This window comes from Bacillus sp. GS3m_15504, from assembly GCF_055825275.1.
Genome location: NZ_JBVVNL010000002.1, coordinates 115,344 through 173,014 on the forward strand (window position 1 = coordinate 115,344; position 57,671 = coordinate 173,014).

Genomic DNA, 57,671 nt, shown 5'->3' on the forward strand with positions numbered 1-57,671 from the left:
GAACTTCATATAGCTAGTTTATCAAAAGTTTTTGGCTATACCAAACCGACATTCATCTCCACCTATCGTTGGGCTACGCCCTTCACACGCTTGAGGAAAGAGAATTCTTTCGGGGAATACGTTAAATTAGATTCCTCTGATATGTATACCAATAGCTATTCTTATTTATTCATTCATTTTCTTAATTATGCGCTGTAGTAAAGTTATCTGTAACTTGATATGAGTTTTAATATGTGTCTTTAATTAAATTACAGCTAAAAAATCTGATTATTTTAACTATTCAACCAAATTTTTATCATGTATCTTTTTTTGTGAAAATAAGGAAATTTTTCTCCGAGTAAGTTAAATTTTTTTATAGAATTCCTTTTATTAACTTCTAAATAGGAGGGATTGTATACCTTGTTATGAACGATGAATTTTTTATTTAATTCATCCTCTATATTTTTAACAGTATTGAACTACTCACCACTTAATGTCCTTACGGATTGTTTGAAGTGGGAGATTCCTGCGAACACCGATGTATCCAACAGTTATCTTAGCAGGCTCTGCCCGTAGTCCCTACGGTGAAAACATAAGTATCTTGTACGTTGACTCACCAAGCTTCCTACTTTAGCTTGGTTTTCGCAACTTCAGCAAACGTGGGGCGAAAGAATGTTGAAGATTTTACGGTTGCAACGTTTTTCTGCAACCAACCTCATATCTTCAGTTTTCAAAGAGCAATCTGTACAAGTATATGGTAGCAAACATGTTGGCTTATGCTAACCGAAATTCATCTCCCACCTAAAATTGGTGTTTTACACCTTCACATTTTTGAGGAAGGTGTCTTCTGTGGGACAACGATAAAATAATAAATAATTTTGGTAATGGATAATTACTAAAAAAGGGGAAATCCAATATGTCTATTAAGAATTCTGGTGAAATAAACAAGGACGGTATAAGAACTTACGATGAGATTACAGCAGCAGAGCAAGATATGATATTAAATAAATTCAATTCCACAAAAACCGAATATCCAAGAAATAAGACCATAAACCAGCTATTTGAAGAACAAGTGGAGAGAACACCTGAAAATATTGCAGTTGTGTTTAAAGATAAACAACTCACATACAGGGAACTTAACGAGAAATCCAATCAATTAGCAAGGATGTTAAGGAATAAGGGTGTTAATACAGATGCTATTATAGGATTAATGGTTGATAGATCATTTGAAATGATAATTGGAATAATGGGTATTTTAAAATCTGGAGCAGCTTACCTCCCAATTGATCCTGATACTCCAAAAGCAAGAATTGATTATATGTTACGGGATAGTCATACCATGATTTTATTGACTCAAGAGAAATTCATTAAGAAAATTAAATATGATTTAGAAATAATCAATTTGGACGAGCTAGATTCAAGTGACTTAAGTACAGGTAATCTGAAACATGTAAATCGTTCTGATGATACAGCTTATATAATTTATACATCGGGTTCTACGGGAATACCAAAGGGAGTTATCATTTCGCATTATAGTGCTATCAGAGTCGTTCGAAATACAAATTACATAGAAATAAAAAATAATGATACCATTCTGCAGCTTTCGAATTATTCTTTTGATGGATCAATTTTTGATATATATGGTGCTCTGTTAAATGGGGCGAAATTAGTAGCGATAGAAAAAGATACAGTCACGGATATAAATAAGCTTGGAAATATAATTAAGCAAGAAAACATAAACGTGATGTTTATTACAACTGCTTTATTTAATGCGCTTGTAGATATGAAAATAGATTGTCTAATCAATATAAGAAAAATATTATTTGGTGGAGAAAGAATTTCAGTCTCCCATGCAAGAAAAGCATTAGAAATTCTGGGGAAAGATAAACTCATTCATGTATACGGACCAACGGAAAGTACTGTTTTTGCCACATATTACTTTATAAATGAAATAGATGAGGATGTTGACACTCTACCTATAGGTAAACCGTTAGCAAATACTTCAGTTTACATAGTAGATGAAAAGAAAAATTTACTTCCTATTGGTAAACCTGGAGAACTTTGTATTTCTGGTGATGGATTAACTAAAGGGTACTTAAATAATGAGCAGTTAACATTAGAGAAATTCGTTAAAAATCCATTTGCAGAAGGAGAGCGTTTATACCACACAGGAGATTTGGCTAGGTGGTTACCTGATGGGAATATTGAATTTATAGGAAGAATTGACCATCAAGTAAAGGTTCGGGGATTTAGGATTGAACTTGGAGAGATAGAGAGTCAGTTATTAAAGCATCAAAATGTAAAAGAAACTGTAGTTGTAGCAAGAGAAGAAAAGGACAAGAGCAATTATATTTGTGCATATCTAACATTAGTAGGAGAAGTTACTGTTAAAGAATTAAGAAGATTTTTAGGTGAAAAGTTACCTGATTATATGATTCCTACTTATTTTCTTAAGTTAGATAAAATGCCGTTAACAGCAAATGGAAAAATAGATAAAAAGTCTTTACCTGAACCAGATCGAAGTTTTAATTCCGAGGTTGAATATGAGGAACCAAGAAATGAGATTGAAAAACAGCTCGTTTTAATGTGGCAGGAAACTTTGAATATAAATAAAGTTGGTATTAATGACAGTTTTGCAGCTCTTGGTGGGCATTCGATAAACGCAATGGAGCTTTTATCTAAAATGAATGATAGGTTAAGTGTTGATTTACCATTAAAGGAACTGTTTAAATTATCTACAATAAAGAAAATAAGTGCTTACATCGAAACAAACAAGGGAGAAATTATAGAGAACCGACAATTTACAAAAACTACAGATTTAAAGAATTTACATGAACCTTTCCCACTGACAGGTATACAATTAGCCTATTTAATAGGTAGAGATCCGGCTTTTGAAATTGGTGGCGCAGCTACAAATTTAACGGTTGAATTTGAAATAGATATTAATATAGATAGGTTTAATAGTGCATTACAAAAATTAATTAATAGACATCCAATACTAAGAACAATAGTTTTTGAAAATGGAACACAAAGAATCTTAGAAGGAGAACTTCTTTATTCTGTAGACACAGTAGATGTAAGGAATTTAAATCAAGAAGATATAATGATACGTATATTGGAACAAAGGCAAAAAATGATAGCTAAAATCATAGATCCAAGTACTTGGCCATTATTTGAGATAAAAGCATTTATATTACCCAATAACCAGAAATATTTTTGTTTAAATATAGATCCACTAATTTGTGATGATAGTAGCATGAAAATATTAATCAAGGAATTTAAAATGTTTTACAATCAGCCAAGTCTGCAGCTGCCTGAGCTGGAGTATAATTTTAGAGACTATGTTTTAGCAACCAATGAATTTAGGCAATCTAATCGATATAAAAAAGATGAGAAGTACTGGTTAAATAAATTGGATAACTTCCCAAGTACACCAGCATTGCCTTTAAAATGCAACCCATTAGAAATTGAGAAACCTACATTCAATAAATGTTCGGAATTTTTAGATCATGAAACATGGAATAAATTAAAACAAAAAGCAAGAGAAAAAAATCTTACCCCTACATCGGTTTTATGTGCTGCATATGCTTATGTCTTAGCATATTGGAGTAATCAGAGTCGATTTGCAGTAAATTTAACTGTTTTTAATCGGATACCGTTTCATCAAGACGTAAAAAAAATCATTGGAGATTTCACAACTCTAATGTTATTAGATATTAATGCGAAAGATAGTATTGAGTCATTTTGGAAATTTGCTGCGAAGGTACAGGATACATTGTTAGAAGCCCTTGAACATAGACATTATGATGGTGTGGATTTTATCAGAGCTATTGGGAAAAAACATAGAATGGTTAATCAAGCTATAATGCCTATTGTATTTACAAGTGTATTGAGTGAGGACTCAGATGATTCATTTAATCATTTGATAGATTTTGAAAAAATTAAATTTTTTAGTACAAGAACATCCCAAGTTTATATAGATAACCAAGTTTATGAATTAAATGGAGGTTTATATATTACATGGGATTACGTTGAACAATTATTTGAGATCAATGTTATTAAATCAATGTTTGAACAATATATAAATGTATTAAATCAGGTTATATTTAATGATCAAGTGTCAGGTATTAACCTTAGTGAGAATAGCATAAAAGTTATTGAAACCTATAATGATACAAACAAAAAGTTTGATAAGTGTACTTTACATGAAATGTTTGTGAATCGAGCAAAACTAGTACCAGATAAGGTAGCTGTAATTCATCATGATGATTCGATAACTTATAAAGAACTAAATGAAAAATCGAATCAAATTGCAAGATACTTAAAGGATAAGGGAGTTAGAAAAGGTGATTACATTGGTGTGATAGGTAAGCGATGTATAGATACCATTATAAATTTGTTTGCTGTTTTAAAGGCTGGAGCAGCATATATACCGCTTGATCCTGATTATCCTGAGGAAAGAAAAGAATATATAAAAAAGAAAAGTAATTGTAAGTTCTTTATAACACCTTCTACCTATAAAGATGAAAATATTAGGGAATATTCTGGTGATGAAGTCAATATAAAAGTAGATGAAACAGATATGGCATATGTTATTTTTACTTCTGGTAGTACAGGAAAACCTAAAGGAGTTCAAATAACTCATGGTGCAGCAACAAATACAATTATAGATATTAACGAAAAATTCTGTGTGACAGAAAATGATAAAATTATGGGGATTTCTTCACTGTGCTTTGATTTGTCAGTTTATGATGTTTTTGGTGCATTGAGCTGTGGAGCGGCCCTTGTAATTATAGATGATCAAAGGGATGTATATAACCTAAAAAAAGTTGTAAAGAAAGAAGGAATCACAATTTGGAACTCAGTTCCAGCAATTATGGAACTGACAGTGGACTTATATAATGATAGTGAACAGGATGATAGTCTAAGGCTTGTATTGCTTAGTGGGGACTGGATACCACTGGAACTTCCTCAGAAGCTAAAGAAAACTTTCAAAAATGCGGAAGTTATTAGCTTAGGTGGAGCAACTGAGGGCTCAATATGGTCCATATATTACCCTATTAAGGAAATCAAGAGTGATTGGAAAAGTATACCATACGGAATGCCGTTGGCTAACCAGAAAATTTATGTATTAAATCAAAACAAGCAATTGTGTCCCGTAGATGTAGAGGGAGAATTGTACATTGGTGGAGTGGGAGTAGCAAGTGGGTACATAAATGATATTGAAAAAACTGAGATGTCATTTATTTTGCATGAAGAATTAGGATATATTTATAAAACTGGTGATTATGGCGTTTTAAAAGAGGACGGATATGTCGAATTTTTAGGAAGAAAAGACAGTCAAGTTAAGATAAGGGGATATAGGGTAGAATTAGGGGAAATTGAAAATTGTATAATCAAATATAAAGGTGTAAATAAAACAGTAGTAATTGACTATACAAATGATAATAAAATGAAAAGCCTATATGCTTTTGTAGTTTCAGATGAAGACATAAACCCAAATGAACTAAAACAATATTTGCAAAATCAGCTCCCGAATTATATGATTCCATCAAGATTTTTCAAAATAGATGAAATACCATTGACTGTAAATGGGAAAGTAAATAAGAGTATTTTGGGGGAATTAATAAAAAATCATGAACTAGATGAAGTTGCAGCAACAAAATGTGAAGAAGCAGAAAATGAAACTCAAGCCCAAATATTAGATATATGGAAAGATGTATTCGGAATAGAAAACATAGGAATAGATACTAATTACTATGAAATAGGCGGGGATTCATTAAAAGCGATATCGATTGTTACTGAAATTAAAAAGAGAATGAATATAGAGGTGCCGATAGGAGAAATATTTAAAAATGACACTATAAAGGTATTAGATCAATATTTGAAAAATAGCCAAGAAAATCATAGGGGAAATATGATTGAAAGGGTATCGAAAAAGGATTATTATGCCACATCGCCTTCTCAAAAACGAATGTACATGCTTTCTATGATGGAAAATAATAGAGGAGCATATCATATTCCTATGGCGTTACTTGTCGAAGGTGAAATCGAATGTAATAGACTTGAAAATGCATTTAGAAAATTTATAGATAGACATGAAATCCTGAGAACAGGATTTGAAGTATTAGATAATGAATTAGTTCAAAGGGTTTATGATAAAGTTGATTTTGATTTGGAATACCAATGTTTAGATATAGTCGTAACAGATGATGAAGGTTTAAGAGATTTAACTAGCAAAATGTGTAAGGAATCAACAAAGCCTTTTGATCTAAGTAAACCATCATTAATGAGAGCTAAACTAATTAAAATCGGAGTAGAGAAGCATATATTGGTTGTTAACTTCCATCACATAATAGCAGATGGGGTATCACAAGGAATATTTATGAATGAAATACTCGATTTATATAACAATCTTGATTTACCTAAGATAAATATACAATACAAGGATTATGTAGAATGGAATAATACGTATAATCAATCTAATGCTATAAAAAAACAAGAGCAATATTGGCTGAATTTATACAGTCATTTGCCATCTAAATTAGAATTACCTTATGATTATAGAAAAGAAAATGTTGATACCTTTGCAGGAGAAAATGCATACTTTCATATAGGAAAAGAGTTATCTGAACAGATAAGAAGGGTAGCTAAGGATACAGGATCGACTTTATATATGCTTATGCTTAGCGCTTATCATATATTACTTCACAAATATACTGGAAAAACTGATATTGTTGTCGGAACAGCAGCATCAGGTAGGTTACATCAAGATTTACAAAATATTTTTGGTGTGTTCGTCAACACTATTGCTTTAAGAAACAATATAGATGCTACAAAAAGTTTTAAAGAAATTTTGGAACAGGTAAAAGAAAATACAATTACAGCATTTGAAAACTCAGAGTATCAGTTTGACGAATTAATTCGCAGTATAGACTATGAAAGAGAATCTAATAGAAACCCTTTATTTGATACTATGTTTGTATTGGAAGACGCTAAATTATTTACTAAGAAGCAAGGTGACTTAAATCTTAGTCCAATAATATTTGAATTAGATAATGCAAAATTCGATATCACCTTTAGTATTTTAGATTATGATGATGAGATTGTGCTAAATGTCGAATATAGTACAGGACTATTCAAAAAAGACACAATATTAAGAATGACGGAAAATTATATCAATATTCTGAGGGAAATATCAAGGAATCTTTCGGTAAGTGTAAATAAAATAGATATGATTCCACAAGAAGAAAAGTGCTTTTTACTATATGAACATAACAATACAAATGTAGATTTCTCTAAAAACCAGTTAATACACAAATTATTTGAAGAACAAGTAGAACGGACGCCGGATGGCATTGCAGTTGTTTTTGAAGATAAGAAATTGACATATAGGGAGTTAAATGAAAAATCTAATCAACTGGCAAGAGCGTTAAGAGAAAATGGTGTTGGTTCTGATAAAATAGTAGGAATATTATTAGAACGTTCAGTTGATGTGATTGTTGGAATTATGGGGATTTTAAAAGCTGGAGGAGCTTATTTACCAATTGATCCTTCATATCCTATAGATAGAATTAAATATATACTTCAAGATAGTCAAACTGAAATATTATTAACCCAGGATAAATTAATTAATTTAGTTGATTGTACAGAAGTTGATGATATTAGCATTATTAATATTCATAATGAGCACTTGTTTAAATACGGAACCGAGAACTTATGTATTGATAGTAGCAGTAAAGATTTAGTCTATGTCATTTATACATCTGGTTCTACTGGAAAGCCAAAAGGAGTTATGGTGGAGCATCATTCATTGGTGAACTTATGTAACTGGCATAATTCCTTCAATGAAATAAGTGAAACTGATAAAAGTGCCAGTTATGCAAGTATAAGTTTTGATGCATTTGCTTGGGAAGTATTTCCTTATATTATAGCGGGTTCAGAGATTCATATTATAAATGATGATTTAAAATTAAACCTTACAAAATTAAATAAATATTTTATTGAAAAAGAGATTTCAATAAGCTTTTTACCTACACAGGTATGTGAACAATTTTTAATGCTTGAGAATACATCTTTAAGGAGATTATTAACAGGTGGAGATAAGTTAAATTATTTTGAAAATAAAAGTTACCAGATTGTTAATAACTATGGTCCTACAGAGAATTCAGTAGTAACAACAAGTTTTATTATAGAAAATTCTTATGACAATATACCGATAGGAAAACCAATATGTAATACAAAAGTCTTTATTTTAAACGAATCTAATGGGCTTTGTCCATTGGGAGTGCCAGGCGAGCTTTGTATCAGTGGAGAAGGTTTGGCCCGTGGTTATTTAAATAGACCAGAGCTCACAGCGGAAAAATTCATTTCAAATCCGTTCATTCCAGGAGAGAGAATGTATCGAACAGGAGACCTTGTGAGAATGTTACCTGATGGAAATATTGAATTTTTAGGACGAATTGACCATCAAGTGAAAATTCGTGGTTTCAGGATTGAATTGGGTGAAATAGAGAGTCAACTTCTAAAACATAAGCAAGTAAAAGAAGCTGTTGTTATCGCGAGAGAAGATAATAATAATCATCAATATTTATGTGCGTACTTTACTTCTGAAACACCGAAGGACGAGACTAGAGTACAAGAAATTCGAAAGTTTTTGGCAAAAGAGCTACCAGAGTATATGATTCCTGCTTTTCTTGTTCAGCTAGACAAGTTACCACTTACTACAAATGGGAAAGTAGACCGAAAGGCTTTACCAAGTCCTGACGGAAGTTCAGTTGCAGGAGTAGTAGAGTATGAGGCGCCAAGAAATGTAGTCGAAGAAAAGCTCGTATGCATTTGGCAAGATATTTTAGATATAGAAAACATAGGAATTCATCATAATTTCTTTGAAATTGGAGGCCATTCACTGAAAGCAACTACGATGGTTTCTAGAATCCATAAGGAACTTATGGTGGAGATACCTTTACGACAAATCTTCCAAACACCTACTATAAAAGGAATTGGAGAATTTATTGACTCTACAAAAGAAAGTGTGTATGCATCCATCAAAAAAGTAGAAGAACAAGATTATTATCCACTTTCATCTGCCCAAAGAAGACTCTACATTTTAAACAAAATAGAGGGTAGTGGAGTAACTTATAATATGCCTTTCGCTATGAAAATAGAGGGTGATTTGGATGTTCATCAGCTTGAGAAGGCATTCCATAAATTAATCGAAAGACATGAAGCTTTAAGAACTTCTTTTGTAATGGTAGATGGTGAACCAGTCCAAAAGATTGAAAAAGAGATAGATTTCCAAGTGACGTATAGAGAAATGGGTGCCAATAAGCTAGATGATATGATTAATGGATTTGTTAAACCGTTTGATTTGGAGAAAGCTCCTCTTTTACGGGTTGAAATCATACATGTCACAGAAAATGAGCACGTGATGGTCCTAGATATGCACCATATCATTTCAGATGGTGTATCAATGGGGATTTTCATGCAGGAATTAGCTGAATTATATAATGGTCAAAAATTATCGCCATTAAGCATTCAATATAAGGATTATTCTGCGTGGCAAAGAAGCTTGTTTACTCAAGAAGACATGAAAGAACAAGAAAAGTATTGGATGAATGTGTTCAATGAAGAAGTACCAGTACTAAATATGCCAACAGACTATAAAAGGCCAAAAAGAAGAAGTTTTGCTGGAGATAGAATCAATTTAAAAATTAATAGTGAAACTTATAATCAGTTAAACAAGTTGGCTACAGAAAATGAAGTCACTTTGTATATGCTTATGTTAGCAGGATACACGACTTTGCTTTCTAAATATACAGGACAAGAGGATATAGTAGTAGGATCACCAATTGCAGGAAGAAAACATGTAGATTTAAATAATGTAATGGGAATGTTTGTGAATACCCTTGCGATGAGAAATTATCCAAAGGGCAATACATCTTTTAGTGAGTATTTAAAAGAAGTAAAAGAAAATACATTGAAAGCATATGAAAATCAGGATTATCAATTTGAAGAATTGGTAGAAAAGGTAAATGTGAGAAGAGACATTTCACGCAATCCACTATTTGATACGATGCTTGCATTTCAACACACTGATAATATGCTATTAAATTTGGATGGATTAAAGGTTAGCGTGTTAGAGGATCAGCGGAAAATAGTTAAGTTTGATATTACTATACACGTAAGTGAGTTAGAGGACGGATTAGGATTAGAAATTGAATACTGTACGGCTCTCTATAAAAAGGAGACCATAGAGAGGTTTTTAGAGCATTTTATAAATATCTTAAGAGAAGTAGTAGAAAATCCAGAGCAGAAATTAAGTGAAATAGATATATTAACAGAGAAAGAAAAAAGTAAGTTATTAAACGAATTTAATAATACAAAAGGAAAATATGCTAAAGAAAAAACACTTCCAGAGCTTTTTGAAGAACAGGTAGAGAAGACACCTAATAATGTTGCACTTGTTTTTGAAAATCAAAGAATAACTTATAAAGAGCTAAATGAAAGGGCAAATAGCCTTGCGCATATACTTCGCGAAAAAGGAGTTGGCCCTGACGTAGTAACGGGAATAATGGTGGAACGCTCTATTGAAATGATAGTAGGTATAATGGGGATTTTAAAAGCTGGAGGAGCTTATTTACCAATTGATCCAACTTATCCTAGGACAAGGAAAGAATATATGTTACGTAATAGCCATATAGAGATACTATGCGTAACGAATGATGTTCATAGCGATATATCTTTTCATGGACAAATTATACAATTAGATAAATTAAAATATAAAGAAAATAGAACGAACATCAGTAAAATAAATAATCCCCGAAATTTAGCTTATGTAATATATACATCAGGTTCTACAGGGAATCCTAAAGGGGTAATGATAGAACAAAATAGTGTAAATAACTTAGTCAATGGGTTAAATGATGTGATTTATAAAAAGTTCAATACTAATGTTAATGTCGCGTTGCTAGCACCATTTATATTTGATGCATCGGTGAAACAAATATTTGCAACATTACTTTTAGGACATACTTTATTTGTTGTGCCAAAGGAAGTAAGTTGGAATGCAATGAGTTTAATTGAGTATTATGCAACAAATAAAATACATGTATCCGATGCTACTCCGGCACATTTAACAATGCTTAGCTATGTAAATACAATAGAACAAGAACTAGAAATTAAAGAATTTATTGTAGGAGGAGAGGCATTAACGCCTTATTTAATCAAAGGTTTATTTGAAAAATTCGCCAATCTTAAACCTAATATCACAAATGTTTATGGTCCTACAGAGTGTTGTGTAGATTCCACAAGCTATAGAATTGAGTTTGATCAAATAAGCGGTGATAAGGTAATTCCGATTGGAAAACCAATTTTAAACACTAATATATATATATTAGACAAGGGGAATAACCTTCAGCCAATTGGAATAGCTGGGGAAATATGTGTATCAGGTGAGGGCATAGCAAGAGGATATTTGAATAATTTGGAATTAACAGCTGAGAGGTTTGTTAAAAATCCATTTAATATCGATAAAACTATGTATCGTACTGGAGATCTTGCAAGATGGTTACCTGATGGGAATATAGAGTTTTTAGGGCGGATAGATCATCAGGTGAAAATACGTGGTTATCGAATTGAACTTGGAGAAATAGAAAGTCAACTGTCGACTCATCAAGATATTGAAGAAGTAATTGTTATAGCTAGGAAAGATAAGGAAAATAATCAATATTTATGTGCGTATATCGTTTCAGAAAAAGAATTACATGCAAGGGAAATTCGGGAATATTTAGAACAGAAACTTCCGGATTATATGATTCCTGGATATTTTGTGAAATTAGATAAACTTCCGTTAACAACGAACGGTAAAGTAGACAGAAAAGCACTTCCTGAACCAGATGGAAGCATTGATACTGGAGTAGAGTATGAGAAACCGAGAAATGAAGTGGAAGAAAAGCTCGTTGAAATTTGGAGAAGTATTATTGGGATAGAGGATATAGGAATTAATCATAATTTCTTTGTATCTGGAGGAGATTCCATTAAGGCAATCCAAATTATATCTAGATTATCAAGAATAGGCCTTAAATTAGAAATGAAAGATTTATTTGCACATCCAAAAATTAAAAACCTTGGAAAATATATAAAACGAGAAAAGAAAGAACAAAAAGTTCATGAAATAGTAAAGGGGGAAGTAGAATTAACCCCGATACAAAGTTGGTATTTTGAGAAAAACCAAGAAGAGATAAATCATTTTAATCAATCGTTCATGCTATTTAGAGAAAATGGGTTTGATGAAAAACAGATAGAAGAAGTATTCAATAAAATTATGAAACATCATGATGCTTTACGCATGATATATAAAGAAAAAGAGGGAGAAATAATTCAATATAATAGAGGTTATGAAAAGAACCTATTTGATTTATATATTCATGATGTTAAGGGCGTTGAGAATAAGGAAGAGAAGGTATATGAAATTGCTACAAGTATTCAGAAAGAGATGGATATTAAAGAAGGCAAACTTGTAAAGCTTTGTATATTTAAATCAGATGAAGGAGATCATCTTCTGATTGCGATTCATCACCTTGTAGTGGATGGAGTATCATGGAGAATCCTACTTGAAGATTTGGAGACTTTATATTCACAACTAGAAAAGGGTGAAAAGCTAGAAATAGGATTCAAAACAAATTCTTATAAAGAATTTGCATCAAAGTTAAAAGCTTATAGCATGAGTAGGGAATTAATGAAAGAAAGGGAATATTGGACAAGTATATCAAAAGAGAATGTACAGTTTATCCCTAAAAAGAAAGAAATCACAAAAAACAACTTTGAAAATAGTAGTACAGTAAGTATTACATTAAATAAAGAACTCACTACATCTTTACTTAGAAAAACAAATAGGGCATATAATACAGAAATAAATGATATTTTATTAACAGCTTTAGCAGTTGGAATCAGAGAATTGACGGGGAAATACAAGCTAAAAGTAAATATGGAAGGACATGGAAGAGAAGACGTAATAGAGAATTTCGAAATCAATAGGACTGTTGGCTGGTTCACGACAATGTATCCAGTGCTTTTAGATATAGGGTACGAAAATAAACTTTCGACCAATATAAAGACAGTTAAAGAAACTTTAAGGAAAATACCAAATAAAGGAATAGGTTATGGGGTATTAAAACATTTAGCAAAAGATAAGGGATTTGTGAATGAAGAAAAGGCACCAATTTCATTTAACTATTTAGGTGAATTGGATCAAGATGTTAACAGGAGAGAATTCTCTGCATCGAAATGGCCTATAGGTGAAACAGTCGGCAAGAAAATTACTAGGAATACATCTATAGAAATGAATTCAATGGTTTTAAATGGTGAATTGGTTATTCATACAACATTTAATGAATTAGAATACAGTGAAAAAATGATAAAGGATTTAAATCAGAAATATAAAGAAAGTCTTGAAATGATAATTAATCACTGTGCGAATAAAGTAGAATCAGATCAAACACCTTTTGATTATGGAGATATAAATATAACATTAGAAGAACTTGAAGAAATAAAAGAAAAATACAATGGTTTTACTATTGAGAAAATATATCCGTTAGCAAATATGCAAAAAGGGATGTTATTCCACGCATTAGAAGATAAAAATTCAAGTACGTATTTTGAACAAATTGTAATGGATATAACAGGGACTGTAGATGTAGATATTTTAGAAAAATCATTTAATACAATATTGAGGAGACACGAAATATTAAGAGCAGCATTTGAGTATGAACTAGTGGAGGAACCGAGACACGTCATACTTCAAGATAGAAAAGTAGGTTTCAACTATTATGATATTCAAGACGAAAGCATTGAGCAGAAAATAAAATTTATAAAGAATTATTTACAAAAAGATAAACAAAAAGGCTTTAATTTAAGTAAAGACACATTAATGAGAATTAGTTTAATTCAAATGAATCAGGATTCATATAAATTGGTATGGAGTCATCATCACATATTGTTAGATGGATGGTGTCTTGGGATTATATTAGGTGAGTTATTTGATGTTTATGGAAGAAAAATGAAAGGTGAAGAGAGCCATTTAGCGGAGCCAACACCATATAGTGATTATGTAAGATGGTTGGAGGAACAGGATAAAGAAGAAGGATTAGCACATTGGAAGAGCTATTTGGATGGATATGAAGAACAAGCACAGGTTCCTAAAATCATGAATAAAGTTAATGAGTATAAAAGAAAAGAAAAAACGATAGAATTTTCAAAAGAAATGACTCGTAACATTATTCAACTTGCGAATAGAAATCAGGTTACTTTTAATACTGTGGTGCAGGCAATTTGGGGTATTCTTTTAGCGAGGTACAATAATGTAGAAGATGTTGTATTTGGAACAGTCGTATCAGGAAGAGAGGCACAAGTGGAAGGAATTGAAGGGATGGTAGGACTATTCATTAATACAATTCCGACTCGAGTTAGATTGGAAAAAGATAGTAGTTTTAAAGAAGTTTTAAGAAATGTCCAGGATGAATCAATAGAGAATAATAAATATAACTATATAAATCTAGCTGAAATTCAATCTTTACATGGTCTAAAAAGAAATCTAATTGATCATGTAATGGTATTTCAAAATTATTTATTAGATGATAGTAGTTTTAATCATGCAGAAAATGATACAGGTTTTATGTGTCAAAATATAAGGGGAGAAGAGCAAACAAATTATGGATTCAACATTGTAGCAATTCCTGGAGAACAGTTAGTATTAAAATTAACTTATAACGAAAAGATTTATCCACAGAAAATAATAGACAATATAGAAATGCATCTTAAAAAAGTAACGGAACAAGTTGTTATAAATGAGAATAAGAAATTAAATGAGATAGACATAATCCCAGAGACAGAGCGAGACGCATTATTATATAGATTTAATGATACAAAGACGAATTATCCGAAGGATAAGACTATACATCAGCTGTTTGAGGAACAGGTGGAGAAAACGCCTAATCATATTGCCGTTGAATTTGAAGGCACTAAAATGACGTATAAAGAATTAAATGAAAGGTCAAATCAAGTTGCTAGATGGTTACGAGATAAAGGGATTACTGCGGATACAATTGTGGGAATTATGGTTGAGAGATCACCTGAGATGATAATTGGAATAATGGGCATCTTAAAATCAGGTTCAGCTTATTTGCCGATAGATCCTAAATCTCCTCAGGATAGAATCAAATTTATGATACAAGATAGTGATATTCAAATTCTATTAACGCAGGAGAAGTTCATTAATAATCTTTCATTCGATGTAGATATGGTTAGTTTAGATAAGAGTGAGAATTTTCAATTGAGTAAAGAGAATTTAGTCCCTGTCAATGATTCTGGGAACAGAGCTTATATCATATATACATCGGGCTCTACAGGAGTACCAAAAGGTGTGGTTACATCACACTCTAATGCAGTAAGAGTGGTTCGCGACACAAACTATATTAAGATTGATGCAGATGATAGTATTTTACAGCTTTCAAATTATTCCTTTGATGGATCCATATTTGATATCTATGGTGCATTGCTAAATGGTGCGAAATTAGTGATGGTACCAATAGATACAGTATTGAATTTAAGTAAGCTAACAAAATTAATAAAAGAAGAAAAGATTAGTGTTATGTTTATAACTACAGCCTTATTTAATACGTTGGTTGATTTAGAAATAGAGTGTTTATCTAATATAAGAAAAATCCTTTTTGGTGGTGAAAGAATTTCAGTATCACATACAAAACGAGCATTGGAGTATTTAGGGAAAGATAAGCTAATTCATGTATACGGTCCGACAGAAAGTACTGTTTTTGCTACGTATTATTGTATAAATGAAATCAATGAAGAATTCGACACAATACCAATTGGGAAGCCATTAGCAAATACTTCAGCATTTATAGTAGATGGAAATCAGAGACTACTTCCAATAGGTGTAGCTGGGGAACTTTGTTTAAGTGGAGCAGGATTAGCTCATGGATATTTAAATCGACCAGATTTGACAGCAGAAAAGTTTGTTTCAAATCCATTTATACCAGAAGAAAAAATGTATCGAACAGGGGATCTTGTTAGGATGTTACCTGATGGAAATATTGAGTTTTTAGGTAGAATGGATCATCAAGTGAAAATTCGTGGTTTCAGGATTGAACTTGGTGAGATAGAGAGTCAACTTCTTAAATATAAAGAAGTGAAAGAAGCTATTGTTATCGTAAGAGATGATATTCATGGGGAAAAATATATATGCGCTTACTTTACTTCTGAAACATGGAAAAATGAATCAATGATTCAGGAAATTAGAAAGTATCTAACTAAAGAGCTTCCAGAGTATATGATTCCTGCATTTTTTGTTCAACTTGATAAGCTACCGCTAACTATAAACGGGAAAGTAGACCGAAAGTCATTACCAGAGCCTGATGGGAATGTAACAACTGAGATAGAGTATGTAGCACCAAGTAATTTTGTAGAAGAGACTATTATTTCAATTTGGGAAGAAATCCTAGGCATCAAATCTATTGGAATTTCTCATAACTTCTTTGAAATAGGAGGAAATTCACTGAAATTAATGAGTGCTGTTGCTGCTATTAATAAAGTTTTAAATACAAATATAAGCATTCACAATTTCTTTGAGAATCCAAGTGTAATAGGTTTAGCAAATTATATACTATCAACTGAACATGATCGTCAAAATAGTTTTTATGATTATGTTGAGGATGAGGTGTAACTGTTTAAAATGAAATTCATTTCTTCCGGAAGTAAAAGATATTAATAATGGGTGTAAAAAGGCAGATTTTCTATAATGTTGATTGTTTTGAGACTTAAGATTTAATTATAAGAAAAGTGGATTTACCCTAGGAAAACTGTACAATCTATACTTCTTCTCAACAGAGAAAAAGCAATAGATTGTGCAGTTAAACTAGGCCCAATGATTTAAATTTCAAAGATGTATATGAAATTTGATAGTTGTTTTAGTTATTTACTAATAGTGTGAGAAAGTGAATGGGCACCGCGAAGGGAATGATTCTAGTTATGGATATTAAAGGGTTTATAAATGATTTAAAAAAATCAAACATTTTCTTATATCAGAATCAAGGGAAGATAAAAATTATTGGACCTCGTGAGCTAATAACAGCTGAATTAAAGGAGAAAATAAAGTTATATAAAGAAAAAATTATTATAGCTTTAAAAAATGAAGATATAGAAAAAAAGAATGAAATTCCAAAAGCGAAACAATCAGAAAATAATTGCTATACCTTATCAATGGCACAAAAAAGGATGTTTATTTTAAACAATCTGGAATCTGAAGGTACGACATATAATATTCCTTTAGTTATGAAAATAGTGGGCGATTTTCGCTTGCATGTTTTTGAGAATGCCTTTAAGGCGCTAATTGATAGACATGAAGTATTAAGAACATCTTTTGTAATGATTGATGGGGAACCAGTTCAAAAGATAGAAAAAGAACTAAATTTTAAAATTAAATATGATGAATTAGGGAGAGATAGTGTATCAGAACGAGTAGCACGATTTATAAGACCTTTTGATTTAGAGGTAGCGCCTCTTCTAAGAGTAGAGATTTTACGTGTTAATCAAGATGAGCATATCATGATGCTTGATATACATCATATTATTTCAGATGGAGTATCAATGGGCATTTTGATGAAGGAGTTAGCTGATTTAGTTAGAGAAAAAGACTTAGCACCATTAAAAATCCAATATAAAGACTATTCAGAATGGCAAAAAGAGTACTATAAAGGAGATAACATAAAGCAGCAGGAGGAATACTGGCTCAAGGTATTTGAGGGAGACATTCCAGTTCTAAATATGCCAACTGATTTTCCAAGACCACAAATACAAAGTAGTGAGGGAGATAGGATTGGTTTTGAAATAGATTCTGAACTAACAAATAAGCTTAAACTTCTTGCAATGGAAAATGGAGTTACTATGTATATGCTTCTTTTAGCAGTATATAAAACGCTTCTTTCTAAATATACAGGGCAAGAAGACATAATAGTTGGTTCACCAATTGCTGGAAGATCACATGATGACTTAAAAAATACGATTGGCATGTTTGTTAATACTCTTGCAATGAGAAGTCATCCGAAAGCAGATACTAAATTCATTGATTATTTAAAACAAGTAAAAGAAAACACATTAAATGCTTATGAGAATCAAGAATATCAATTTGATACATTAGTAGAAAAACTAAATTTAAGAAAAGAAACAAGTAGAAGCGCATTGTTTGATACGATGTTTGATATACAAAATCAAAGTAATTTTGAGTTTAATATAAATGGAGTAACTACTGAGGTTTGCGATATTGATTTTAATGTGGCGAAATTTGATTTAAGTCTTACGGCGATAGAATATACAGATCATTTGAAATTTGATTTGCAATATTGCACAAAATTATTTAAAAAAGAAACAATGAAAAGACTTGCAGGTCATTTAGTAAATGTAATAAAGGAAATTACCAATAATCCGAGGCTTAAACTAGGAGAAATAAATTTACTTTCAGAAGAAGAAACAAAAATCATATTACACAAATTTAATGACACTATGACTGAATTTCCTAAAAATAAGACATTAAATCATGTATTTGAAGAGCAGGTTCTAAAAACACCAAATCATATTGCAATTATATTTGAAGAGGAACAATTAACATATACACAACTAAATGAAAAAGCAAATCGACTAGCACGGTTGCTTAGAAAAAATGGTGCAAAGCCGGATACTGTGATAGGAATTATGGCGGATAAATCCCCAGAAATGATAATTGGTATATTGGCGATTTTAAAAGCCGGTGCAGCATATTTACCAATTGACAATGAGTATCCGGAAGAAAGAATTGAATATATGCTAAAAGATAGTGAAGCAAAATTAGTCGTTACTCAAGAACACTTACAATTCAAGGTAAGAACAGCTCCAATTATTCTATTTAATGATGAAGAAATTAGTTCTTTAAGTAAGGATAACCTAGAGAATTTAAATCATTCATCAGATTTAGCTTATTTAATATATACGTCAGGTTCTAGTGGGAAACCTAAAGGGGTTATGACTACACATCGTAACGTTATTAACTATATTTATGCATTTTCAAAACAAATTACTTTAAATGAAGAAGATTCTATATTGCAAATAGTTTCATTTTCATTTGATGCCTTTACGGAAGAGGTATTTCCTATTTTAGCCAATTCAGGAAAATTAATTATTAGTAAAAAAATTGGTGACTTGAACATAGATGAGCTAGTTAAAAATATAGAAAAATATAATGTGACTTTAGTAAGCTGTTCACCATTGTTACTCAATGAAATTGATAAAAATAAGCATTTAATACTTAATAAAAATATGAAATTTATTAGTGGTGGAGATGTTTTAAAGTATGAATATATAAAAAATATTATCGAGATCGCCGATGTTTATAATTCATATGGTCCTACAGAAACAACGGTTTGCGCAACATATTATAAGGTCAGTTCCAATGATTGTATGGGAACAAGTGTACCTATAGGTAAACCACTAAGCAATTATAAATTGTATGTTTTGGATAATAACGCTCAATTACTGCCGATAGGAATACCTGGTGAATTATATATAGGTGGAGAAGGTGTAGCGCGAGGATACAAAAATAATAAAGAATTAACTGAAGAAAAATTCAAGTCAAATGCTTTTAGTTTAGGAGAACGATTATATCGGACTGGAGATTTAGTAAGATGGCTACCTGATGGAAATATTGAATTTTTAGGTAGAATAGATAATCAAGTAAAAATTCACGGTTTTAGAATTGAACTGGAAGAAATTGAATATCACTTATTAAGACAACCGAACATAAAAGAAGCCAAAGTAATTGATAAAGAGGGGATAGATGGAAACAGATATCTTTGCGCATTTATTACAGTTAATGATTTGAATGAAGAACTGAACATAGATAAAGTGAGAGAGTTGCTTGCCAAAAAGCTTCCTGGTTACATGATTCCTTTGCATTTTATAGAGATGGAAAAATTGCCGATTACACTTAATGGAAAAGTGGATGTGAAAGCATTACCGGAACCAGATTTAAGTAAATTTATAGAAGATCATTATGAAGCACCTCGAAATCTAGTAGAAGAGAAGTTGGCATTAGTGTGGAAGGATGTTTTGGGTATAGAGAAAATTGGAATAAATCATAACTTCTTTGAAGCTGGAGGACATTCACTAAAAGCTTTTTCATTGGTATCAAAAATACACAAAGAATTAAATGTTGAAATACCATTAAAACAAATATTTAATTTTCCTACTATTAAAAGCATTGGGGAATATATAAAAGGGAAAGAAACGAGTACCTACTCAAAAATAAGGAAAGCTGAGGAGAAGCAATTTTATAATCTTTCATCGGCTCAAAAAAGGTTATATATTTTAAATCAAATAGAGGATAGTGGAATTACTTACAACCTTCCAGTTGTTATCCAAATGAAAGGTCACTTTCAATTGGATAGTTTTGAAAAAGCCTTTAAAGCATTAATTGGTAGACATGAAGCATTAAGAACATCTTTTGTAATGATTGATGGAGAACCAGTTCAAAAGATAGAAAAAGAACTAAATTTTAAAATTGAATATAGTGAATTAGGAGAAGATAGTGTATCAGAACGAGTGGCACGATTCATAAGACCCTTTAATTTAGAGGTAGCTCCTCTTTTAAGGGTAGAAATTATACAAGTTAGTCAGGATGAGCATATCATGATGCTTGATATGCATCATATTATTTCAGACGGAGTATCAATGAGCATTTTGATGATAGAGTTAACAGATATATTTGGAGAAAGAAAATTAGCGCCATTAGAAATTCAATATAAAGACTATTCAGAATGGCAAGAAGAGTTTTGTAAAGGTGATAATATAAAGAAACAAGAGGAATATTGGCTTAAAGTATTTGAAGGTGAGATACCAGTTCTGAATATGCCAACTGATTTTCCAAGACCACAAATACAAAGTAGTGAGGGAGATCGATTAGGTTTTGAAATAGATTCTGAACTAACAAACAAGCTTAAAATGTTTGCAAGGGAAAATGGAGTTACTATGTATATGCTACTTTTAGCAGCATATACAACACTACTTTCAAAATATACGGGACAAGAAGACATCATAGTTGGCTCGCCAACTGCAGGAAGACAACACGATGATTTAAAAAATACTATTGGTATGTTTGTTAATACTCTTGTGATGAGAAATCATCCTAAAGCAGACAGTAGATTCATTGATTATTTGAAGAAAGTAAAAGAAAATACCTTAAATGCTTATGAAAATCAAGATTACCAATTTGATGAGTTAGTTGAAAAGCTAGCCTTAAAAAGGGATATTAGTAGAAATGCATTGTTTGATACGATGTTTTCTATTCAAAATTTAGATAATCTAGAGTTGAATATAAAAGGCTTAAAAATTGAACCTTATGACATTGATTTTAAAGCGGCAAAGTTTGATTTAAGTCTATCGGCAATTGAAAATACAGATCACATAGAATTTATTTTAGAGTATTGCACAAAATTATTTAAAAAAGAAACAATACAAAGAATTGGAAATCATGTAGTTAATATCTTAAAAGAAATTGTTAATAATCCTGAACAAAAACTAAGTGAAATAAATTTGCTTTCACAAGAAGAAAGGGAAATGGTATTAAACAAGTTTAATGATACTGCAGCCGAATATCCAGTAGGTACTATACATGAACTCTTTGAAGCGCAGGTTAAAAAAACACCAAATCATGTAGCTGTAGTGTTCGAGGAAAAGCATTTGACATATGAAGAATTGAATAAAAAAGCAAATAAACTAGCTAGAATTTTGAGAGGAAAAGGTGTTGCACAAAATAGTATAGTTGGAATAATGGTGGATAGATCAGTAGAAATGATTGTAGGAATATTGGGGATTCTAAAAGCTGGAGGAGCATATTTGCCGATAGATCCAGAGTATCCTACAGAGAGAATAGAATTTATGCTTGAGGATAGTAATGCGGATATTATTATTACTCAAGAACACCTAACGGATAAAAATGGTTCCTACGGTGAAGTAGTAAATGTAAATCATATAGATATATATGATATCGATGAAGATAATTTGAATCATATCAATTCACCGGATGATTTAGTGTATATCATATATACATCAGGAACAACGGGAAACCCTAAAGGTGTGCTAGTAGAGCATAAAAATTTGGTTAATGCTCATTACACTTGGATGGATCACTATGAATTGTCAAAGTATAAAGTTAATTTACTACAAATGGCTAGTATGTCGTTTGATGTATTTGCAGGGGACTTATGTAGAAGTTTATTAAATGGTGGGACAATGTATATAGTACCAAGTCATATTAAGCTAGAACTGGATTTATTATATAAGACAATTAAAAAGTATAAAATTAATATTTTTGAATCGACCCCAAGTCTTATTATACCTTTTATGAATTATGTATATGAAAATAATTTTGAACTCACCACATTACGATTATTAATATTAGGTTCTGATAGCTGTCCTATACATGAGTACAAAAATTTGGTTAAAAGATATGGGGAGAATATGAGAGTGATTAATAGCTATGGAGTCACAGAAGCAACTATTGATTCTAGTTATTATGAAGAAGAGTACGATTATATACCACAAATGGTAAATACTCCTATAGGAAAGCCGTTAAATAACATAAAATATTATGTTTTAAACTCTTTATTAGAACCACAACCTATAGGGGTGTATGGTGAATTGTACATTGGTGGAAAAGGTCTTGCAAAAGGATACTTAAACAAACCAGATCTTACTCATGAAAGGTTTGTTTCAAATGGCTTTATACCTGGTGAAAAAATGTATAAAACAGGGGATTTGGCAAGATGGCTTTCAGATGGAAATATTGAGTTTTTAGGAAGAATAGACAATCAAGTAAAGGTTCGAGGGTTTAGGGTAGAAATAGGAGAAATTGAAGCTAAGCTATTAGGTAATCAAAATATAAATCAGGCGGTAGTAATTGATTATAAAGATAATGCTGGTTTTACCTATTTATGTGCATACATAGTAGCTAAAGAGGAGCTAACTACAAGTGAATTAAGAGACTACTTGTCAAATTATTTACCAGATTATATGATTCCTTCATTTTTTATTCAACTAGATAAAATGCCTCTTACACCGAATGGAAAAATAGATAGAAAAGCATTGCCTCTTGTACAAGAGGGGGACCTTTCTAAGGGAACAGATTATGAAGCTCCTCGAAATGAAGCGGAAGAACATCTTGTATCAGCTTGGCAGGATGTCTTGGGTATTAAAGAAATTGGGATTAACGATAGCTTTTTTGAAGTTGGTGGAGATTCTATAAAAGCGTTACAGATAGTTTCTAAACTATCGAAAGTGAATCTTAAACTCAAAATTAAAGATTTATTTGAAAACCCGAAAATTAAAAATCTTAGTAAGTATGTAAAAAATGAATCGAGAGTAAAGAAAAACTATGAAATAATTCAGGGAAGCGTTCCTTTAATCCCGATACAGCAAAGACATTTTGTATTAAACAAAGCATTAAATAATAAAGAGCTAAATCACTATAATCAATCATTTATGCTGTATAGAAAAAATGGATTTGAAGAACAGATTGTAGAAAAGGTGTTTCATAAAATTTGTGAAAAACACGATGCTTTACGAATGATTTATAAAGAGGAAAATGGTGAAATTCTTCAATATAATCGTGATTTGAATGGGGAATTCTTTGATTTATATGTCTATGATATTGAAAATCAAGATAATCAACAGGAGATAGTGGGTCAACTAGCAACAAATATACAAAAGGAAATTTCGATTACTGACGGTAAAATGTTAAAGCTTTGCATTTTTAAAACAAATGAGGGCGATCATTTGCTTATTACTATCCATCATCTTGTAATAGATGGAGTGTCATGGCGGGTATTGTTCGAAGATTTCGAAATGTTATATAAACAAGCCTATCTCAATGAAAAACTTGATATAGGTTTTAAAACGGATTCATTTAAGGAGTTTTCAGAAAAGTTAATGGATTATGCGGGAAGTAATAAACTTCTAAAAGAAAAAAAATATTGGGCAGACATATCTAATATAAAAGTAGATTTTTTAGCGAAAAATGAAGAATTAGATGTGACCGATTATAAAAATAGCAAGACCTTAACCATTTCGCTAAATAAGGAGAACACTCAAAAGTTATTGGGAGAAACAAATAAAACATATAATACTCAAATAAATGATATCCTTTTAGCCGCTTTGTTAGTAACAGTAAGAGATTTAACAGGAGAAAACAGGTTAAAAATTCTGATGGAAGGTCATGGAAGAGAAGAAGTCATTGGAAACATAGATGTTAGTAGAACTATTGGGTGGTTTACTACAATATATCCTGTATATTTTGATTTAGGTAAAGAAAAAGAAATTTCTATGAGTATAAAATTGGTAAAAGAGACTTTAAGAAAAATTCCTAATAACGGAATAGGATATGGGGTTTTAAAATACCTGAAAAAGGATCAAGATTTGTTAAATGATGAAACGGCACCGATACTATTTAATTACTTGGGAGAAATGAGTAAAAAAGGGACCAATGAAGAATTTTCTGCATCATGGCTATCACCTGGCGAGAGTATAGGTGGCGAAAATGCAAGAGATGCTTCTATAGAAATTAATTCAATAATTGTAGAGGATACATTAATAATGAACACTACCTTCAATGAGAGGGAATATTCGGAATCTTTAATTACTGATTTTAACCAAAAGTATAAAGAGAACCTTGAAATGATAATCAATCATTGTATTAGTCAAACGGAATCAGAAAAAACAGCTTCCGATTATGGTTACAATAAAATGTCACTACAAGAGCTTGATGAGTTACTAGGTGAATATGAATACATCGATAATTAAAGCCTGGAGTAAAACCACCATCATAGCGACTACTTAATTGTACAAATCATAATTATAATTTTTGTGCCTTTTCCGACGGAAACTATTTAGGGGGATAAATTTATGAAAGTCAATAAAGTTGAGAAAATCTATCCATTGTCAAATATGCAAAAGGGGATACTGTTTCATGCTATTGAAGATAAAAATTCAGATGCATATTTTGAACAGATTATATTAGATATAAAAGGTTATGTAGATGAAACTATTTTTGAAGAAAGTTTCAACGAGATTATGAAACGGCACGAAGTGTTAAGAGCATCATTTAATTATAAATTGGACGAGCCATTACATGTAATATTAAGAGATAGAAAAATTAAGTTTAGCTATAATGATGTAAGTAATTTAGATTTAAACACTAAAGATTTATATATGGAAAAATATATAGTAGATGATAAGCTGAAGGGCTTTGACTTAACGAAAGAAACCCTTATGAGAATTTGTTTGATGAAAACAAATGATAACTCATATAAAGTAATTTGGAGCTTTCATCATATATTACTTGATGGTTGGTGTATTGGAATTATATTAGATGAGTTATTTACTATCTATTCACATAAAATGAAAGGTGAAGAGCATCAATTAGAAGATCCTAGACCGTATAGTGATTATATAAATTGGCTAAATAATCAGGATAATGAAGAAGGATTGAAGTATTGGAGTGAGTATTTGGAGGGGTATGAGTTAAATGCTACCCTCCCTAAAATTAATAACTCTAGTACTGGAAAGTATCAGAGAAGAGAAAAAGTGATAGAGTTTTCAAAAGAGTTAACAGATAAGGTTACACAACTGGCAAATAAAAATAATGTCACCTTAAATACAGTGATGCAGAGTATTTGGGGACTTATTCTAGCGAAGTATAACAATAGTGATGATGTTGTTTTTGGAACAGTTGTCTCAGGAAGAGATGCAGCTGTAGAAGGTATAGAGAACATGTTAGGTTTATTTATAAATACAATACCAACTAGAATAAATCTGCAAAGTGAAAAGTCATTTAAAGAAGTTTTAAAAACAACTCAACATGATGCAATAGAGGGTAATAATTATAATTATATTAATTTAGCCGAAGTTCAAGCTCTTAGTAATTTAAAAAGCAATCTTATTGATCATATATTAGTATTTGAAAATTATGCTATTGATAAAAAAGGATTGGAAGAAAAGGAAAGTGGATTAGGGTTCGAAGTTATATCTGTAACCGACGAAGAGAGAAGTAATTATAGCCTAAGTCTTACTGTCGGATTAGGGGAGAAATTGAAACTAACACTTGTATATGATGAAAATGTATATGAAGAAAGACTAATCAATAATCTAGAGTGTCATATTCAAAATGTAACGAAGCAAGTTATCGAAAATGATGATATGAAATTGAGCGATATAGATTTAATTTCAGAAGAGGAAAGAAACATCCTTCTCTATAAATTTAATGAAACAACAGCTGAATATCCTAAAGATAAGTTGATACATCAATTGTTTGAGGAACAGGTTGAGAAGACACCTGACCGAGTGGCAGTTAGCTTTAAAAGTAATAACCTAACTTATAGGGAGTTAAACGAAAAATCAAATCAAATAGCTAGACTACTGCGCGAAAAAGGTGTTCAATCAAACACAATTGTAGGAATCATGGTCGACCGTTCTTTAGAAATGATTATAGGAATTATGGGGATTCTAAAATCCGGAGCGGCATATTTACCAATTGATCCTGAGACTCCTAAAGAGAGAATTGGCTTCATGTTACAAGATAGTAATGTGAAATTTGTATTGACTCAAGATAGATGTATAAGTCAATTTAATTTGAATGTGGATTTAATTAATTTAGATCAAGAGAATTTTTTAAGGCTAAGTACAGATAATTTGAATTTGATAAATCATTCGAGTGATACAGCTTATATCATTTATACTTCAGGATCAACAGGAACACCAAAAGGAGTAGTTATTCCGCATTATAGTGCAATTAGAGTAGTTAAGAATACAAATTATATTGAAATCAATGAGAATGATACGATACTACAGCTTTCGAATTATGCTTTTGATGGGTCTATATTTGATATTTATGGTGCACTTCTAAATGGGGCAAAGCTAATAATGGTTGAGAAGGACACTGTATTAAGTCTTGTTAAACTAGCTAAGTTAATTAAGGAAGAACAGATAAGTATTATGTTTATTACCACAGCTTTATTTAATGCGCTTGTAGATTTAGAAATAGATTGTTTAGATAAAATAAGAAAAATATTATTCGGTGGTGAAAGAGTTTCAGTTCCACATGTGAAAAAAGCCCTTGAGAAATTGGGCAAAGATAAAATTATTCATGTTTATGGTCCAACTGAAAGCACAGTATATGCTACGTATTATTTTGTTAATGAAGTAACTGAGGTTATTCCAATAGGAAAACCGTTAGCAAATACTTCTATTTTTGTAGTAGATAAAAATTCTAACCTGCTTCCACTTGGTGTACCTGGAGAACTATGTATTTCTGGAGATGGATTAAGTAAAGGGTATTTAAATAACGAGAGATTAACAGTTCAGAAATTCGTTCCAAATCCGTTCATTCCAGGAGAGAGAATGTATCGAACAGGAGACCTTGTGAGAATGTTACCTGATGGAAATATCGAGTTTTTAGGACGAATTGACCATCAAGTGAAAATTCGTGGTTTCAGGATTGAACTGGGTGAGATAGAGAGTCAACTTCTAAAACATAAGGAAGTAAAAGAAGCTGTTGTTATCGCGAGAGAAGATAATAATAATCATCAATATTTATGTGCGTACTTTACTTCTGAAACACCGAAGGACGAGACTAGGGTTCAAGAAATTCGAAAATTTTTGGCAAAAGAGCTACCAGAGTATATGATTCCTGCTTTTTTTGTTCAACTAGACAAGCTACCACTTACTACAAATGGGAAAGTAGACCGAAAGGCTTTACCAAGTCCTGATGGAAGTTCAGTTGCAGGAGTAGTAGAGTATGAGGCGCCAAGAAATGCAGTCGAAGAAAAGCTCGTATCCATTTGGCAAGATATTTTAGATATAGAAAACATAGGAATTCATCATAATTTCTTTGAAATTGGAGGCCATTCACTGAAAGCGACTACGATGGTTTCTAGAATCCATAAGGAACTTATGGTAGAGATATCTTTACGACAAATCTTCCAAACACCTACTATAAAAGGAATTGGAGAATTTATTGACTCTACAAAAGAAAGTGGGTATGCATCCATCAAAAAAGTAGAAGAACAAGATTATTATCCACTTTCATCTGCCCAAAGAAGACTCTATATTTTAAACAAAATAGAGGGTAGCGGAGTATCTTATAATATGCCTTTCGCTATGAAAATGAAAGGTGATTTGGATGTTCATCAGCTTGAGAAGGCATTCCATAAATTAATCGAAAGACATGAAGCTTTAAGAACTTCTTTTGTAATGGTAGATGGTGAACCAGTCCAAAAGATTGAAAAAGAGATAGATTTCCAAGTGACGTATAGAGAAATGGGTACTAATAAGCTAGATGATATGATTAATGGATTTGTTAAGCCGTTTGATTTGGAGAAAGCTCCTCTTTTACGGGTTGAAATCATACATGTCACAGAAAATGAGCACGTGATGGTTCTAGATATGCACCATATCATTTCAGATGGAGTTTCAATGAATATTTTAAATAGAGAGCTCTGTAAACTGTATGAAGGGAAAGAGTTATCTCCATTGGACATACAGTATAAAGATTATTCAGTATGGCAAAAAAACTTGTTTACTCAAGAGGAAATGAAGAAGCAAGAAGAATATTGGATGAATGTTTTTAAAGAAGAAGTACCTATATTAAATATGCCAACAGATTATAAAAGACCACCGACACAAAGTGTTGAAGGGTCCCGAAAAAGTTTTGAAATAGATAGTGAGTTGACAAAGAAGCTTAATAGAATTGCAAAAGAAAATGGGGTTACCATGTATATGCTTCTGTTAGCTGGATATACAACTTTACTTTCAAGATATACGGGTCAAGATGATATTGTGGTAGGATCTCCAATTGCGGGAAGAAGCCATCATGATTTAAAAAATATTGTCGGAATGTTTGTAAATACCCTCGCGATGAGAAATTATCCAAAAGAAGATAAAACATTTCGTAATTATTTAAGAGAAGTAAAAGAAAATGCATTAAAGGCTTATGAGAATCAAGATTATCCTTTGGATGAATTGGTTGAAAAGCTGGACTTACAAAGAGATATGAGTAGAAGTGCATTATTTGATACGATGTTTGTGCTACAAAACTTAGATACTTCTGATGAAGAGATTAAAGGGTTAAATTTTGAAACATATGATAGTGAACTTAATATAGCAAATTTTGATTTGACATTATCAGCAGTAGAAACTAATAGCATCATAAAATTTGATTTAGAATATTGTACAAAATTGTTTAAGAGAGAGACAATAGCTAAAATATCAGAGCACTTTGTTAATATTTTAAGAGAAATTACTAATAATCAGGAAGCTTGTTTAGGTCAAATAGATATGCTTTCGGGAGAAGAAAAGCACATCCTCTTGAATGAATTTAATGAAACTGATATGGATTATCCAAAGAATAAAACCATTTATCAATTATTTGAGGAACAGGTAGAGAGAACGCCAAACAAGATTGCTGTAGAATTTGAGGGGCAACAAGTTACTTATAAAGAGCTCAATGAAAAATCCAATCAAGTAGCAAGATTACTTCATGATAAAGGTGTTCATCCAGAAATGATTGTAGGAATTATGGTGGAACGTTCTTTAGATATGATTGTTGGTATCATGGGGATATTAAAATCAGGGGCAGCATATTTACCAATAGATCCTGAATATCCTGAAGAGCGAATTAAATATATGGTAGAAGATAGTAACACAAAGTTCCTATTAACGCAGACTCATTTATACGATAAACTTCATTTTACTAATAATGATTGTTTAACTAAAATCTCAATCAATGATGAAACAATAAAAAATCAAGAGCGAATTAATATGGAAAGGCGTAATAATAGAAATGATTTAGCTTATGTCATTTATACATCCGGTTCCACGGGATTACCAAAAGGAGTGTTAGTGGAACATCATTCTTTAGTCAATTTATGTAACTGGTATGTAGATTTTCATAAGATAACAGAAAGAGATCGAATTACAAACTATTTGAAAATCTCATTTGATGCATCTATTGGAGAAATTTTCCCTTGTTTAATCACTGGAGCTACTTTGCACGTTTTAGGCAAAGATATTAGGCTTGATCTAGATAAATTAAATGAATATATGAATAGTAAAGATATAACAGTTGCAACATTCCCATGTAAGGTAAGTGAACAATTTATATTACAAGATAATCATTCTTTAAGAATGTTAGTATCCGGTGGCGAAAAGTTAAATTTAAATAAGAATACCCATTATCAGCTTGTAAATGCCTATGGTCCAACCGAAAATACAGTAGTAACTACAAGTTTCTTAATGAATAAGAATGATGATAATATTCCAATTGGAAAACCGGTGTATAATACTAAAATTTATATAGTAAATAAATATAATCAGCTTTGTCCAATTGGAGTAATAGGAGAGTTATGTGTATCTGGGGATGGGTTGGCAAGAGGCTATTTAAATAATCCGGCCTTAACTGCCGAGAAATTTGTGGGAAATCCTTTCGTCAGTGGGCAAAAAATGTATCGTACAGGTGATCTTGTAAGGTGGATGCCTGATGGAAATGTTGAATTCATAGGAAGAATTGATCATCAAGTGAAAATACGTGGGTATAGAATAGAACTTGGTGAAATAGAGAGCCAGTTGTTAAAACATCAAGATATAAAAGAGGTCGTAGTAGTAGCAAAAGAGGACAAGGAAAATCATACGTATTTAAGTGCATATATTGTGTCTGAAAAAGCAATATCTTCGACACAGATGCGAGAATTTTTAGAAAAGGAACTTCCTGATTACATGATTCCATCTTATTTTGTTCAACTTGACCAGTTGCCACTTACATCAAACGATAAAGTGGATCGAAAAGCACTTCCAGAACCAGATAGAAGTAGTCAATCAGGAGTAGAATATGAGGCACCAAGAAATGAAGTTGAAACACATCTTGTTGAGGCTTGGAGGGATATCCTAGGCATAGAGGATATAGGGATAAATCATCATTTCTTTGTATCAGGTGGAGATTCTATTAAGGCTCTTCAAATTGTGTCCAGGTTATCTAGAATAAATCTTAAGTTAGAAGTGAAAGATCTATTTGCAAATCCTAAAATTAAAGACCTTAGTAAGTATGTGAAAAAGCAAAACAACCGGTTAAAAACTTATGAAATAGTTACAGGAGAAGTAATATTATCTCCAATTCAAAAATGGTATTTTGAGAAAAATAAAGAAGAACTAGATCATTTTAATCAATCATTTATGCTGTTTAGGGAAGATGGATTCGATCAAAAGAGAATAGAGAGAGTCTTTAATAAGATATTAGAGCAGCATGATGCCCTTAGAATGATTTATAGAGAAAATAATGGAGAAATTATTCAATTTAATAGAAGCTATAAGGATAACCTCTTTGATTTATACGTTTATGATGTTGAGGGAGTAGAGAATAAGGAAGAGAAAATATATGAATTAGCAACAAATATCCAAAAGAAATCTTCCATCAAAAATGGTAAACTCGTTAATCTTTGTTTATTTAAAACGGATGAAGGTGATCATCTACTTATTACTATTCATCATCTTGTAGTAGATGGAGTATCATGGAGAATAATATTAGAAGATTTTGAAACTCTATATTCTCAGGATTTAAAAGGTGAGAAGTTAGATGTTGGATTCAAAACTGAATCCTTTAAAGAATTCTCCTCTAAGTTGAGGGAGTATGCTAGTAGCAATAAATTATTAAAGGAAAGAGAGTATTGGAGAGATATAGCAAAAACTGAGATTGCATTTATACCTAGAAAAGAAGTGCTCAAAAGTGATACATTCGAAAATAGTAAAACAGTTAGTATTTCTTTAGATAAGGAAAAGACTATAAGTTTATTAAGAAAATCCAATAGAGCATACAATACAGAAATAAATGATATATTGTTAACTTCTTTATTATTAGGTACTAGAGCGATAACAGGTGAAAATTGTATAAAAATAAATATGGAGGGACATGGAAGAGAAGATATCTTAGAAAATGTAGATATTAGTAGGACTGTAGGTTGGTTTACAACTATGTATCCAGTACTTATAGATTTAGGAGATGAGACCGATCTTGCTACTAATATAAAAATGGTAAAAGAAATTTTAAGGAAAATTCCTAACAAAGGAATTGGATTTGGTATACTAAAATATTTATCAAAAGAGAAGTATTTATTAAATGAACAAAAAGCACCAATTTCATTTAACTATCTAGGTGAAATGGATAATGATGTTAACAGAAATGAATTTTCCGAATCAAAATTTTCTTATGGGGAAACAATTGGAGGAAAGATTTCAAGAAATAATTCGATAGAAATAAATTCAATAATTATTAATAATGAATTGGTTATAAATACTACCTTTAATGAGCTAGAGTATGATGAACTAACAATCAGGAAATTAAATGATAAGTTTAAAGAAAACCTTGAAACTATAATTGATCATTGTGTTAGTCAAATAGAGGTAGACAAAACGCCTTATGACTATGGGGATACAAAATTAACTCTAAGTGAACTTAAGGATATCAAAGAAAAGTATAAAGATTTTGAAATTGAAAAGATTTACCCTTTAGCAAATATGCAAAAGGGAATGCTGTTCCATGCCTTGGAAAACAAAAATTCAAAAGCATATTTTGAACAAACTGTTATGGATATAACCGGATACGTTGATGTAGAAACTTTAAAAGCTAGTTTTAATAAAATTATGAAAAAATATGAAATACTAAGGGCCTCATTTGAGTATGAAATAGTTGAGGAGCCTAGACAAATAATAATAAAGGATAGAGAAATAGGTTTTCAATATAGGGATATACGTGAAGGAGACGCTATAGAGAAAGAGTTATTTATAAACAAATATAGAGAAGAAGATACAGAAAAGAGATTTAACTTAAGTAAAGATACTTTAATCAGAGTATGTTTGATTAGAACAGATGAAAAGGAATATAAATTGATTTGGAGTCATCATCATATTTTATTAGATGGTTGGTGTCTTGGAATCATATTGGGTGAGTTATTCACTGTATATGGAAAAATCATAAATGGTGAAGCATATGAGTTAGAAGAAACGAAACCTTATAGTGATTATATAAAATGGTTGGAAGAACAAGATAAAGAAGAAGGTAAGAGCTATTGGAAGCAATATTTAGATGGTTATGAAGAGAAAGTGCAAATACCAAAATTAAACATTAATGAGAATAATGTTGAGTATTTAAGAAGAGAGAAAGTAATTGAGTTTTCAAGCGAACTGACAAAGCAAATTACACAGCTTGCCAATAGGAATAGCGTAACCTTTAATACAGTTTTCCAGACTATTTGGGGTATTATTTTGGCGAAGTATAACAATACAGACAAAGTAATATTTGGAACAATTGTATCCGGAAGAGAGGCACCCGTAGATGGAATTGAAAATATGATAGGATTATTTATTAATGCTATTCCAACTAGAATAAACCTTGAAGAGAATAAAAAGTTTAAAGAGGTATTGGCAGTTGTACAGAGTGAAGCTATAGCCAGCAATAATTATAACTATATGAATTTAGCTGAAGTCCAAGCGATGAGTAAATTAAAGAATGAGCTTATTGATCATATCATTGTGTTTGAGAACTATGCTATTGATAAACGTATAGCCAGAAATGAAAAAATGGGTATAGGTTTTGAGGTTGAAGATATACATGCAGAAGAACAGAGCAATTATAGTTTTAGTATTGCAGCAACTCCAGGTGAGAAGTTGAATTTAGTTTTAACTTATGATGGCAATGTTTATGATGATAAAATAATTGATAATATTGAAATGCACATTAAAACAGTAACTGAACAAGTGGTTGCAGATGAGAACAAAAAAATAAATGAAATAGACATAATTGCTGAGAAAGAAAGGTCAACTTTATTGTATGAATTTAATAATACAAAAGTAGAGTGTCTAAAAGAAAAGACAATACATCAATTGTTCCAAGAACAGGTAGAAAGGACACCTGAAAATATTGCTGTTACGTATGAAGAGAAGAAAATTACCTACAGGGATCTTAATGAACGCGCGAATCGATTAGCTCACAATCTAAAGAAAAAAGGAATAGGACCTGATTCGTTGGTTGGTCTATGTGTTGAACGTTCTCTTGAAATGATTGTAGGTATTTTAGGGATTTTAAAAGCTGGTGGAGCTTATGTACCACTTGATCCAACATATCCAGAGCAACGACTTCAGTATATCTTAGAGGATGCTAATATTCAGTTAGTCGTAACGCAAGAAAAGTTCAAAGAATCGAAATGGTTATCAGAGAATATTAAATCAATTTGCTTTGATCGAGATCAGGTTGAGATTGAGAATGAAAGTACGACATTACCGAATTCTGATGTAAGCCCTCAACATCTCGCTTACGTAATTTATACTTCGGGATCGACAGGAAATCCGAAGGGGGTTATGGTGGAGCATCATAATGTAATTCGTTTATTTAAGTCAACGGACTGTTGGTATCAGTTTGACGAAAAAGATACTTGGACACTTTTCCACTCTTATGCATTTGATTTCTCGGTATGGGAGATTTGGGGAGCATTGCTCTATGGTGGGAAATTAGTTGTTGTTCCTTATTGGATTAGTCGATCACCAAATGATTTCTATCAACTGTTAGTAAGGGAAAAGGTTACGATTCTTAATCAGACACCATCTGCATTTCGACAGTTGATACAGGTATGTAAACAAGAAGATGAGAATAAAAACTTGCATCTACGTTATGTCATATTTGGCGGGGAAGCACTTGATCCTACCAGCTTGCTACCATGGTTCAAAATTTATGGGGAGCAGAAGCCACAGTTAATTAATATGTATGGGATTACAGAAACTACTGTTCATGTTACTTATCATCCAATTACTCAAGATGATGTGCAGCGTGCTTCAAGAAGTAATATTGGAAAGCGGATACCAGATTTAGAAGTGTATGTACTAGACTCTGGTCAAAAGCCTGTGCCTGTGGGAGTAGCTGGCGAGCTATATATCGGGGGATCAGGACTCGCGCGTGGGTATTTAAACCGACCTGAACTGACTGCAGAACGTTTTATTCCTCATCTATTCAGTAGTGATTCAGAAGCGCGACTATATCGGACAGGAGACTTAGCGAGATACTTGCCAGATGGAAATCTGGATTATCTTGGGCGGATAGATCATCAGGTGAAAATTCGTGGTTTCCGAATTGAACTTGGTGAGGTAGAGAATCAACTTCTGAAACAAAAAGGGATTAAAGAAGCTGTTGTCATTGCAAGAGAGGATAATGATTGCCAACCATATTTATGTGCTTATTTTACGTCTGAAACACATAAGAAAAAATCTAAGGTACGAGAAATTCGCAAAATTTTGACAAACGAGCTTCCGGATTATATGGTTCCTGCATTTTTTGTTCATTTGGATAGCATACCGCTTACCGAAAACGGAAAAGTAGATAGGAAGGCCTTACCGGAACCAAATGAAAGTGCATTTGTGGAAGTAGAGTATGAGGCGCCAAGGAATGCAGTCGAAGAAAAACTTGTATCTATTTGGCAGGATGTTTTGGAAGTAGATAAGGTTGGAATCAACCAGCACTTTTTTGAAATCGGAGGTCATTCTCTTAAAGCAACTACGCTGGCTTCTAAAATTCAAAAAGAATTTATGGTAGAAATACCTTTACGTCAAATTTTTCAAACGCCTACTATAAAAGGAATTGGGGAATTTATTAATTCTACAAAAGAAAGTGTATATGCATCTATTAATAAAGTAGAAGAACAAGACTATTATCCGCTATCATCTGCACAAAAAAGACTTTATATTTTAAATAAAATAGAAGGTAACGGAGTATCTTATAATATACCGTTCGCTATGAAGATAAAAGGTGATTTCGATATAAGGCAATTTGAGAAAGCTCTCCATAGGTTAATTGAAAGACATGAGGCTTTAAGAACTTCTTTTATAATGGTAGATGGTGAACCAGTCCAAAAGATTGAAAAAGAGATAGATTTCCTAGTGACGTATAGAGAAATGGGTACTAATAAGCTAGATGATATGATTAATGGATTTGTTAAGCCGTTTGATTTGGAGAAAGCTCCTCTTTTACGGGTTGAAATCATACATGTCACAGAAAATGAGCACGTGATGGTCCTAGATATGCACCATATCATTTCAGATGGTGTATCAATGGGAATTTTCACACAGGAATTAGCTGAATTATATAATGGTCAAAAATTATCGCCATTAAGCATTCAATATAAAGATTATTCTGCGTGGCAAAGAAAATTATTTACACAAAAAGAAATGAAGAGACAAGAAGAGTACTGGATGAATGTATTTAGAGACGAAGTACCAGTACTAAATATGCCGACAGATTATAAAAGACCAGCAATTCAAAGTACAGAAGGTGACCTTGTACATTTTGAAATCGATAGTGACATTTATGTCAATCTTAAGAAGATGGCAAAGGTACATGGTGTAACGTTATACATGCTTCTGTTAGCAGGATATACAACACTGCTCTCAAAATATACAGGACAAGAGGAAATCGTAGTGGGCTCTCCAATCGCCGGAAGACCTCACGATGATTTGAAACAGGTAATGGGTGTTTTTGTGAATACTCTTGCGATGAGAAACTATCCAAAACAAGGAATTTCATTCCAAGATTATTTAAAAGAAGTTAAAGAGAATGCTTTACAAGCATATGAAAATCAGGATTATCCATTTGATGAATTGGTTGAAAAATTAGATTTAAAAAGAGATATGAGTAGAAATGCTTTGTTTGATACAATGCTCGTCTTACAAAACTTTGACCATGATGATTTTGAAGTACAAGGTTTAACTTTCTCACCATATCAAATGAAGGCGCATGTTTCTAAATTTGATTTAACACTTACTGCTGTTGAAGAAGAGCGGAGTATCAAATGTGTATTAAATTACAGAACTAAATTATTTAAGAAGGAAACTGTCGAAAGATTAGCTAAACATTTCATCCAGGTTTTTAAAGAAGTTATTGAGAAGCCAGAAAAAAGCATTCAGGATATTAGGTTACTTTCAGAAGAAGAAGTGCAGATGCTATTGCAGAATGATAAAGATACAAAAGCTGATTATCCGAAGGATAAAACAATTTCACAATTATTTGAGGAACAGGTGAATCGAACACCTCATCATGTAGCTGTGGTATTTGAAAATCAGAAACTTACGTATCTGGAACTGAATGAAAGAGCGAATCAAATGGCAAGGTTGCTTCAAGAAAAAGGAGCAAAGCCAGGGACAACAGTAGGTATGTTAGTGGAAGAATCCCTTGAAATGATTATTGGAATTATGGCCGTATTAAAAGCAGGAGCGACCTACTTGCCAATCGATCCTGAACAATTGGATAAAAGAACGAATGTCATTTTAAAAGACAGTAATGTTAGCCTATTGATAGTGAAAGGAGAAAGGAAAGAAACTCTCCAATTTAATGGAGAAGTAATCTCCATGGAGGATGATTTAATAAAAGAGAGAGACACATCAAATTTATTAGTCAATTATAAATCGAATCATAATGCGTATATCATCTATACATCAGGTTCGACTGGTACACCTAAAGGTGTATGTGTTCAGCACTACAACGTTGTAAACTACATGACTTGGTTTACAAAGGAAGCGAATCTAAAAGAAACCGATAAGGCAATGTTAGTATCTTCCTATGCATTTGACTTGGGCTATACAAGTCTATATTCATCACTTTTAAATGGATGTGAACTGCATCTCGTTACAAAAGAAGTATATACTAATGCTCAGAAAGCATTACAGTATATAGAAGAACAAGGTATTTCTTATTTGAAATTGACACCGTCTCTCTTTAACGTCTTGGTGAATAATCCGAGTTTCTCAGATAATCAGAGCTGTAAGACATTGAGATTAGTCGTGCTAGGTGGAGAGAAAATCAATCCAATAGATGTTGAAACATTCTATACACATTATCCAAATCATGTGGTAATGAATCACTATGGACCTACAGAAGCGACAATTGGTTCGGTATATCATGTTATTGAATATGATACAATGGCAGCTTTCAAAGAATGCCCTGTAATTGGAAGACCAATTCAGAACATGAAGGCTTACGTAGTGGATCAACAAATGAAACTTGTCCCAGAAGGTGTTTATGGTGAATTATGCTTATCAGGAGAAGGCGTAGCAAGTGGGTATTTAAATAGAATAGATTTAACAGAAGAAAAATTTGTTCAAAATCCATTTGAACCGAATAAAAAAATGTATCGGACGGGAGATTTCGCTCGAATATTATTAGATGGTAGAATTGAGCTTGCAGGTAGAATTGATGGCCAAGTAAAAATAAGAGGATATCGAATTGAAACAGAAGAGATTAAGCGTCATTTAGTTAAACATAAACAAATTAAAGAAGCATATGTAATTGACCGAGAGGGTCAGGACGGAAGAAGGCATTTATGTGCATATATTACATCTCAGAAGGAATTATCATTTGAAGAGTTAAGAGCATACTTAAAAGTAGAAATACCTGAATACATGATTCCGTCTTACTTCGTTCAGATGGAGCGTATTCCACTTACGGCAAATGGAAAAGTAAACGAAAAAGCTTTACCAGAGCCAGATGTGAGTAAGGGAGTAGACTATGAAAAACCAAGAAATCAGGTAGAAGAGCAACTTGTGAAGGTATGGGAAGATATATTAGGAGTCAAACCAATCGGGATTAATCATAACTTTTTTGCTTCGGGTGGAGATTCTATTAAGGCTTTACAAATTATCTCACGTTTATCACGAGAAGGTATCATATTAGAGATGAAAGATTTATTTACTTATCCCGAAATCAAGCTTTTAAGTAAATACGTCAATATTGAGGCGATACAAGAAGACTCATATGAAATCGAAATAGGAGATGTGTTGCTCACTCCAATTCAACAAGCTTATTTTATGAGCGGAAAAGAAGATGTAAATCATTTTAATCATGCAGTTATGTTGTATAGGAAAGATGGATTCCGTGAGGAAATGATAAAAGAAGTTATGGAAGCAATTTTTGTACATCATGACGCTTTACGAATGATTTATAAAGAAAAGAATAATGAAGTACTTCAATTCAATCGAGAAGTGGAAAAGAATCAATTTGGTTTTTATGTTTATGACGTTTCGAGAGAAGGCAATCCAGATGAGAAGATTCAGGAACTTGCGACAATATTACAGAAGAGAATTGATATACAAGAAGGACCTCTTGTAAATGTAGCACAGTTTAAGACGAATGTTGGAGATCATCTGTTACTTATTATTCATCACCTTGTGGTGGATGGAATCTCTTGGAGAATCCTATTTGAAGATTTTGCACTTGGATATAGTCAGCTAATGAAAGGAGAACAAATAGCATTTTATTCAAAAACGACTTCTTATAAAGAGTATGCCACTCAGCTCAACGATTATGCTAAGAGTGCAAAAATCCTTAGAGAAAAGCAATATTGGGTGAACACATTAAAGGATAATGTTAACTTTTTAGAGAAAAAAGAGGAAGTTAGATTATTCCGATATGAGGATAGTGATACTTTCAGTACCACTCTTGGAATAGAGGAAACAAGCCGATTGTTAAGAGAAACAAATCAAGCATATCATACTGAAATCAATGACTTACTGATTAGTGCTCTTTTAATAGCTACAAGGAAAGTAACTGGTGAAAATAAAATTAGAATTAGTCTAGAGGGGCATGGTAGAGAACAGATTATAAAAAATGTAGATATTAGCCGAACAGTTGGATGGTTTACAACCAAATATCCTGTATACATCAATTTAGGAGATGAAAAGGACCTTTCAATGACTATTAAAACAGTGAAAGAGTCTCTTAGAAGAATTCCGAATAAGGGAATAGGCTATGGGGTTTTAAAACATTTGAGTAGAGATTCAGATTTATTGCATATTGAACAGCCACCTCTTTTGTTTAATTACTTAGGTCAAATGGATGCAGATATTAATAACACAATCTTTTCTTCTTCTTGGATATCGGCAGGAGAGTCGATTGGAGGTAAACATACAAGAGAAACACCTATAGAAATGAATGCTGTTGTCTTAGATGGAAAGCTCACTATTGATACGACTTATAATACAAAAGTATATGCAGAGGATGTCGTAGTGGAGTTTACAGAAGCTTTCAAGGATGCTCTTTGTGATGTAATCCATCATTGCATTTCTAAGGAACAGGCTGAAAAAACGCCATTTGACTATGGAGACAAAGAGTTAAGCTTCGAACAACTAGAGGAAATCAAGGTGAAAAATAGGGGGGCTGAAATAGAAAAGATTTATCCATTAGCTAATATGCAGCAGGGTATGCTATTCCATGCATTAGAAGATCAACAATCAGGTGCATACTTTGAACAACTTGTCATTGATGTCAAAGGGTTTATTGATGTCAACTTATTCGAGGAAAGCTTGAACGATATTATGAAAAGACATGAAATCCTTCGGACAGCAATTGAATATGAAATTACAGAAAAACCAAAAAATGTAATTCTAAAAAATCGAAAGATTGGCTTTAAATACCGAGATATTAGACAGCAAGGAATAAATCAGCAAAAGGAAAGTATAGCAACATACATTGAACAAGATCGAGAAAAAGGTTTTGATTTTAGTAAAGATGTTTTAATTAGACTGGAACTTATTCAAACTGATGATAAGGCTTATACAATTATATGGAGCAATCATCACATCTTGTTTGATGGATGGGGCAGAGGTATTATTTTGGGAGAATTGTTCCATATCTATGGAAACAAACAAGTAGGACAGTATCCTAATTTAGAAGAGCCAAGACCATATAGTGATTATATTAGATGGTTAGGGGAACAGGAAAAAGAAGAGGGAATTCAATATTGGAAACAATATTTAGCAGGGTATCAAAAACCTGCGAAAATTCCATCGTTCAAAAGTGACAGTACAAGAGGGTACCATGGGCAAGAGACGCTCATTGAATTTTCAAGCGAATTTACGAAAAAAATGACTGAATTGGCTAATCAAAATAATGTTACGTTAAACACTGTGCTACAAACCTTATGGGGGATTATTTTAGCCAAGTATAATCATACAGACGATGTTGTATTTGGTTCTGTCGTTTCTGGTAGAGATGCCAAAGTAGCTGGTATTGAAAAAATGGTTGGATTATTCATTAATGCAATTCCAACGAGAATTAATATAAAACAACATAAGAGCTTTAAAAATATATTAAAAGAGGTACAGCAGCAAGGGATAGAAAACCAAGCATACAACTATATGAATCTTTCAGATATACAGTCTCTTAGTGATTTAAAAAGGGATTTAATTGATCATGTAATGATTTTTGAGAATTATGCACTTGATGAACGTTTACTTCAGGAAGAAGAAAGTAAGATTGGTTTCGTGTTTAAGGATATTAAAGGGATTGAACAGACCAACTATGGATTTACAATAGTTGTAGTTCCAGGCGAACAGCTTGTACTCAAAATAGCATATGATGGAAATCTCTATTCAGAAAAAATCATCCGGAACATAGCAAATCATCTGAAAAGTGTTATGGACCAAGTTGTGCAGGATGAACATAAAAATGTGAATCAATTAGAAATCCTTTCAAAAGAAGAAAAGCATTATTTCTTGAATGAGTTTAATGAAACAAAAGCAGAGTATCCAAAAGAAAAAACAATTCATCGTTTATTTGAAGAACAGGTAGAACGAACTCCAAATAAGGTAGCTGTGGTACTTGATAAGCAGCAACTTACTTATAAAGAGCTGAATGAAAAATCTAACCAAATAGCTAGGATACTCCAGAATAAAGGAGTTCAACCAGACACAATTGTAGGTATCATGATTGAACGTTCTCTAGAGATGATTATAGGGATAATGGGAATTTTAAAATCTGGAGCAGCATATTTACCAATAGATCCTGAATATCCTGAAGAGCGAATTAAGTATATAGTAGAGGATAGTGGAACAAATATTATACTTACAAAAGGCAAAGATGCAGTGAGAATAAACAAAGAAATAGTATTTTTAGATGAAGAGTATAATCATTATTCTACTGAAAATATAAAAGTAACAAGTAATACTAACAACCTAGCTTATATGATTTATACTTCGGGTTCTACAGGTATGCCAAAGGGAACTATGCTTAAGCAAAGAGGTCTAGTTAATTATATAACATGGGCAAATAAGGAATATGTCAAAGGAGAGGCCTTAGATTTTGCCTTGTATTCATCATTCTCATTTGACCTTACAATTACATCAATATTTACACCATTAATTTCTGGAAATAAAATAGTTATTTACGATAATGATGGGGATGAACCAATTATAAGACAAATCTTTAAGGATAATAGAGTAGGTATAGTAAAATTAACACCATCTCATTTAAGTTTGATAAGAGATATTGATAACAGCAACTCAAGTATAAAACGATTAATAGTAGGTGGAGAAGATTTAAAAACAGATTTAGCAAGAGAGATTTCAAAAAGTTTCAATCATAATGTTGGGATCTATAATGAGTATGGTCCAACAGAAGCAACAATTGGCTGTATGATTTATAAGTATAATCTCAATGATGATAAACACATATCGGTACCTATTGGAAAGCCAATTGATAATGTTCAAATTTATATATTGGATGATAATCAAAAGATATTACCAGTAGGAATAGAAGGAGAACTTTATATAAGTGGAGATGGTGTTGCTACAGGTTATTTAAATAGACCTGAATTGACAGCAGAAAAATTTATATCAAATCCATATATACCTGGGGCAAAGATGTATAGAACAGGGGATCTTACAAGATGGTTGCCTAATGGAAATATCGAATTTATAGGGAGAACTGACCATCAAGTGAAAATTCGCGGTTATAGAATTGAATTAGGAGAAATAGAGAATCAAATTCTAAAATTAGATAATATAAAAGAAACAAAAGTTGTTGCAAGAATAGATGGCGAGAATAGTCAGTATCTTTGTGCATATGTTGTTTTAGAGAATAAAGAAAAACCAATTACTGTTACAGAGATGAGAAGATATTTATCAAAAGAACTCCCAAATTATATGATACCAGCGTTTTTTACACAGCTTAAGGAACTGCCGTTGACAACAAATGGTAAAATAGATATAAAGTCATTACCAGCACCAGATGGAAATGTCAAATATGGATTAGAATACGAACCGCCAAGAAATGATTTAGAAGAAAAAATTGTTAGCATATGGGAAGAAATTTTAAATATCAAAAAAATAGGTATAAATACTAATTTATTTGATATCGGAGCGAACTCTTTAAACGTTATGACATTTGTTTCAAGAATAGTTACAGAGTTAAACTTTAGAGTACCGTTTAAAGATGTATTTGATAAACCTACAGTCCGAAGTTTTTCAGCGTTCTTAGAAGGTGCAAAAGAAATGTTAAAGGATTACACAGAGGATTGTATTCAACTTAGTAGCTCAACAAGCACCAATAAAAAACTATTTTGTTTTCCACCAGCTGCTTCAATAGGAATAGCATATATGGGGCTAGCAAAGCATATTGAGTCATATTCAGTTTACAGTTTTAATTTTATTAAGTCTGAAAATAGGATTGCACAATATGTTAAAATAATAAAAGATATTCAATCAGAAGGACCGTACACATTAGTGGGATATTCAGCCGGCGGTATTCTTGCATTCGATGTGGCAAAAGAATTAAATAGACAAGGTTTTGAAGTAGAAAATCTTATTCTTATTGATTCAAAATACCGTACGACTGTAGAACAGAATCTTTATACAGAGGAAGAGTGTAAGAGAGAACTTCATGAAAAATTCAATCTGAAAAAATATAAAGATTTAGAAAAATTAGCTAGTGATTATTTGATAGAATTAATTATGAAGTCGTATATGTATGTACAGAGTACAACAACAAATGGCAGTATTGATGGAAATATAAGTTATATAAAATCAGTAAAAGAAAAAGAAGATGAAAATAATTTAATGTGGGAAAATGCTACTACGAAGAATTTCAGGATAATTCAAGGGTACGGAACCCATATGGAAATGTTATCAAATTCAAACCTGGATATTCTTAAAAAGAATGCTAATATAATAAACGACATATTGGCGTTTGAAAAAGTTTAATTTTTGAGAATTGGCATTTCTTTAAAGAAATGCCAATTTTCTTATTTTGATAACATGAAAATTAAAACGAATAAGCACAATAATTTTGGATATGTATAATAAAAATTATGAAAGCAGGTGTTATTTTGCGAGAAATTAGAATTCTTATAGCGGATGATGAAAAAGAAATTAGAGATTTATTAAAAAAATATATGGAACGAGAATTATATAAGGTTGATGTAGCTATAGATGGCGAGCACGCTCTTTCTTTATTTAATAAAAATAAATATGATTTGTTTATATTAGATCTTATGATGCCAAAAATTGATGGGATTGAGGTCTGCAGAAAATTAAGAGAAAAAACGAATGTTCCTATTCTAATGCTAACTGCTAAAAATCATGAAACTGATAAGATATTAGGTTTAAGTATGGGGGCAGATGACTATATTACAAAACCTTTTAGTATAAATGAGGTAGTAGCTAGAGTTAAAGCTCTTATGAGGAGGTTTTTAGTTTTAGGAAGTGAAGCAGGGGATAGAGAACAAACACGTATAGAGTTTAAAGAAATCTCAATTGATATGAAAAAATATGTTGTTTTCAAAGAGGGAGAAGAGATTCCTTTAACTGCAAAAGAGATGGAATTACTAAGGTTTTTCGCTTCAAATCCAGAGCAAGTGTTTACAAAATCTCAGTTGTTCCGTAATGTTTGGGGGGACGACTATTTAGAAGATGATAATACTGTCATGGTCCATATTCGAAAACTTAGAAAAAAAATAGAAGTAGATCCTTCTAATCCTCAATTAATACAAACTGTTTGGGGAATAGGATATAAGTTTGTAGGTGACCAAAATGTATAGCGACAAAATTATCTTGCTTAATATTCTTCAACTAATATGTATTATAGGACTTTTTTTTGCAGATTTAAATAACCAACTATTAGGAATAAATAAGCTTGCTTTGTACATAGTACTATTTTTCTTTACGACCTTTCTCTTAGTTACAAGGTTTCACTTTGTTAATCGTTTGAAAATAATGATTGAGGAGTTAAAACGTGTAATTAACGGAAATTTAACAACAAGGTTAATTGTAAATGAAGATAATGTATTTAATAAAATGATATTTTCTGTGAATGAATTAATTGAACAGCTAGAAAGAGTTCAAATCGAATCCATTAAATCTCAAAATGCGAGAAAAAGACTCTTATCAAGTATTTCTCATGATATCAGAACTCCTCTTACATCTATTATAGGATATATTGATGCTTTAAAAGATGATATAGCTGTTTCTCGAGAAGAGAAAAAAGAGTATCTTGAAATTATTTCAAGAAAATCTAGCAACTTAAAGCAATTAATCAATGAAATATTTAATATGGCAAAACTAGATGCAGATGAAGTTTTAATAAATCCTGAATTTCTAGAGTTAACTGAGATTACGAGAGAGGTACTAATTGAGTATTTACCTGAAATCAAGAAAAATAATTTAGAATTACAGCTTAGTTTACCAAAAACAAAATGTTTTATCACGGCAGATTATCTAAGTATTATAAGAATTATAGATAACTTAATAAAAAATGCTATTATATATGGGAAAGAAGGAAAAGTACTTGGGATAGAACTCATTGAATCAAATCAAGAAATCCAATTGCTTATTTGGGATAAAGGACAGGGAATCGCGGAACATGATTTGGATCATGTATTTGAACGAATGTATCGTAGTGACCAATCAAGAAATTCTATTAATGGAGGTAGCGGATTAGGGCTTGCTATTGCTAAATCCTTAGTAGAAAAAAACCAGGGTAAGATATGGGTTGAAAGTAGTCCATGGAATAAAACAGTTTTTGGTATCTCTTTCCCAAAAACAAAAAAAGTTTAATAAAATAGATAATAAATGGTTTAATTTAAAATTCATCCCGAACAATGTAATGAAACAGTTATACAATAAAATAGTTTAATACGGCAATTCAAGATTATAAAGAATCGCATTTAACTCTTTATATTTATGAGTGGAGGTTATTTAGAAATATAGGTCGAAATTTTTAGTAATTAACATAGGATAATACTTTGGATCATTTTTGATTTAATAGTTCATTAAACGAGTTTTACAAAAGATACAAAATATTAAATTCAAAAAACATAAATATCTCGTGTATAATATTATCCAAATTGGTATAAGTTCTTGTATATGTTGCCAGAAGGACTTGTTTGCAAGTGTACTCTCCTTTTATGTACAATAAAAGAAAAACATCGTCTGAGATGGGGAGAGGAAAACCCATGTCCAACCAACAGTTAGTGAATTTACGTATTGATTTTGCTTTTAAACAATTATTTGGTACAAGTGGAAATGAAGATATTCTAATTGCTTTTTTAAATGCTCTGTTACAAGAATCGTTAGAGTCACCGATTGCTTCATTACAGTTAGAAGACCCGCACTTACACCGAGAACATGAAGAGGATAAATTATCGATTTTAGATATTTCCGCTACATTAGATACAGGCACCAAGGTAAATGTAGAAATTCAGCTGAATAATAATCATGACATGATTAAAAGAAGTTTATATTACTGGGGAAGGTTATATACATCTCAGCTACAAAAGGGAATGCCCTATAGTTCTCTTCACAAAACAATTACGATTAATTTGTTAAATTTCGTCATGTTTCCAGAAAATGAGGCATTCCATACAACAGGAATTCTATGGAATCAACAACAACAGAAGGTATTAAGTGAGGATATAGAAATTCATATTGTAGAGATTCCAAAACTCATGCAACAGTGGCGAAATGAACAAATAAATCCGTGGGAGGATTCCTTTGTACGTTGGTTATTATTACTACCGGCGAATGAAGATGAACGCCTTACCCAAACATTGGAGGAAATTGCCATGAACCAAGACCCAATTTTACAAAAAGCAATGGATAAGTGGGAACGCATGAGTCAAGATTCTTCTTTCCGTCAAGCATATGAAGCAAGAGAAAAAGCTTTAATGGATGAGGCTGCGAAGTTTGCTCACGCTCGTAATGAAGGAATTCAAGAAGGGAAGATACAGATGATCAAAGGCATGCATGAACTTGGTGTACCACTTGAAACGATTGCTAAAGCAAGCAAGTTAAGTGTTGATGAGGTTGAACGTATTCTAGAAAAAAATAATTAGCAAAAAAGAAACGAAGTCAATTTGACTTCGTTTCTTTTTTATATCCCCCTCTATTAGAGCAAGGCACGTTTAGGCGCTATTCGCAAATTTAAGTCAACAGAAGTGAAGTTCCGTTAACTTTTTATATCGATATTCGCTAAATTTACTTTGGATGGAATAAATGATCTTGTTTTATTTTTAAAACCTTGGAACATACGTTTCGTAGGTTTCATCATACTTGAATTACGTGTTGCTAAGAATCCAAAAACTGTTCCTAATCCTAGTAAAGAAGCCCAAATCCACCCTTTATTGTTTTTCTTTTTATTTCCGAATAACTCAAAGATTTGTTGAGTTATTTTTTTTGAATTGAATAATGACATCAAAAAGTTAAGGATATTCATTTTTGTCCCCCTGTAAAAAAATCGTAAAAAGAAACACTCGCTTCAATTTCTCATAATTTATGATGCCAACTTATACTCATAATTCTTGATTTTGAAACCGGAACTTCCTAATATTACCTAAGTGTTTTTTATTAAAATAAGAAAAATAGTTTTATAAAAAATCAAAAAGGATCTGATTAGAAGAAAAGATGGGCTATATACAGCAGAGGCTTATAGATGGGTGGAGGATTGTGGTTATGAATTTTGGAGTTATATATCACAAGGATTGACGTTGATAGATAGTGAGGAACATGCACGAAAGATTGCTATGGAGCAACTAAAGGAATGTTCAAGAGATGAGTTTTAAAAACACTCTATTTTATTTATGAAATTATGAGGAAGTATAATGTTTTATGGAAATATAGAAGTAAATTTCATTTAATCTTATTTATTTTATAGGAATTATGAGGTATACTAAAAGTAGGTGCAAAAATGCACTATTTGAAAAAGAGTGCAAGGAAAAAAGGAATCCGTAAAGGATTCTTTTTTTGTTTTTAGAAAATGATAAATTTGAGAAAGAAGAAACAGAATAATAAGGTATTTGTTGATAAAGACTCTCTTTTATTACAATATTTTACACATTTGGTATGATGTATATGGGTGGTATATATTAAGGGAGGAATGGGAATGAAGAGGTTCATAACTCATGCAAATGGTAATAAGATTTTTAAAAAGTTAGTTTTAATGTTGTTGCCAATGGTTCTAATGATAATGATGGTAACCCCATCAAATGATACATTGGCAGCCGACCAATCAAATACCGGTTCACTAAAAGGTGTGAGTCTATTTAATGGAAGCTGGACTGTTGCTATACAAGCTGCAAATTTACAATATGTGTCTGCTGAGCCATCGGGCAATGTAGTTGCAAATCGTAGTGCAGTTAATGAATGGGAGAAATTCGAATTAATTCCGACTGGGGAATTATATACGTTTGCTTTAAAAGCGAAAAGTAATGGAAAATACGTTTCGTTTGAGCCAAATGGTAGAGTAGTAGCAGATCGTACATCAATTGGAGCATGGGAAAAATTTATCTTATATAATGGTGGAGACAATAGGATATATGTATTACAAGCGTTAAGTAATGGTAGATTTATATCAGCAAATGGTGGTAGAGAATTAACTGCTAATAGTTATGTAGCTGGAAGTTGGGAAAGATTTGTTATTGTGTATTTCTAAATTCTGAAGTGTTTTATATGTAAATAATAATGAATGGTTTAGTTCATATACATGCTAAATAAAGAGTTAAGTACTTAATACAAGTGTATATTAAGGTGTAAAAAGGATTGCAAGTAATTGTCAGTCCTTTTTTATATTAAATAAGTAATTACAGAGGATGTAATCAGAAGAAAAAGAACCCTATTGGGTTCTTTTTCAAGGCATATTAACAGTAAGGAGAATCTTAAGTGTTGTTTATGTACATTTTAAATAGGGGAAACAATGCAATATAAATTCATAAACCATAAAGTATAAAAAATGAAGACAATAGTAGTTGTATTGTTTAGAATCATGTGTTTCATGTATTAGGAGCTTAATAGCTCAGGCAGAGAGAAGTCATTTAAGAAAATAAAGAAATTCTATTGTAAAAGAGGTCCTGAAGACCTATATAATCAAGTACGTAAAAACTATAATGAAAAATAATATGTTGACCTTGCTTTCGAAAGAATTATGCTTGGGAGATGTATGGCTTTTGAAAGAAATGGATCTGAGTCAGTACTTTGGACAAAAAAATTCATGACACTTCGCTCTCAACCTAAGAATGAAAAATAGATTCTTCCTTCTATAATGGAAACACCACATACAGTAAGTATATAACTTAGCTTTTAATGGTGGTTCGCACCTGTACATAAAACTGTTGGAGTTAAATTGGTATACAACTCATTGTTAGCGCTCTCTCATGAGGGGTGACTACGAACAGAAAAAAATGTTGGAATTTCAAATTCACTCCACTGTATGTGGAATTTCTATAAAAAGTGGTTCATTCATTTGGAAATTTTGTACAAGCGATGCGCCGGATTAGATATTCATTCGGAAACAATCGTAGCCTGTGTTCTTATTAAGGATGACGATACAAATCTAATAAAAGAGATTGAAACTTTGCCCACTTTAACTAAAAATTTATTCTATCTTCTCAAATGGTTAGAAGAGCGTGAAGTAACTCATATTGCCATGGAAAGTAAGGGAAGCTCCTGGAAGCCTGTCTATAAATGTATTTTAGAAGGTTTTTTTGATATTACATTAACTCATGCCCAATGAATCAAAAACGTATCTGATAGAAAAACAGATGTATCAGACGCCGAGTGGATTGCCAAATTATTATGACATAGACTAATTGAAAAAAGCTTTGTACCATCAGAAAATATTCGAAAATTGCATGATTTAACTCACCTTCGAAAAAAATGGATAGGACATATGACTTCTGAAAAAATCGGATTCAAAAAGTATTAGAAGCATCAAAAATTAAATTGAGTACGGTTATTTCTGATATATTCGGGGTATCAGGAAGAAAACTATTGGAGCACTTAATACCTAAAGGTCATATCAATCAAACTGAAGTGGAACAAAACATTCATGGTCGTATGGCTCATAAAGCAGAACGTATTACGGATTCATTATTTGGTAGGTTAACTGAACATCAGATTTTTCTCATTAAACATTTATGGATGCACATTACTTATCTATAAATTTTGATTTTAGATGTTGATAAAAGAATAGATTAACTGTTAGAGAAATATCAAGCTGAGGTTCAATTGATGCCAGGTGTTAAGATAGAAACAGCTGCTGTGGTTGTCGCTGAAGTTAAATTTAAACTACTTTTGTAGCCAAACCTTCTATTATTTGATGAGTTTTATAACCGATGCTACTATGGATTCGCTAGCTTCGCGCCTAGGTAACTCATCCTTTTTTTATTTACTGATTTTTTTCTATCAAAGCCTGTTTTTTCTGCAATCGCTGTCTTTGTCCAACCTTTCTAATATAATTCTTTAATCATAAAAAACTCCCCAATCTTCAGCATTATTTCCCCACTCCACCTCAGAGGTCTCTTATAAAACGATTATCTGTTATTTTTTAGGAATTTTAAACCGTTGTTATTGAGGATTTTATCACCGTTGATTACAGGGTGTCAGAAATTGTTGAAAGAATAAAACTTATTTTGAATACGGTCAAACCAAAAGTTAAGTATTTAAATACGAAAATGATATAAAAAAGAGATAAGGACAATTCATAAATATTGGTGCTTTGAGTATATTTATGAATTTAAGGTATTTATATTGTCTTATCTGTACGCCTTCAGGTATACGTTTCTCTTTTTTTAAATTCTTGTATCGACAGTAGATAAGCCAGCCGAATTCTTATCCATTGTAATAACGCGACGTTTATAAATATGAAAAGACCGCAAAGGTTTCTAGAATAAGCACTTTGCAGCCTTTGTGTCCCTTGTTTTATTGAGATAAAAATCAATTTTGTTTCCTTCAGAATCCATTGATTTTTTACTTGGATATATGTTCATTGACTCTCCCTCATTCATTTGTTGGCTTAAAATGACGTTCATATATTCTCTGATCCATATGGATAAAGCAAACGCATAATGGTTGTGTGAGCGATGGATAATCCACGTTCCTACATCATTTCCACCAAATCACGAAAACTCAGGTTATACCGTAGGTACCGTCTCACCATTAGTAAAATGATGTCAGGTTGATAATGTTCCCATTTAAATAAATTGTCCTTTTCCATACTGTATACACTCCTTTTTTAGAGTCATAGTATCAGTATGGAAAAGGTTTAAAGATTACTTGCAATTTTTTGTGCAAGAACCTCTTTTATCGTTATCATGATATTTTATTTAATGCTTTTTGGGGTTGAATTTTATCTCTAACAAATAATCCTGTGTATAAAAGAAGTGCACCAATGAAAATGATGACACCAATATAAACGGACATAATAGTTGGATTTAAGAAAGCACCAATTATTATAGAAACTCTGGCAACTAATTCAGCACCTGTATAAGATAGACCAGCAAATGCAGAATAAGAACCTCTTTTATTATCAGGAATCATGTTGGCTTGTTCAGCATTTCTAATAGGTGAATAGATAAGCTCACCAACTGTGGCAATAAAATTAAAAATCAATAGTACGTACCATGTATTTGCAGAAGTAACAATTATATAACCTATTCCGTAAAGTGAAAGACCTAATAGTAAGGCGTTTTTTCCACTTAAACGATCAGTGAAATTTTTAAAAAGAAATGTCAGAAATACTACTAAAAGCATGTTTTCAATATTGAGAATACTCAACATCCTTACTCCAGCTATTTCAAAACCTCCAAGCATGACTGTTTCGAATGTTTCTGAGAGTCGTATACCAATATAGCTATTTAAAGAAAATTCAGCGGCAAATATAAGTGTAGATCCTATTACAACTTTTACAAATGCTAAATCTTGAATTGCAATCTTATAATTTTGAAGTAGATCTAAAAATATATTTTCATGTTTAGTTTCTAGAAAATTAGTAAACTCATCGACTAACTTCAATTTATAGGCAATTGGTATAATAGCGGAAATTAAAGTTAATGACACAAACAATTCTTTTTGATGGTTCATGTATAAAAGTCCACCTAGTGCAGCACCGAGTGCCATAGCAAGGTTCATAAGCCAATAGTCAACTGTATAAATAGCTTTCCGGTTTTCTGGTGTAGTGGAGTCGATTATGATGGCTTGCATGGCTGGACGACCAAGACTGCTAGAGATAATAAATCCTATATAAGCAATAGCAAACAGCCATATTATCTTATCTTTTGGATATAGACTTAAAGTCATAAATAAAAACATTAAAGTGCTTAAAGTGGAAGTTAATAATAATATTCTCTTTCGTGAAAACCGGTCTGATATATAACCTCCAATTAAACTTACCAAAAAGCCTATGAAAACTGTCAAAATTAAAAATAATCCTGCCCATACTTTATCTTTTTCTTGGGCAAAAAATAATGCCATAAAGGGCATGGCTGCTGATGTAACAGCACGATTAAAAAATGATGTAATTAAGCGTACCTTTATATTTTGTTCGTAGTCTTTCCATCCCATATTGTTCCCTCCTCTTGTCTAGGTTATATTAAACTAGACTTAGAAAAATAAAAATAGACATTTTGGTATGAATATGTCTATTTTTTATGTGAGGGGAATAGAAAGTGGATAGAAATTTATTAAGTTTATGGAATTCGTTTCAGTCAGGTAATGTAAAAATAAAAGATTTAGCAGAATTCTTTAATCTAAGTACAAAGCAAACAGTTCGTTATCTAAACAAATGGATGGAGGACGGATGGCTAGTATTTACTTCTGGAAAAGGAAGAGGGAATATGTCTAAACTTCAGTGGCTAAAAAATGTGGAAGAAATATATGAAAAACAGGTTATGGAAATTTTAGATAAACAACAAGTTGAAAAGAGTAGTAGCTATTTATTATACGAATGGTCTCCAAACAGTAAATTACGTTTGATGAATAAATTTTATTCAAAATTTGGTTATATAAATACTTTAAATGATAAATTAATTATTCCACGAAGAAAGCCATTTCTGACAGTTCATCCCTTAGAAGCGATTGATGTAGAAAGTGCATATATTGTTGCAAATGTTTATAACAGACTTGTTAATATTGACGAACAGGGGAACATATTTCCTGAGTTAGCTCATAGTTGGGATATAACCGCCACCAGGCTTAGGTTATATTTACGAAAATCTATTAAGTTTCATGATGGCTCTATCTTAACTGCTGCTGATATAAAGCGTTGTCTTTGTTCAATTCAAGAACAGCGAAGGTATAAAGAATTGTGGAAGCCTATAAGTAGAATAGATGATGTATCTCCATTAGTTATCGATATACACTATCCAGATGGCTGTAGCTACTGTTTGCAACTGTTAGGTCTAATAAATTCAAGTATTTATAAAGAAAACAACAGTCAAATAATTGGAACAGGTGGGTTTTATATAGGAGAAAATAATCAAGAAAAGACGGAGTTAATAGCATTCGATGATTATTTCCAGGAAAGGCCATTACTTGATGTAGTTGAATTTATTCAAGTTCCTTCAGGTCTTGATACTATTTATCGCTCTTCCGAGAAATATGAGGAAGACTCTATCTTTCATGTAGAGAGGAATTATGGTGTTGGTGTTGTAATTATAAATGCTTGGCGGGATTCAATTATTCAAAAAAAAGAAGTTCGTGATTATTTACATTATATAATTGCGCAAAATCGTAATACTATTAGTGAATTTGATTGTCGAAAAATTCCGAATCATAAAGGGTGTCTAAAAAACGCAGATTATCAAACCAGAATGCAGAAAATTGAACGCCCAAAATTTGAGGCACCAATTATTATAAAAGCCACTCAGTATACTGAAAAAACAACAAGATGGTTAGTGAGCATCTTCGAAAGGGAAAATATCCCGTTTTTAATTAAATGGGTTTCTTTTGAGCAATATCTTAAAGACAAAAGACTTAATGAACAGGTTGATTTATATATTTACGGTGAAGTTTTTGAGATAAATGAGGATATGTCATTTTATCATTTTCTTATCTCAAGTACTTCTCCTCTGAATAAAATAATCAAAAAAAATAAGATATTTAAAAGTTATTTAGATAGATATGTGTATACCGATTTTATAGAATGGAAGAATTTAAATATAGCATTTGAAAAGGAGTTAATAGAATCTTCGGTTTTAATTCCGTTATACTATGATAAACGCCGAATTCCATTTTCATCAGATTTAATGAATGTTGAGATGAAACATTTTGGGGATTTGGATTTTTCGAAACTGTGGGTCAGACCTCTCATTTGAGTTGCATACAATCAGGATAAAAAATTCATTCATTTAGATAGATGAATTTTTTATCGAAGGGAATAGTTGAAAATATACTTCTTTTGAATAAATAAAGGATTTACAGATAAAGGATATTAATGATACAAAAACAGGCTTTCCAAATGGAATAGCCTGTTTTTGTATCATTAACTAGTTTATAAAAAATATTAGGTAGTTCATTTAATCCTTAAAGGAGTACTTAGTTTAAGAGCCTCTTGTCTTGCCCAATTATCATAATCAAGTATTTGATTTAAATCTGGATTGGCAATAACGTCATGTTTGGACATAACATTATAGAGTATTTTTTCAATATCCAAAAATTTAATAATATCTTCTCGGTATAGTTTATTTACTATCTCATTAGCTGCATTGAGTACAGCTGGCATAGTTCCTCCTATTTTACCAGCATCATACGCTAACTTTAAACATGGAAATTTTTCTAAATTAGGTTCTTCGAAATGAAGTGCCCTAATTTCACTTAACTTTAATTTGTGATAATCACTTTTTAGTCTGTTAGGATATGTAAATGAATATTGAATAGGAGTTTTCATATCTGGTTGACCTAATTGAGCCATAATTGAACCATCTTGGAATTCAACCATAGAATGAATAATACTTTCTTTATGAACTAAAACTTGTATTTTTTCATAAGGAATGTTAAATAACCAATGGGCTTCGATTACTTCCAATCCTTTATTCATTAAAGTTGCACTATCGATTGTTAGTTTGGCACCCATTTGCCAATTAGGATGTTTTAAAGCTTCTGAAGCTTTTAAATTTATCATTTCTGCTCTACTTTTATCCCTAAATGCTCCACCAGAAGCAGTAATAATTAAATTTGAAATTTCTTTTTCATTTTCTCCATTTAGACATTGGAAGATAGCGGAGTGTTCGCTATCAACAGGAATTAACTTTCGCTTATACTTTTCAGCCGTTGCAGTAACAATATGACCAGCTGCTACTAATGTTTCTTTATTTGCAATAGCAATATCTTTTCCGTTTTTTAAGGCTTCAATTGTTGGTAATATACCTATTGAACCAACTACAGCACTTAAAACTAAATCAGCTTTTGAATATGCAGCAACTTCTATTAAACCTGGTTGTCCATGAGTAATAGATAAACTAGGGAATCTGTATTTTAATGTTTTTGCGTCACTTTCAGAGCCAATAGAAATAATTTCTGGTTTGAATTCCTCTATTTGTTTACTAAATAACTCTATATTACTGAAAGCGGACATGCCAACAACCCTAAATTTATCCGGATTATTTCGAATTACCTCAAGGGCAGATGTACCAATAGATCCAGTAGAACCTAAAATAACTATATTTCTCATTAAAATCACCTCAATAACATTATACACTAATGATATTGAAGATTTAAAAAAATGCAAATTTGCATTTGACATTATTTAAAACGTTTGCAATAATTGGCATTGTTAATTTTTTGTAAAATTTATTAAAATTTTGTAAATTAAGTTTTAAAAGGAGTGAGTTACTATTAAGAAGTATAAATTAGTTGTATGTGGTGGTGGTCCTGCTGGAATCTCGCCATTGGTTTCTTTAGAAGAGAAAGGATTACTAAATAGTTTACTAGATGAAGGATTATGTATTATAGAATCTTCAGTTAAAATTGGGAGTGGATCTATAGAGAAATATCAAATCACTGCCAATTCGTTAGGAAAAATTTTCTTTGAAATTTTTGAGAATCATAATAGTGATTTATTTAGATTTCTTGAAAATAAGAAAAGTTATCAGGAATTATTGAAATTTTATGATGAGGCTCCGCCACTTCCGTTAGTCGGGGAGTTTTTGGGTGATATTGGAAGCTATATATCTAGAAAAGTGGAGTCTAATTCCAATTGTGAAGTTCTCAAAATGACTAAAGTGACTAGTATTCAACTGCGTAAGGATGGACTTTACGAAGTAAATTATGCGCCTGTTTTTTATCCAAAAGAAAGTCAGAAAATAATTGCTGAAAAAGTTTTATATAATGTTGGTGGTATGCAACCTCAGTTATCATCAATGTTAGATAACATCGATGATAGAAAGATAGTTTACTCTGAAGATTTTATTCAAGGAATATTTGACCGTAAGCTAGAGGGGTTATTGTCAAGTAATTCGGAAGGAATTAACATCTCAATTATTGGGAATTCACATAGTGCCTTTTCTACATTGTATCGTCTGAAAAATCAGTTTGGATTATTAAATAATAAAAAAGTCAAAATCAATATGTTATATAGATCACCATTAAGGCTATTTTATAACTCAGTTCAAGAAGCAATAGCAGATGGTTATTCATTTAGTGATGAAGATATTTGTCCAAGCAGTAATCGTGTAAACCGTTATTCAGGATTAAGATATGATTCTTTTAAATTAGTAAAAGAAATTCTAAATGGTACTTTTAACAACTTTTTCTTCAGAAAAGCTAATTCTGTATCTAAGGAAGAACTGAGTAATTCAGATTTAATCATTGTATGTACAGGGTATAGAAGTCATAAAATTAATCTGTTAGATGACGATAATAGCCCATTAGAATTTTTGTATGAGCACGATTTTATTAAGATGAATGAATCTTGCAATCCATTATTGAGCGATGGAAGAGAACTGAAGAATTTTTATCAATACGGGCTTGGAGCAGGTTTAAACACTGGTGGAAAAAACTTTGGAGAAACTTCATATAAAGGGAAGATTGATGGTGTATGGGTTTATCAGCACTTAATTCCAGAGCGGATTTTTGGCAAAGAATTTTTAGAGAGTAATATCGTGAAAAGTGGAGAAACAGTATGACTTTACAGCAAAAAGTTAAGATGGAAAGTAGTCATGAGAGTGCCGTTATATCCAAAAAGTTAATGGATGCAATACTACCTCTAATAAAAGATGAAGAGATTATTATTATTCATTCAGCTTTATCTAAATTAGGATTTGAAAAAAGTTCAAACTACTTAAAAGGATTAATGGACTTTTTAGAACAGCTTATTGAAATGAATAAAACTGTATTACTTCCTAGTTTTACTTTTTCTTTTCCGAAAAGAAAAAAGTATCATTACCTTGATCCATCTGAGACGGGTAAATTAGCTGATTTCGCTCAAGAATATTTAAATTTTGAAAGAACAAAAAATCCAATGTTTTCTTTTGTATTAG

16 protein-coding genes and 1 pseudogene (1 of these 17 only partly in view) are annotated in these 57,671 nt (G+C 31.7%); 13 read left to right on the forward strand and 4 right to left on the reverse strand.

The window, feature by feature from the left end:
* Window positions 1-895: 895 nt before the first annotated feature.
* From AC0L0O_RS20205 to AC0L0O_RS20230, 6 genes are all read left to right on the forward strand, one after another.
* A complete protein-coding gene (locus AC0L0O_RS20205; protein ID WP_473785979.1) occupies window positions 896-16,717 on the forward strand; it encodes an amino acid adenylation domain-containing protein in 15,822 nt (5,273 codons plus the stop codon).
* 305 nt (window positions 16,718-17,022) lie between these two features.
* Window positions 17,023-24,876, forward strand: coding sequence for an amino acid adenylation domain-containing protein (locus tag AC0L0O_RS20210; RefSeq protein ID WP_473785980.1), 7,854 nt, complete (start codon window positions 17,023-17,025; stop codon window positions 24,874-24,876).
* A gap of 102 nt (window positions 24,877-24,978) precedes the next feature.
* Window positions 24,979-44,130 carry a non-ribosomal peptide synthetase gene (locus AC0L0O_RS20215; protein WP_473785981.1) on the forward strand — a complete coding sequence of 6,384 codons (19,152 nt, stop codon included), beginning with the start codon at window positions 24,979-24,981 and terminating at the stop codon, window positions 44,128-44,130.
* A gap of 125 nt (window positions 44,131-44,255) precedes the next feature.
* Window positions 44,256-44,966, forward strand: a complete 711-nt coding sequence (locus AC0L0O_RS20220; RefSeq protein ID WP_473785982.1) for a response regulator transcription factor — start codon at window positions 44,256-44,258, stop codon at window positions 44,964-44,966.
* The gene (locus tag AC0L0O_RS20225) at window positions 44,959-45,981 is read left to right on the forward strand and encodes a sensor histidine kinase (protein WP_048529247.1); all 1,023 of its coding nucleotides are present in this window, start codon (window positions 44,959-44,961) and stop codon (window positions 45,979-45,981) included. Before AC0L0O_RS20220 ends, AC0L0O_RS20225 begins: the two co-directional genes overlap by 8 nt.
* A 398-nt stretch (window positions 45,982-46,379) precedes the next feature.
* Entirely contained in the window at window positions 46,380-47,258 is an 879-nt protein-coding gene (locus tag AC0L0O_RS20230; protein WP_048529248.1) for an Rpn family recombination-promoting nuclease/putative transposase, read from the forward strand.
* Between the two features lie 113 nt (window positions 47,259-47,371).
* On the opposite strand, the gene AC0L0O_RS20235 is transcribed toward AC0L0O_RS20230, so the two are convergent.
* Window positions 47,372-47,638 carry a hypothetical protein gene (locus AC0L0O_RS20235; protein ID WP_001023783.1) on the reverse strand — a complete coding sequence of 89 codons (267 nt, stop codon included), beginning with the start codon at window positions 47,636-47,638 and terminating at the stop codon, window positions 47,372-47,374.
* A 160-nt stretch (window positions 47,639-47,798) separates the two neighbouring features.
* On the opposite strand from AC0L0O_RS20235, the gene AC0L0O_RS20240 reads away from it, so the two are divergent.
* From AC0L0O_RS20240 to AC0L0O_RS20255, 4 genes are all read left to right on the forward strand, one after another.
* Window positions 47,799-47,984: a hypothetical protein gene (locus AC0L0O_RS20240; protein WP_071758553.1), complete on the forward strand. Its 186-nt coding sequence runs from the start codon at window positions 47,799-47,801 to the stop codon at window positions 47,982-47,984.
* A gap of 320 nt (window positions 47,985-48,304) precedes the next feature.
* A complete protein-coding gene (locus tag AC0L0O_RS20245) occupies window positions 48,305-48,853 on the forward strand; it encodes a fascin domain-containing protein (protein WP_171856609.1) in 549 nt (182 codons plus the stop codon).
* Window positions 48,854-49,660: 807 nt separating this feature from the next.
* Complete coding sequence (locus AC0L0O_RS20250) at window positions 49,661-49,930, forward strand: IS110 family transposase (protein WP_473785983.1); 270 nt, start codon at window positions 49,661-49,663, stop codon at window positions 49,928-49,930.
* Window positions 49,931-50,187: 257 nt separating this feature from the next.
* Window positions 50,188-50,358: a hypothetical protein gene (locus AC0L0O_RS20255; RefSeq protein WP_473785984.1), complete on the forward strand. Its 171-nt coding sequence runs from the start codon at window positions 50,188-50,190 to the stop codon at window positions 50,356-50,358.
* A 659-nt stretch (window positions 50,359-51,017) separates the two neighbouring features.
* On the opposite strand, the pseudogene AC0L0O_RS20260 reads toward AC0L0O_RS20255, so the two are convergent.
* Both AC0L0O_RS20260 and AC0L0O_RS20265 read right to left on the reverse strand, forming a co-directional pair.
* A pseudogene (locus AC0L0O_RS20260) lies at window positions 51,018-51,412 on the reverse strand (IS6 family transposase); the annotation flags it as partial.
* Window positions 51,413-51,507: 95 nt separating this feature from the next.
* Window positions 51,508-52,758 carry an MDR family MFS transporter gene (locus AC0L0O_RS20265; RefSeq protein ID WP_473785985.1) on the reverse strand — a complete coding sequence of 417 codons (1,251 nt, stop codon included), beginning with the start codon at window positions 52,756-52,758 and terminating at the stop codon, window positions 51,508-51,510.
* A 104-nt stretch (window positions 52,759-52,862) separates the two neighbouring features.
* On the opposite strand from AC0L0O_RS20265, the gene AC0L0O_RS20270 reads away from it, so the two are divergent.
* Complete coding sequence (locus AC0L0O_RS20270; RefSeq protein ID WP_473785986.1) at window positions 52,863-54,509, forward strand: ABC transporter substrate-binding protein; 1,647 nt, start codon at window positions 52,863-52,865, stop codon at window positions 54,507-54,509.
* Between the two features lie 197 nt (window positions 54,510-54,706).
* Here the strand turns inward: AC0L0O_RS20270 and AC0L0O_RS20275 are convergent, their stop codons facing one another.
* Window positions 54,707-55,864, reverse strand: coding sequence for a 1-deoxy-D-xylulose-5-phosphate reductoisomerase (locus AC0L0O_RS20275; protein WP_001244590.1), 1,158 nt, complete (start codon window positions 55,862-55,864; stop codon window positions 54,707-54,709).
* Between the two features lie 217 nt (window positions 55,865-56,081).
* Between AC0L0O_RS20275 and AC0L0O_RS20280 the strand changes: the two genes are divergently transcribed.
* Window positions 56,082-57,317 carry a hypothetical protein gene (locus AC0L0O_RS20280; protein ID WP_000253968.1) on the forward strand — a complete coding sequence of 412 codons (1,236 nt, stop codon included), beginning with the start codon at window positions 56,082-56,084 and terminating at the stop codon, window positions 57,315-57,317.
* Window positions 57,314-57,671, forward strand: the 5' portion of a protein-coding gene (locus AC0L0O_RS20285) for an AAC(3) family N-acetyltransferase (RefSeq protein ID WP_473785987.1). Its footprint extends 431 nt past the window's final position; the window shows 358 of its 789 coding nt (coding positions 1-358); it begins with the start codon at window positions 57,314-57,316; the stop codon falls past the right edge of the window. The genes AC0L0O_RS20280 and AC0L0O_RS20285 overlap by 4 nt, the downstream gene beginning before the upstream one ends.

Bases quoted from the DNA above. Each gene is read 5' to 3' on its own strand.
- AC0L0O_RS20225 (WP_048529247.1), top strand. From the start codon at position 44,959: ATGTATAGCGACAAAATTATCTTGCTTAATATTCTTCAACTAATATGT.
- AC0L0O_RS20215 (WP_473785981.1), top strand. From the start codon at position 24,979: ATGAAAGTCAATAAAGTTGAGAAAATCTATCCATTGTCAAATATGCAA.
- AC0L0O_RS20235 (WP_001023783.1), bottom strand. From the start codon at position 47,638: ATGAATATCCTTAACTTTTTGATGTCATTATTCAATTCAAAAAAAATA.
- AC0L0O_RS20275 (WP_001244590.1), bottom strand. From the start codon at position 55,864: ATGAGAAATATAGTTATTTTAGGTTCTACTGGATCTATTGGTACATCT.
- AC0L0O_RS20205 (WP_473785979.1), top strand. From the start codon at position 896: ATGTCTATTAAGAATTCTGGTGAAATAAACAAGGACGGTATAAGAACT.
- AC0L0O_RS20245 (WP_171856609.1), top strand. From the start codon at position 48,305: ATGAAGAGGTTCATAACTCATGCAAATGGTAATAAGATTTTTAAAAAG.
- AC0L0O_RS20210 (WP_473785980.1), top strand. From the start codon at position 17,023: ATGGATATTAAAGGGTTTATAAATGATTTAAAAAAATCAAACATTTTC.
- AC0L0O_RS20230 (WP_048529248.1), top strand. From the start codon at position 46,380: ATGTCCAACCAACAGTTAGTGAATTTACGTATTGATTTTGCTTTTAAA.
- AC0L0O_RS20265 (WP_473785985.1), bottom strand. From the start codon at position 52,758: ATGGGATGGAAAGACTACGAACAAAATATAAAGGTACGCTTAATTACA.